Origin of the sequence: Polynucleobacter sp. MWH-Adler-W8, assembly GCF_001889925.1 — a bacterium.
Classification (GTDB): domain Bacteria; phylum Pseudomonadota; class Gammaproteobacteria; order Burkholderiales; family Burkholderiaceae; genus Polynucleobacter.
Genome location: NZ_LZFI01000003.1, coordinates 168,670 through 225,311, shown reverse-complemented (window position 1 = coordinate 225,311; position 56,642 = coordinate 168,670). Strand labels below are relative to the sequence as shown.

Sequence of the window (56,642 nt, the reverse complement as noted above, 5' to 3'; positions counted from 1 at the left end):
ACCAACGCCATACTTGGTGCTAGCTGCGTCTGCCAACTGACGGGCATAGGCCATATCAGCACCATCTTTTGGAAAGCTGATCGCCAAGAAATCTACGCCCATTGAGATTGCAGCGTCTAAGTCAGCAATATCTTTTTCAGTCAGCGCAGGGGCGGTTAAGCCACCACCAGCGCGATTAATGCCTTTGTTATTGGAGAGTGGTCCACCCTGCTCAACGATGGTAAATATCTTGCCGCCCTTAACGCTCTCAACCGTAAGAACTACTAAGCCATCATTTAATAAAAGACGGTCACCCGGCTTTACATCGCCTGGCAACTCCTTGTAATCAAGACCCACTTTAGTTTGATCGCCGAGCTCACAAGCCACATCCAGGGTAAATTTTTCACCTTCTTTGAGGAGGATTTTGCTATCTGCAAATTTACCCACACGAATTTTGGGGCCCTGTAAGTCGGCCATGATGCCAACCTCTTTACCCACTTCAGCGGAGATAGTTCGCACTAAATCGTGACGCGCTTTATGGTCAGCAACGGTACCGTGAGAGAAATTCATGCGCACTACATCTACACCCGCACGAATCATGTCACGCAACACTTCGGGCTTCTCGGAAGCAGGTCCTAAGGTTGCAATGATCTTGGTTGCTCTCAACATATTTAGTCTTTCGCTCTTTCAGCAAGTACCGCAAAGGCTGGCAAGGTTTTGCCTTCTAAGAACTCTAAGAAAGCGCCGCCACCAGTAGAGATGTAATCCACTTGATTCTCAATACCGTACTTTGCAATCGCCGCCAAAGTATCGCCGCCACCAGCAATCGAGAATGCAGGTGAGTGCGCAATGGCTGCGGCCAACATCTTGGTACCGCCTCCAAATTGATCAATTTCAAATACGCCCAATGGACCATTCCAAACAATCGTGCCAGCGTGAGCGAGCATGATGGATAAACGTGCAGCAGTCTTTGGACCAATGTCCAAGATCATGTCGTCTTCTGCAACCTGATCCGCAGGTACGCGGTTTGCGCGGGCTAATGGAGACAACTCATTGGCAACCACTACGTCTTCAGGAATCGGCACATGAGCGCCACGCTTTTCCATGATCTCCATGATCTCTCTAGCTTCATCAACCAAATCAGGCTCAGCAAGAGATTTACCAATAGGCAAACCTTTGGCCAGCATGAAGGTGTTTGCAATGCCGCCACCAACGATGAGCTCATCCACTTTCTCAGACAAGGCCTTCAAAATAGTAAGCTTGGATGAAACTTTAGATCCAGCAACAATGGCGACTAAAGGACGTTTTGGACTGGCTAGTGCACGACTTAGCGCATCTAATTCAGCAGCCATCAAAGGGCCGGCACACGCTACTGGTACGAACTTCGCTACACCGTAGGTGGTGGCTTCAGCGCGATGCGCAGTTCCAAATGCATCGTTGACATACACATCACACAATGCAGCAATTTTTTTGGCCAGCTCGTCGCTATTTTTTTTCTCACCCACATTGAGACGACAGTTTTCCAGTAGGACTACCTCGCCTGGATTGACTTCAAAGCCGCCATTCACCCAATCGCTAATTAAAGGCACTTTACGATTCAGCAAACTGGCAATGCGATCGGCTACCGGAGCCAAACTATCTTCGGGTTTAAATTCCCCTTCGGTGGGACGACCTAAATGCGAAGTCACCATCACTGCTGCCCCAGCATCCAAACACATTTGTACAGCAGGCATCGATGCCCGAATACGCGTGTCTTCTGTAATGTTGCCTGCCTCATCTTGCGGAACGTTCAAATCGGCACGGATAAATACCCGCTTACCCTTTAATTGACCTGATTGGGCTAATTCACTTAAACGCTTAACTTTAAATAAGGATTCCGGCATGAGTTTTGGTAAAGAAGTGGTTTATGGGGAATGTTCCATTCTAAAGGCTCTTGGCCCATCCACCCCCGAGGATCGGAGCCGACAGACTGCCCTGCCTGCTCTACAATAAGGACTTAAATGCATTCTGGGCCGGAAGACCAAACACTGCCAGCCTAGTGCTCTGCTTAAACCGCTGTTACAGATACTTAATAGACACAAAAGGTAAAGAAAATGTCGATGTCCGACCGCGATGGCTTTATTTGGACTGATGGGAAGCTAATTCCTTGGCGCGAGGCCAATATTCACGTGCTAACCCATAGCCTGCACTACGGAATGGGCGTATTTGAGGGCATCCGCGCCTATAAAACCCCCCAGGGAACCGCCATTTTCCGCCTTCCAGAGCACGTAAAGCGCCTTTTTAACGGCACTAAGATCTTCCAAATGAATATGCCTTACAGCCCAGAAGAGATCACCAAGGGCATTATTGACGTAGTTAACAGCAATAAGCTCGAAGCCTGCTATATACGCCCAATTATCTTTATCGGCTCCCAAAAACTCGGAATCTCCCCCAAAGGCAACAGCATCCACACCTCGATCGCCGCCTGGGAATGGGGCGCTTATTTGGGTGAAGATGGCCTAAATAAGGGTATTCGAGTTAAAACCTCCTCATTTACACGTCATTTCGTCAATTCTTCACTCGTTCGCGCCAAGGCATCGGGCTACTACATCAACTCCATTTTGGCTAACCAAGAAGTGACTGCCAATGGATACGACGAAGCTCTGTTGCTGGATACCGAAGGTTATGTTTCTGAAGGCTCCGGTGAAAACCTCTTTATGGTTCGCAACGGGATTGTGTACACACCAGATTTAGCCTCATGTTTAGATGGCATCACACGTGACTCCGTTATCCAGATCGCCAAAGATCTTGGCTATGAAGTTCGTGAAAAACGCCTCACTCGTGATGAAGTCTATTCCGCTGATGAGGCCTTCTTCACTGGTACTGCTGCTGAAGTAACTCCTATTCGCGAATTAGATGACCGCACTATTGGTGATGGCAAGCGTGGTCCTATCACTGAAAAAATTCAAAAGACGTATTTTGATGCTGTGTACGGAAGAAATGACCAATACAAATCTTGGCTCACTTACGTTAAGTAAAACATTAAGTAATTTCAGCAATTAGGAAACAGCACATGACTCAAGCTCAAGTGGTTATGGTGGATGGCAAAGATTTACCTTTACATTGCCCCACCAATAAAACTCCAGCATGGAACTCGCATCCACGCGTTTTTCTAGACATCACTGAGACCGGTGAAGCCAAGTGTCCATACTGTGGCACAGAGTACAAACTCATTCCCGGCACTGAGCCGCACGGTCACTAAGCCTTATCAGCACCTCTTCTTGAGGTGCTGAGTCGGGATACATCAAATGCACGGTATTCTGATCATTGCCCCAAACTGGATTGGGGACGCTGTGATGACTCAGCCATTATTAGCATCCCTCAAAAAACAATATCCAGAAGCAAACATTGACGTACTCGCCAGCACTTGGGTTGCTCCAATTTATCGCGCTTGCTCTGAAGTACATGAAGTCATCGAAGCTAAGTTTGAACACAAACAATTGCAGTGGGGCTTACGTAAACAACTAGCAAAAGAGCTGGCGATAAAAAAATATCAAGCTTGTTTTGTTTTACCCAATAGTCTTAAGTCAGCACTCATTCCTTGGCTCGCTAATATTCCTTTTCGGGTTGGCTATCGCGGTGAATTACGCTTTGGCTTAATTAACTTATCACTAGATAATCCAAGCAAGGTAAATCGCCCGCCCATGGTCGAGCACTATCTTGCATTAAGCCAACTGCTTAATGAAGGGCAATCTGTATCAACAGGAAGCAATCTCGTACCCAAGTTAAATGTATCCTCTACCGCTAATCAATCGGTGCAGACCAAATTACTCAATGCCAAAGTTGATCCAGCTAACGTCTACGTGATGTGCCCTGGCGCTGAGTACGGCCCAACGAAACGTTGGCCCACAAGTCACTTTGCACAATTGGCGCAAAAACTCATTGCCAGCAATCCGCATAGTCAGATCATTCTTTTGGGTAGCAAAGGCGACCATGCACTTGCCCAAGAAATTCAGCCCCAGGCAAAGCAAGATAGTCACATTCATAACTGGTGTGGAGATACTTCACTAGATGAAGCGATTGCCTTGATTGGCATGGGCAAAGCGGTTATCAGCAATGACTCCGGCTTAATGCACATTGCGGCAGCCCTCAGAACCCCTCAAGTTGCCATTTTTGGATCAAGCGACCCAGCCCATACCCCACCTTTATCAGATAAAGCTAAGGTAATTTGGCTCAACCTGCCTTGCAGTCCATGCCATAAAAGAGAATGCCCACTGGGTCACTTAAAGTGCTTAAACGACATCTTGCCAGAACAAGTATTCGCTACACTCAATACCTTGCAGCCATAACCCAGGAACAGTAAGCCATGACCAAACTTGCCAGACTCTTTCACAATGCGGATGATGTTGTCGAAGCATGGCGAGATGCATTAGGTCATCGCGATATTCAAGGTGCTCTGGATATTTGGCTGGATGATGACTCTATTACCTGCGTTCTGCCAGAAGGTCATCGCCTAACAGGTCACGCAGAAATTCGTGAGGGCCTAGAGAGACTGCTCGCAAAGCAACCTTTATTCTTAGAGCCCATTGCTTGCATTAGTCATTCTGTTTTAGGTGCTGCGGTATACGACACTACTGAAGCAGTTCATCTGAGAGCCGATCAAGTTGAAGCAGAATTTTTTCTGAATATCACACTCGTACTTTTACAGGATAGTCAGGGCTGGCGGATTGCCCATTTGCATGCCAGTCACTCCACAGAAGACACCTTCGACGCGCCCTCTACACCGCACGGCTTGCACTAAATATCATGGATGATCAAGTGCTTCGGTCACTCATGAAGTGGCCCAATGTACCTGATTGCTATGGCTGGCTTGCTTTAGATCGCCGCGGCCATTGGCGCATGCGTGACGAGTTCGCACAACAAAATAATCTCCCAGGCCAAGTGATTCAACATGCTGCGCTTAATGATTTCATTGGGCGTAACTATGCTTGCGATGAGAGCGGTAGATACTTTTTCCAGAATGGCCCGCAACGCGTTTTTATTACCTTAGATGCGACCCCTTGGATAGTGCGAATTATTCCAAGTGGCGCCGGAGCGGATCTCACTAATCAATGCCATCAAATCATGGAGCCCACTGCCGCGCTAAGCGATGAGAAAGGCAATATTTATATTGTTGGCACAGTAAATCAAACGATTTATAGCAGGAATAAAAATGACAACAATCAATTTGTTAAAAGAGATAGTCAAACAGTTGCCCTGTTACACGGTCACGATCTTGATCATTTTTCTGAGCTAGCCAAGCTGCGTGAAGAGGCTTGCAGCTTTGGTGGCTCCTGGACATGGCAAGACAAACAACTGCCTCTAGACCCCATTCACTCCGAAGAGCTAGCCTCTCGCTTTAACTATATAGCGCAGCCACAACCTTAGCCAGGCATCTGCTTGCCCTGCTCCTTGAGCTCATCTTGGTATTGACGCTGCATCTCTCGTAAACGGGCATCAATGCTCGAGCCCTGATAAAAATCAGCGCCACCTGCTGATCTAGCAATACGGAGTTGTTCAATTGCCGAAGGCCAAGCACCCTCTAAGGCATATTTTTCACCGAGTGCGTAATGGCGCATAGGGATATTGCCAGCTTGATCATAGGATTTAGATAGCAGGTCCCACCACACCACTTCGTTAGGCTGTGCTCTTATGCGCGCTTTTAACCAAGTAATCGCATCATTGGTGCGGCCGAGTTTTAAATCCGCATTAATCATGGCGGCACCAGCAGCATATGACTGAGGATAGGTGCGCAAAGTCGCTTGGGCTATTTGTAATGCCTCCTCTCCCTTGCCTTTTGCTAGAGCAAGTTCAGAGGCGGTGATATCCAGCGATAGGCTCTGTCTTTGAATAGGCGACCCTGGGGCACTTGCCTTCTGAGCTAGATTGCGTGCTTGCTGCAAATCAGCCTCTGCTTGGTCTATTTTTCCTTGGCGCTGCGCTATCAAGGCTAGCCCATAAAAACCCTCTAACTGTTTACCAATCGGCTGCTGTTTACTCAAGCTCTCAAAGGTATTTTTTAAGTCATACATTCCACTGGAGGTTCCAGCTTGCTCCATGCGCGCACGAGCCTTGATGAAATAAAACTCTACTGATGTAGGAACACTACGGGCTGCAACGGTACGCGCCCTATCTTGCATATCTGCGATGCGGTCGGTTGTTAAAGGATGGGTGCGTACATAAGAGGGCACCCCTTTATCCATAATGCCGGTGGCTTTTTGCAGGCGCTGGAAAAATCCTGGCGCACCATTGACGTCGTATCCACTGGCATCCAATATCTGAAAACCCACCCGATCAGCCTCGCGCTCGGCATCTCTTGAATAGGAGAGTTGGTTATTCACTGCCACTGCTTGCCCGCCCTGCATCAAACCAGCTCCGGCCTGCGGGTTGCGAGACATCGCTAATGCACCGAGCACCATACCGGCAATGGCAATCATGGTATTGGTTGTTTGCTTATCCATCTGACGTGCCAAATGGCGCTGCAAAACGTGACCAGTTTCATGGCCCATTACAGAGGCAACTTCAGAATCCGATTCGGCGCTCACAATCAAACCCGTATGAAAGCCAATAAATCCACCAGGTAATGCAAACGCATTGATGCTACTGTCTTTAACAGCAAATACCTCAAAGTTATAGGCGCCACTTCCCTGTTCATTAGCGCCACCAAGTTGTAACTTTTTAGCGGCTTGTAATAAGCGACGCTCCATCTGATTTAAAAAATCGTAGAGCGGCAAATCATTTGAATAATCAGGATCTGGACGAATCTGGCGCATGATCATTTCGCCATACTTGCGCTCATCCACTCGACTTAAGGCATCGCCACCTGGATCGCCCATATCAGGCAAAACAATAGTGGGCTGACTTTGCATAGTGCTACGTGTAGGCGCATTAGCGGGACGTGCATCGGGTGACTGCATTGCCCTACCGATATTCTGAATAGCGGCTGAATTACCCTCCACTGACACATCTCCAGCAGGGGTAGCTGCATATGCAGGAAACCCAGAGCAAGCCAACCCCAACATCAGCTGAACAGCCAAAGCACGGCGCAAAAAAGAGGTTTTTGGAACTGACTTTAGGTCTTGCATCTCTATATGGTAAAACTTATCCCATGAACAAACTAACTCATTTTGATGCCAGCGGGCAAGCCCACATGGTAAACGTTGGCGATAAACCCAATACCCATCGTATAGCCGTCGCTACGGGCAAGATCACCATGCTTCCCGAGACCTTCAAAATGGTAGAGGCTGGTACCCACAAAAAGGGTGATGTTTTAGGAATCGCCAGAATTGCAGGTATTCAGGCATCCAAAAGAACATCAGATCTCATTCCTCTATGCCATCCGCTGGCGCTAACTCACGTTAGCCTGGAGTTCCAAACTAATCCAAGTGAAAACAGCATTTACTGCCAAGTCAGAGCAGAAACCACAGGACCAACCGGTGTAGAAATGGAAGCGCTCACTGCAGTCCAAGTTGCTCTCCTCACAATCTACGATATGTGCAAAGCCGTAGACCGAGGCATGGTCATGGGTGATGTGAAGCTACTTGAGAAGAGTGGAGGCAAGAGCGGTACTTGGGCAGCAGATAAGTAAACGCTAACCTGTAAAGCAATAATGAGAGACTAAAAACACTCTTGGCCTAATCCTGTCCTACCAAGGAGAGGTAAATGGCAACATTTCGTAACCGCAGCGGTAAGTGGCAGGCACGAGTTCAAATAAAAGGCCATGCTGCACTAAGCAAAACCTTCATTAATAAAGCCGATGCCGAGAAATGGGCAAAGCAAGTTGAAGTCGAAATGCAAAAAGGCAGTTACACCAACCTAGTACTGGCGGAGCGTACTATCTTCGCAGAAATCATTGAGCGCTACATAGCTGAAGTATTACCCACCATGCGTGGAGGTAAAGCCGACTACATTCGTCTCAAAGCATTAGCAAGGCGCCCGATAGCAAAACTGAACATGGTGGCGCTAACCCCTCAAAAGATTGCCCAGCACAGGGATGAACGACTTAAAGAAATAGCGCCAGCAACGGTCATCAGGGAACTATCTTATTTTTCCTCCATCATCAGCTACGCCCGAAAAGAGTGGGGCCTCAACATCAATAACCCAGTAGCGCTGGTAGCGAGGCCTAAGAACCCACAAGGAAGAAGTCGCATACTTGATGCTACTGAAACTAACGCTCTTTTTGAGGCATTAAAACCGACTGGGCGGCGTTCGATATGGATGCTACCTTTGGTGAAACTGGCGCTTGAGACTGCCATGCGAAGAAGTGAGTTGCTGGGGCTTCGCTGGGAATATATTGACCTTGGGCGACGCACGATATTTTTACAACTAACCAAGAACGGGACAAGCAGAACTGTGCCGCTATCAACCCATGCAATCCAAATACTCACCCAAATGCCACGCAATCTTGATGGAAGAGTATTCCCAGTTACGCATGAAGTGGTGTCACAAGCATTTAACAGAGCTAGAAAACAGGCAGGCGTGAAGGATGTTCGATTCCATGACTTGAGGCACATGGCCATTACAAGGCTTGCCGAGAAACTGCCCAACTTGATTGAGCTTAGCGCTGTGTCTGGTCATAAAAGCTTATCTATGCTCAAACGCTACTATCACCCTAACCCCGAGCTGCTTGCAGAAAAATTAGGCTGATATGAATAAAATGGGGCAATGGCTGTTAACAAACCACCCGCAAAGAGAGGGCGCCCAAAAAGCGCCCAAACCCTAGAAAGAGAGAAGACAGAGGCTTGGTTAAAAAATCCCCCCGCTCATATCCCCCCAATGACAGAGGAAGATAAAGCATGGTTGAGGGGTTTTTTAGAAAGTTCTGAAAAAGCCAGAAAAAGCATTTTGGAAGGTCATAGTCCCTTGATACCTCATTCCCTAATTTATGATTTGGAGTCGATTGGGCATGAGTTATTACATGGACATGAACAGGCCATTCTTGATAAATACGAAGAATATAAAAATAAAGAAATTATTGGGCGAGCCAATGGTTCGGATGAAGCTGCATCTCAGGCAGATACAAGTGCTAGGCGGCTATGGACAAAAAATAGTGCGTTAGTAAAACGAATTCAGTCTGGCAATTTAACGCCCAATGGGGCTGCAAAAATCATCTTTGATGACTGGAAAAACAAAGGCATTGAAGGGGGTAAGCCTTCCATCAAAACTATTTCAAATTGGTATAAGCGCATAAGACCCCATTAGTTGGAAAAGGCTCGTGGGGAATTAAATCCACACTTGGAAACTAGCACCTAGATTAACTCCTATAGGTGCATAGATGACCATAAAAGACAAACTGTTAACCCTTACAGTCAAACAAGGGCGAATCCTCAGAATGCGTCAGTTAGTTGAAAAGCTCTCGCTATCAGATAGCCATATCTACGCATTAATTCAACACAATCAATTTCCAAAACCCTTCACATTAGTTCATGGTGGAAGGGCAATGGGGTGGTACGAGTCCGATATTGATGTCTGGCTTGCTCAGCGCTCAGGAGAAACCAAATGAGCCAAGACTTAATAAAGAAGATTTCAAGCAACCTGCCACCAGAATTTAAGACCCTTAATACCTTCTGCTTATGGATGGAAAAACCTGACCCCAAGGACCCCGCCAAGATTGGAAAGGCGCCATTTGATTGGACCTATAGTAAACGGGGGAACGACGACCCTGCTTTGCACCTATCCCTGTCGGCTGCTATTCAAAAACTCAACCAATTTCCAAATAAGGGATTAGCCATTTACCAACCAGAGTTAGGCAATCGCATTGTGATTGATGGCAAGGACTACTACCTACATATTCTGGATTTAGATGGTTTTGTATGTGGCGACAAAATCCTTGGCTTGGGTGCTGACATTGCCGAAATGACTTGTAATAGTTATATGGAGGTAAGTCCTTCTGGTGTCGGTGCAAAAATCATTCTACTGAGCGATATGCCTCCTTACGGAAAGAAAAAGTTCCCACTACCGCCAAATGAGTTTTTTGATGAACACCCTGAAATTATTAAATACGGTCCTAGCCATGCAGTTGAGGCCTTTAGTGGCAAGTTCTGGAACACAATTACAGGCGATGTATGGGGCAAAAAGTATGCAAATTTGCAAGTGGTTGATGCCCAAGACCTGCAAGCAATTTTTGATTTACTAGAAGCCCAAGCTCCACAAAAAGTAGCAAACACAAAACCTACAATACAAATGCAGGTTACGGCTGTGGATGAGGGCAACTATTCAAGACTTACTCATGCCAGCCTTGTGCAAGTTCTAAGCAAAATTGATAACCAAGATGAGCAGGTGTGGAGTGATGTTGCCAACGCATTAGCAAGAGCCTATGGGCAAGCAGGTAAAGATTATTTTGTCCAGTACAGCGAAGGTAACTATAACGGACTACCTTACCCAGGCTTTAATGAGATGGTGGCTGCAGACAGGTTTCAAAGGGCGCTAAATGAACTACATAAGCATCCGACTGGTTACGGCATTAAACATCTTTGCACGCTTTCTGGCATTGGATTTACTGGCCTTGTTTTTGAATCAGGCGGAGATTTACCAGAATCGATTACAGAGCAAGAGGACAGGATATTAGGTGATAAGCAAAATGGCGAACTCTTTGCTAGGTACTATCGTGGTCAATTTTTATATGTTTGGCAACTAGACCAGTGGTTCAGGTGGAATGACATTATTTGGGAAGAGTGCATGGGCGGAGAGATAGAGGCCGCCGCTAAGCAAGTTTCCACCGTTATTGCCAATAAAGCATTGGAAGCACTAAAAAGTGGGGATGAGAGTGGTAATTCACGTAGACTTTTTAGCCATGCCCTTAAAGCTCAAAACAGCCAACAAATTAAATCGATGATTGCACTGGCAAGAAGTGAGTCTGGTATGTCAGAGAAAAATGTCGACCTGCTCAACCATGATGCGTATTTGCTTGGCGTTAAAAATGGAGTGGTTGATTTAAAAACAGGGATGCTTATTCAACCCAACCCGACAATGCTGATGACTAAACAATGCAATGCCAATTACCTAACTGATACACAGTGCCCCCAGTGGCTAAAGTTCTTAAACGAAGTTTTTCAGGGAAATCAAGCACTAGTTGATTCTATTCAGAGGTTGCTTGGCTATACCTTTACAGGTAGCGTCACCGAAGAAATTATGGTGATTTGCTATGGGTTTGGCGCAAATGGCAAAAGTGTGATGTCCAACGTCATTCAACACGTAGCCGGTAGCTATGGAAAAACGGGTTCGCCCAGCCTTCTAAAATCTAGAAGAGATGATGATAGTAGTCCTCGCTCAGACATTGCTGGATTAGCTGGCTATCGCTATATATCGCTTAATGAAATGCAAAGCGGAGACCGCCTAGATGAGCAAGTTGTAAAGCTTTTAGCAGGCAGAGAGGCAATTAGCGCCAGAGCTTTATATAAAGACCATATGACCTATAAGCCATCGGGTAAGGCGTGGCTAAAAACAAACCATAAACCAGTAGTAAAAGAAGATGATGACGGCATTTGGCGCAGGTTAGTTGTAATCCCATTTGGCCGTAAGTTTGCAGAGGTTGAAAGAGACCCCAATCTTGAAGAAAAGCTAACCCAAGAGGCTGATGGTATTTTGGCGTGGATTATTCAAGGCGCTGTTAAATGGTATCAAGGCGGTTTATCTATATGCCCAACCATCAAGCAAGAAAGCACTGAATATAGAACTGAATCTGACCTACTGGGACACTTCCTAGAAGAAAGGGTTGAGTTTGATGATGCAGCTCGGGCAATAGAAACTGATGTGTATTTTTTCTATCAAAGCTGGTGTAGGGCTAACGGAACCAACCCTCTTTCAAAAATTCGCCTCACCCAAAAACTTAAGGAGCGTGGGGTAAGACAACTGCCATCTAATGGTAAGCGCTATTACCTAGGCATTAAGTTAATTCAAATTAGTGAATCAAGCGGTGTATTTGAACCAGTGCAGGTAGTGCATATTTAATGGCTTTTCTAGAAAGTCCTTCATGAGAGATTATTAAAAAGGTTTTTTATTTTGATACAAAAATACGCACTCCCTGCACTTTCTAAGAGAATCGATAAGGCTCGGTCATGACTCTGACGCCAAATATAAAAGCTCGTCTCCCTGACCCCCTAAACAAGGTGCAAATATGATTCCAAATCCTAAGCCCTACTTAATTACTGCTGGCGGAAGAATACGCTGTCGGCGTTGCAAAGCCCAATTATCCAGAACAAAGCTGCAGTGCGCTAAACCAGCTTTAAAAGGCAAGACAGTTTGCGGCCATCATGGTGGGTTAAGCACGGGTCCAAGAACAAAAGAAGGTAAAGACCGAATTCGAGCCGCACACTGGAGGCATGGTGAAGAGACTCTGGAAGCAAAGTCCAAGCGTAGTGAAAAAAGTGTAATGTTCCGATATCTGACTGACTTAGGCAATCACTGCAACATGTTCTATAAAAAGCTTAAAACCCGAGGCCGACCCCCTTCGGGGTATAAGCAATTAGACCTAAGTGACCCAGAGCAATTAGCTCTTGCAATTTTAAAAACCATAACTTAAAAATAAAAAAGCCACCCGAAGGTGGCTTAAGGTAAAAAAATTAAATAGATTAACGGAAATACACTACAACACCGTTTGCATAGGTAACCTGAAGCGCAAGTAACGTTGCAACACCAGCGGTTGTTACTCGAAGTGTATCAACTTCAGTATAGGTCAAGGCATTACTTGCATCGTAAGTTGTATAGGTCAGATTCAATAGGATTGAGTTAGAGGTATCCGTAGAAGATGTATAAGTAACAACACGCCGGCCAGCAGAAGTACTCAGACTTGAATTTGTATAGAGATTCTGAGTTCCCACTGTTCCACTTGCTCCAGCAGTTACAGAAACTGGGAAATTTGGAGTCCCTGAGTAAACGCCATAGTAAGCATTATTAGCCGGACTGCCTGAAGTAATCGTATACGATACCGGCAAATAGCTACTGTCAACGACCCCAATCTCTGACCCAGTCGTTAAGGCTGGCGTGCAATTAGAGTAAGCAAGAGATGATGTAGTGTTGTATTGGTAGCCAGAGCCAACAGCTGATGGGACGGTTTTCGAATCGCTAAATGTTCCTAAACAACCATTGGTAGAGTACAAGTTAAATTTATAGGCAGATGCGGCCTTAACCGAATTTTGTAATGCCAACTGAGCGTTTACTGTTGCAGCAATTCCAGGGGTTCCTGACGATGTGCCAAGCACTATATAGCCATCACTCTTATCGCCATTCAAGGTTAAGACAATTAATTTGTTTACACCACTTGAAGAATCTAAAACTGCAACCCCAGTAGTTGTGACTCCATTACCCAGGGCGCATGCTGACCCTGTATAGGTAGTGGAGACCGTGTAATAACCTTTTCCACTACTGCTAGGAGCAATTGAACCACCAACAGAACAATTAGGAACGGATGAGGAAATTGCTCCCGAGCTGCTAATAGTGAAAGTTACTGTTTGCGCTAGAGTTGATTTACTTATACCCCACCCAGTGTAATTGCCTGCAACAGCTGCGAGGGAGGCCGGGGTGCTATACGCACTGTTATAAATTAAATTACCAGTAGTGCCACTCGTAGATGACGTAATAGCCAGAGACACTCCGGGGTTCACCGTTCCGGATAAAGAGCCGGATGCAGACGTGCGAGTTGAAAAACTAAAAGAGGTAATGTTTGCACTAAATGTTGAGCCGGAACCAGTAGAAGTTCCGTTATAGGCCCCATAAATAGTATTGCCAGCGGAATAAATACCCCAGGTTGAGGAATCGGGAAGCACAAGAATTGAAGCGTTATATCCTGATGAGAGAGTGCCAGACCATAAACCCTCTGCGGTTCCAGCAGAAGCAGCAGGAGCTGAAGAACCACCACCTCCACCGCCACCTCCGCAAGCAGCCAATAAAAGTGCACAAGCAGCAGCAATAAGTAATTTCATTTCAATCTCTATAAAGGTTGTAGATAATAGAATTTATTGTAGCTTTAAATCCGTGGAATATAAGCCGTGGCTTTAAATCAATTTATGCGTGATAACCCTAGTATTTGGGGGTTCACCATGTGGGAAAAAGACTTTACTAAGCTAAAAGTGGTTTTAAGTGACAATTTAAAGGCGCTCAGGCAAGAAAAAGGGATTGCCCAAGAAAGGCTGGGGCTTGAATCTGGAGTTGATAGAACCCTAGTTAGCAAAATAGAGCGTCAAATTGCAAACCCATCCCTAGAAATACTAAGCAAAATAGCTGCCTACTTACAGGTTAGTGTTGTCGAACTTTTGACCAAAAAGAAATAAATCAAAATCATTTGAGCAAAACCTTGTGCGTAGGCAAGATAGGGATGTTAAGTTTAGGTTTGTGGGGTACGGGTACCGTGGGGGTCGGTTTCTGGAAAATCACTAATGGGTACGCCCCCCCCCTACAAGTCTGCGAATGAAATGCATCCTACCTTGCTGCTATCAACATCAAAATGCGCTTAGCTAGTCTGCGGATGGATTAGGTCTTGTATATCTCTTGTGCTATTCTTTTTTCAGGCCTAACGCTGTCCTTGTTGGCCTGACTTTTAACCCGATGGGTTTAGGTTTAGTTTGTTTTAGTTCTTCTTAGTTCGTTTTTTTACTGGGTTTCTCACTGCAGTCCAAGTTGCTCTCCTCACAATCTACGATATGTGCAAAGCAGTAGACCGAGGCATAGTGATGGGTGATGTCAATCTACTTGAGAAGAGTGTCGGTAAGAGTGGGGAAGCAAACGTTAACTAAACTTCATAATAAAGCTTTAACTATTAATTTGATAAAGGGATCAGCGAGACTTAGATCGCCTCCAATTGTCCAATAGAAAAAACCACCCGAAGGTGGTTTAAAAATTCCCAAATTTAACTAAGGCGCAATAGTAAAAAATCAATATTGCCTAACTTGCGTTGAAACAAAGATACCGTCAGACCGTCTTGCTTTAAGCTGCAAAATCCCTGAATCAACGGCTGCTCCATTTACACCTGAAACCCAATTATTGGGATCCTTGCAATTTAAAGGATCAGAATTAACGGCAGATCCAACAGTAATATTAGGAGTTGAAAGTCCGCTGTTATAAGAGCTGCAGGAAATATTATTACTTGTAGATCCAGCTTTTACCCCAGCTCGTGAATCAGCCTCCCCTCGATTCCACATAATTACATCCTGAAAGACATAAGCTCTTTTCATGGCTGTCCAACTTGGTGAAAAACTGGCGCTCGATGAACCATTGAAAGTACTAAATGCAGTTATCGTATCAGCACTAGGCTCTGGATAATCTAGCTTAACAAGGTCGTCAGGCGGAATTAAAGTATGGCTTAAGCGATTAATGTAATTAAGCGTAGTGCCATCACTCATAGTGATGGTAAATAAATACTTCTCACCAGTTCTAGCGGTAAAGCTAACACTATCCCAAGTGCGTGCATTCGCAGCAATTGAACCATCATCGTTATAGTTCACGATTAAAGCCGGGCTTGTCATTACTGATGATGTTATAGGATAAGCGCCGATTGCCGGCGTATACAAACCACTTGATGGATCGCGAGCGTATTCTCGATACCCCATTCGCAATAAACCCGCGCATGGCGCAGCATTTGTAGTGCTAGCATTATATGAACGAATTGAGCTTGGTAGAGTTGCAGGATTTTCTAAACTCAAATAACCATTGCATACGTTAAAAATAACTGCGCCCGGAAGTCCAGAATTTGGAGGTGACGTAATATTGGACGTGGTTGTCGCATTATTCTTACTTAGCTTATTAGCTAAAGTTACCCCACCCGTAGGCAGCATGCCAGTCGCCTGGTTCAGAGCGGTAATTACTGTTTTGACTGGATATATAGAAGTAGTAACTGATGGTTTTAGGGTACGGCTACTATAAGGATTTATATAAGTATTAAAAGCACTCTCAAATCGATATTTATTTGTACTCCCCAGCTGAACACGTTGTACCGCAGCCTGCATATAGCTCTGAACATCCCTTTGATTTCCATGGAATGTAAAAGTTTTAGCTACAGAGTCATATTTAATGACTGCATAGGATACCGAACCAATTACATCGCCAAACTGCCCACGGGAGCCATTTGGACCGCAAGTCACGCCTGACTGCGAAGCATCATCACAATACATCACAGGAAATTGCACATGGTAAAGATTATTACCAATCACTCTAATATTTCTTGGCTTTAAAAACTGTAGATTATCGTAAGTTGAATCTCTTAGCATGGCCCCAAAAAAACCTAAGCAAAATGCATTGTAATTAGCGCAGGTTGATGGAATGGCAGTTGAGTTTGCTGATAATCCATCAATCCAGTAATACGATTCATGCTTAAAGCTGCCATCATCTAAGCCAGCACAATCAGCATTTAAGCCAGACCACGCAGGATGATTGGAACTTAATGAGCCACCAAGCGTAATGCGAGAGGCTGCTGCATTTGAAAAACACTTTTGTAGCTGTGCTCTTAAAGGCTCTAACATTGCTGCCGTCACTTGCAGCTCACTACCGGTGGCGGCTGGAAGCAAGCTTGCAAGCGCACTATCAGGCAAAGATGAATTGGCTATAGTAGCCAACTTAACACTGGTAGCGCTAGTTGCCGTCGGGTCACCCAACTCGGGCATCGATAGACCAGTAGCTGTACCCATCTCCACAGACCCATTGGGATTAACGTTCACCAAAACACTATCCAAAAGGCCATCAAAATTAGTGTTAAATTTCTGAGAAATTAATGATCCTGTGGCATTAAGCGCGCCAGAAATAGTGCTTAATGCACCTTGATAAGCACTATCAACAGAACCAATGGAACTAGCAGTAGCGGTATTGCCTGCAGTTAAGCTACTAGGGTCCCCTTTCGCAATAGTCGCCACAATAGCATTTGAAATTTGACTGACGTTAGCCGTTCCTGTTGTGGCAGAAATTGAATAAAGTGTGGTTACTGAATCGCCGACACCACCAGTCACCTCAATAACATAGGGCCCTGGATGAGAGTTGACATCAATCCCCGCTAAAGAATAAGCCCCGCCACTATCTGTAGTGGTTGTACCAACCAGTTTCCCATTTGCATCATAAATATTTACGACTGCATTTGTTATTGGGGCACCAGTAGCTGCAGTACCAGAAATTGCAGAAGTAGAGTTAGTAGAACTTGTGCTGCCGCTACCTCCGCCACCACCACAAGAAATAAGAGCAAAAAGAATTGGTATGGAAATAATTAAGCGCACTTTTGCAAGCATGTAAAACTCCTGATCGATATATGTCGACCAATAATAGTTATAAACTTTTGAAAGATCAAAATATTTCATTTGTGCATTGCAAAAACGTTATGGGTTTTCCCTTAGGGCCCTAAATAAGCGCTTTCCAAAGCAAATCTAAAGACTTCGTTAAGATTGAAGTTAAAGCACTTGAAATGAAAGCACTCACTGCAGTCCAGGTTGCCCTCCTTACAATCTACGACATTTACAAAGCCGTAGACCGAGGCATGGTGATGGGTGATATCAAGCTACTCGAGAAAAGTGGTGGCAAGAGTGGGGAGTGGAAGTCCGAGAAACAAATCTTACAAAAGAAGGTTTTATGAAATGCCAAAAATATCTTTTTACTAGTCTTTTCTTTTTAGGACTCGCTCTACCGGGAGTTTGTTTTGCAGAATTAGGCGGCACTACAGCTTCTATATTGGCCGAGCAAAAACAATTTAATTCAGAGCTGACCTCTACACAGCAAAACGGTTATTCGCTGTATACCCAAACTCTAAATTCTGGAACAAGCTTTCAAGAATACGTATCGCCTAGTGGCATTGTTTTTGCAATCAGCTGGAGCGGTCCAACCCTCCCAAATATTCAAGCTATTTTCGGGAGCTACTATGGCAATTATTTATCTGCTGCCCAGCAATCCCGTCGCTCCATTTACAGCAGCAGTGACTCTCTTGTCATTCAGTCGACAGGGATGATGGGTGCATTTCAGGGCTTTGCTTTTCTGCCCAAGCAAGCCCCTACTGGCTTCACCGTAAACAATCTACCCCAATGAAAACCCAATATTTTTTCAAAGGGGTTTGCATCTATCTATTGGTGTTGACGCTCTTTGCCTGTGGCGGTGGAGGCGGCGGATCAAGCAGCTCAAGCACCTCGAGCAACACCCCCACTCCCGATACTCCAGTTCCTATACCTGACTATATAAGCAGCAATATCGCTCCGAACGCAATTAGTTTCAGCGTGCAAAAAAGTTCTGACAACAGCGTTAATATTCCTTATGTCAGTGTGACCATCTGTCAACCAGGTACCTCTCAATGCCAAACTGTCGGAAATATTATTCTAGATACGGGATCTAGCGGGTTAAGGGTACTGTCATCAGCGCTGGGATCTCTACAACTCAATACACAAACAAACAACAACTTACCAGTTCTAGAGTGCGCATCTTTTTTATCTGGACTTACATGGGGACCAGTCAAAACCGCTGATATCAAAATGAGTTCGGAGGTCGCAAGCGCTATACCCATTCAAGTAATCGGTGACTCCGACTATCTAAGCGCCCCAAATAGCTATTGCAATGGTTTGCCTCCATTACAGGATACGACTACCCTCAAAGCAAACGGCATTTTGGGTGTGTCCTTACTTATTTCAGATAATCAAGACTATTTCTCCTGCAGCGGCACTCAGAATGCTACCTGCACAGCCATCACTCAAACCGCTAGCTTACAAGTCAAAAATCCTGTGGCAGCATTTGCTGCAAATAATAATGGCCTGGTAATGCAAACCCCCGCCATTAGCCCTGCGGGAGCAAGCTCAGCCACAGGGACTTTGTACTTTGGCGTGGATACTCAGAGCAATAACTCCTCAAGTGGAGCAAGCATCATCCCAACCAATAGCATTGGTTTATTCACCACTACTTTTAACGGGCTTAGCTTTAGTAGAAGCTTTATTGACAGTGGAAGTAATGGGCTTTTCTTCCCAGCTGGCAGTCAAAGCACTGTCCTGAAAGCATGCAGTTTAAGCGCCGGCTTTTACTGCCCCAGCTCTACGCAAAACTATACCGCTTCAGTGTCACTCAGAAATAATGTGACCGGCACTATTAACTTCTCAGTCGCTAATGCAGATACTTTATTTGCTTCTAATAACTATGCTTACTCGAATTTGGCTGGCACCCAACAAGGTCAATTCGATTGGGGTCTGCCATTTTTCTTCGGCAAGACAGTGTTCTTTGGAATTTCCGGAAAATCCAGCGCCAATGCTGGTACAGGGCCTTACTATGGCTATAAATAAAAAACCGCTTCATGAGCGGCATTTTATTTAGTTGATTATTTATCTATTCTGCATTCCGAAGGCAATAACTGAGAAATCAAATTAGTCTCCGTAGACCTACATGACCAACCACCCGCCCAAGTTGCTCCCTCTGGCTTGGATAGATCTATAGGCTTAGGAGAATTCGCATCAGGCTCGTTAGTTGGCACTAGATGAAGTGTATTTTTTCCTTCAGGCGCCACACTGACTTGATAGTCAATCGTAATTGCGCCCGAGGGTGTGATCTCAATTAACTTGACGCTACGTGTTGCCGTAAAAGTAAAAGCCCCATTTGTTGCATCATCCATGGGCACTGTGCCGCGACTTGCAAAAGCCTCTGTCACAGCAAGCTTAGCGCTAGAGGATAAATTCATACCTTCCACAACCCTGCTTCGAGCAATGTAGTCTTGATACTGAGGAACGGCTACCGCAACCAAAATGCCAATAATGGCTACCACCACCATCACCTCAATCAAGGTAAAGCCTGTTTCTGGATCGTTTTCTGAATTTTGAATATCTTGAATGTCTTTAATCTGCATATTTTCTAGCTCCCGAGGTCAAATGCCTCATCATCCAGTCTAAGCCTTTAATCCTCAAGAAACTTAGTCGTAAAAAAAGCCAGCTTTTATCGCTGGCTTTTCTGATTCAGAAGAAGGTTGAAGAAGCTTATGCGTTAGCTTGATTCTTTTTCTTCAAATAGGTGCCTAGCAAGATCACAATAGCGACTCCAATACCCTCAAAAATCATATGAGCATCTTCCATCGCGCCTTGAATGGAATCCTTGATCGCCGGATCTTCCACCAACATACCACCAGCCAATAGACCCAATAATCCAGCGCCCAAAGTAATGATGACCGGGAAACGATCCATCACCTTTAAAAGCATGGTGCTACCAAAGATGATCAATGGAATAGACAGGCCAAGACCAATGATTAAAAGGGCTAAACGAGTTTCTTCAGGACCCTTTTGAGCAGCGGCAGCTACAGCAATAACGTTGTCCAAACTCATCACTAAGTCCGCTACCAATATTGTGCGTATCGCACCCCAAATATTGGAGTGACCATCCATCTCAGCCTCATCATCGCTATCAGCCAATAATTGCACGCCAATGTAGACCAGCAAAATAGCGCCAACGATTTTTAGATAAGGAAGGCTGAGGAGTTGTACCGCAGTGATCGTCAAAACAACACGTAAAATAATGGCTGCTGCGCTACCCCAAAAAATCGCTTTCTTTTGTTGATTTGCTGGCAGATTGCGTGATGCTAATGCAATCACTACTGCGTTATCACCAGATAACAAGATGTTGGCAACAATGATTGACAAAAGTGCAGCCCAAAATGCAGGGCCTGAAAATACTGAAAAATCCATGAGTTGTCTCCCTGCGTTATTTTTATGTTTTAACTACTGATACAACAAAAAAGGATGCTGTTTAATCAGCATCCTTTTTCTCATTACCAATTACAACATTGCCTTTAGCAAAGCAGCCATTTCTGAAGGGTTCTTGGTTACCTTGAAACCACACTCTTCCATAACGGCAAGCTTAGCATCTGCAGTATCAGCACCGCCTGAGATCAAGGCACCTGCGTGACCCATACGCTTGCCTGGAGGCGCTGTTACGCCGGCAATAAAGCCAACTACTGGCTTCTTCATATTGTCTTTACACCAGCGAGCAGCTTCTGCTTCGTCTGGACCGCCGATTTCACCAATCATGATCACAGCATCAGTTTCTGGATCTTCATTGAACATTCTCATGATGTCGATGTGCTTCAAGCCATTAATTGGGTCACCACCAATACCAACTGCTGTGGACTGACCTAAGCCAATGGCTGTCAACTGACCAACTGCTTCATAAGTCAATGTACCGGAACGACTAACAACACCAATGCGACCCTTCTTATGAATATGGCCAGGCATGATGCCGATCTTCAGTTCGTCTGGAGTGATGATGCCTGGGCAGTTAGGGCCAAGCAATAAAGTCTTCTTGCCGCCAGCAGCTTCTTTAGCATGCATCTTGTTACGCACTTCAAGCATGTCACGTACTGGAATGCCTTCAGTGATACAGATCACAAAGTCGAGGTCAGCTTCAACAGCTTCCCAAATCGCAGCAGCAGCGCCAGGAGGCGGAACATAGATAACAGAAGTCGTTGCACCAGTTTGCTGAGCAGCTTCTTTCACAGTTCCATAAATAGGAATATTGAAAATAGACTCGCCCGCTTTTTTAGGATTTACACCAGCAACAAAACAGTTTTTGCCGTTTGCGTATTCCTGACATTTTTCAGTATGGAACTGACCGGTCTTACCAGTAATACCTTGTGTAATGACTTTGGTGTTTTTATTGATCAAAATAGACATATTGAAATTCCTGGATTATTTGTTTTTGGCAACAGCAGCAACTACCTTAGTAGCAGCTTCAGCCATTGAATCGGCGCTAATAATTGGCAAACCAGAGTCTGCAAGAATCTTCTTGCCTAGCTCTTCGTTTGTACCCTTCATACGCACAACCAAAGGCACTGTGAGGTTAACTGCTTTACATGCAGTAACAACGCCGTCAGCAATTACGTCGCAACGCATAATGCCGCCGAAGATGTTTACCAAAATTGCTTCAACGCTCTTGTTCTTCAACATGATCTTGAATGCTTCGGTTACTTTCTCTGCTGTCGCACCACCACCAACGTCCAAGAAGTTTGCTGGCTCGCCACCGAACAACTTAATGGTGTCCATAGTAGCCATCGCCAAGCCTGCACCGTTCACTAAACAACCAATATTGCCGTCCAATGAGATGTAAGCGAGGTCAAATTTAGAGGCTTCGATTTCAGCAGCATCTTCTTCATCGATATCGCGGTAAGCCACGATTTCTGGATGACGGAACAATGCGTTTGGATCAAAGTTGAACTTCGCGTCCAAAGCCTTGATCTTGCCGTTACCTTCAAGAATCAATGGGTTGATTTCTACCAATGAAGCATCGGTATCCCAGTAAGTCTTGTACAAATTCTTAAATACATCGCGAGCCATTGGAATAGAGGCTTCAGGAACACCGATGCCTTTAGCAACGATATCGCAATCAGCATCAGTCAAACCAACCATCGGGTCAACAAATACTTTAATAATTTTTTCTGGATGTGATTCAGCAACTTCCTCAATATCCATACCACCTTCGCTAGAAGCCATGATCACATTCTTCTGTGTTCCGCGGTCTGTAACGATACTGAAGTAGTACTCTTTTTTAATGTCAGCGCCATCTTCAATGAGAAGGCGATTTACTTTTTGACCTTCTGGCCCAGTTTGATGTGTCTTGAGCTGCATGCCCAAAATTTCAGAAGCATATTTTTTCACTTCATCCATGCTTCTTGCCAATTTCACGCCGCCGCCTTTACCACGACCACCAGCATGAATCTGGGCCTTTACAACCCATACAGGGCCACCGAGTTTTTCAGCAGCTTTCACCGCCTCATCAACACCGAATGCAGGAATGCCGTTAGGAACTGGCACATTAAATTGGCGAAGAAGTTCTTTGCCTTGGTACTCGTGAATTTTCATAATTACTCCGAAACGGTATCTTTTTTAGCAAGCGATGAGGATTAGTTAAACCGATGTTGCCTTGCTCCCATACTTACTCTAGAAATAGCTAAATTAGCCAAAATTGAATAAATGCGAACGGCTTGACCGACTCCATTAGTCTAGCATGCTGCAATGCCGCAAATAGCCTCTGCGGATCCGTAATTGCCCTAATCCGGACTCTGTCCGCCAATCACTTTTGCCACCACTTCGGAGCCAAAACCCTTCGATGCCAAGAAGCGATACTGCCTAGCTCGCTCCTTTTGGTCCTGAGCGCGCACACCGTATTTCCTGGTCCAGAGATCAAAGGCACGCTGAAACTCGGTCTCTTTTAAGACCCCAAGGAGTGCAGCGGACTTTTTGGCGTCCACTCCAGCCCTATCGAGCTCATCAGCAATCTTCCTCATCCCGTAGCGCTCACTGCGGCGGCGAACCAGCGCCTCAGCAAAACGCTCATCAGACAACCAACCTCTTGCCTCAAAGTCGTCCAAAACCGCTTCAATCTGAGAATCTCTGGATTCAGGCGTTTGCTCAGCCTGCTCGCCGCCTAACTTGCCCCATCTCGCTTCTGATTCTGCCAACTTTGCAGCTAAGCCTTTGCGACTGTATTCTCGCTGCGACAAAAGGCGCAAAGCCCGAGCTTTGAGACTCGGGCTTTGTTTGACCTTCTGATTACTGCTTAACTCTTGCATTGAATTATTCGACTTCTTCTTCCTCGCTCAGCACATCCGTTACTACTGCTGAACCAGATTTAACGCCCAATTTCTCGCGAATTCTTGCTTCGATATCTTTGGCAATGGCTGGGTTCTCTTTTAAGAACTCGCGCACATTGTCTTTACCTTGACCAATGCGATCACCGTTATAGCTATACCAAGAGCCTGACTTTTCAACGAGGTCAGCTTCGACACCCATATCAATAATTTCACCTTCTCTAGAAATACCAGCACCATACATGATGTCAAAAATTGCTTCGCGGAATGGAGGAGAAACTTTGTTCTTCACAACCTTCACACGGGTTTCATTACCAACAACCTCATCGCCTTTTTTGATACTGCCAATACGACGGATATCTAAACGCATAGAGGCGTAGAACTTCAGCGCATTACCACCAGTAGTGGTTTCTGGAGAACCAAACATCACACCAATCTTCATGCGAATCTGGTTAATGAAGATCACAGTAGTGTTGGTGCGCTTGATAGCACCAGTCAATTTACGCAAAGCCTGGCTCATCAAACGGGCTTGCAAGCCTGGTAAGGAGTCACCCATATCGCCTTCGATCTCAGCCCTTGGAACCAAAGCAGCAACCGAGTCGATGACGATTAAATCAATAGAACCTGAGCGAACTAATGCATCTGCAATTTCTAATGCTTGTTCACCAGTGTCCGGTTGAGAGATCAACAGATTATTTACATCCACGCCAAGACGTGATGCGTACTGCACATCTAAAGCGTGCTCTGCGTCAATAAATGCGCAAGTGCCGCCAAGCTTTTGCATTTCTGCAATCGCATGTAATGTCAAAGTCGTTTTGCCAGAAGATTCTGGGCCGTAGATTTCAATCACGCGACCACGCGCAAGACCACCAACTCCAAGAGCAATATCTAATCCGAGTGAACCGCTAGACACCACCTGAATGTCTTGGCTAATCTCAGCATCGCCCAATCTCATGATTGAGCCTTTGCCAAACTGTTTCTCAATTTGTGCCAGTGCTGCAGTTAATGCTTTTTGCTTGTCTCCGCTCATTCCTTCAAATTCTGAAGAGGCTGATTGCTTTTTGTTATCCAAGGCCATTTTTTATTCCCTTTTCGCTATGTACTGGGCTTTTTCCCGAAGTTTTATCTACTGTGTAACAACTTAGGAGTTACTGTATATAAAAACAGTGGTCTTTGCAAGCGTCTTTTAAACTGAATTTACGGATTTTTGACTAGGTTGCACTTGATTGACTCGGTCCCAATAGAAAAAGAGGGGTATAGCGAAGGCCCAAACCACCCCTACCAGGATAAATCCAGTGACTTCGCTACCAGGAACCCAGGATCCGGCCCCCATGCGAATACCAGCCTCATAGGACATCGGACCAGCAATGCCACCTAAAATAGCCCCTAAAACAGGTCTGCCGCGCAACCAGGTCAAGGAGCCATTAATGGTGGTTGCCACCAAAACCCACAAGACCCACATCCAGAGAGGCGATAAATACGGTGAAGGCCAATCATTCCGAAAATCCAGGTAGCCCAGATGCATGATGAGAGTATCGGCCACCAAACCAAAGACAAAGGCTTTCAATAAAAGGCTGATTTCTGTTTTGGGAGAAGGTGAACGCCAGGCGTGGAAAGCAATATAGGCTAGGGTAGCAACTACCGCCCAAAGCACGTCTTTATTGGCTGCGCCCAATACACAGGCAAACCAACCAAGCTGGAAAATAACAAAGCTCCAAAATTTAGCCATATACCTAGCAACCTAAGAAAAAGGCCACTGCCGAGGGGCAATGGCCTTTAGATTTGGTGGCGAATCAGGGATTTGAACCCCGGACCTGCGGATTATGATTCCGTCGCTCTAACCAGCTGAGCTAATTCGCCGAACTCGCTATTGTAAATGATCGGAATGCATCTGTCTAAACCAATCCAACCCTATGGCCGCTGGAGGTGCTCAAATCCCTATTTGATCTGAAAGGTGCTGACAGCCTCATCTCGGCCATAAAGGACATTAAATTCGATTTTCTTGGCCAAAAAGAGCTTTTTCAGGACCTCATCCTTGTTCTCAAAAACAATCGCGGTTTGTTCAGGGTAATGCGAAAAAGGGTCGCTATTGACGTCTACCACCACCCCATCAATCTTAATTTGCTTGATTGAGCGCTTATAAAATTTATCAGGACGTATAAAAATAAGGCGCTTTACATATTTATCTAAGACCAGCTTTTGACCCTGCTCATTAGTCTTGAAATAGTAGACCAACTCCTCTTTGCCATTGGTAGTCATGTCGCGCTCCTCATCCCACTTAGCGTAAATGCTTGAACTCGCTATGGCACAAAGAAATACCAAGACCAATTGGCTCAATATAAAAAAAGATTTCTTTTGAGAGGAATTCATCCTGTGATCATATCAGCCAGATGAACACCTAAAAAGTAGAAAGCGTAATATTCCCAAATGATGAATTCATTTCTCTTGCGCCTACTCAGCTTTTTGCTCTTGAGTAGCTGCATCCCTACGATCGCTTCTGCAGCTCAAGTCTTCATTACCAATTACCCATCAGAGGCCAATGCCAAGGTCTTTGTCACCAAGTACCAGTCTGAGGCGAACTGCATTGTGTATGACACCCAATACTCCAGCGATAACGAGCCGGGCGTTTGGTTCTATACGAAATACAAAAGCGATGCCCGTGCCGTGATTTACTACACCCAATACAAATCCGAGGCAGACCTTATTGTGTACTTCACTAAGTACAAGAGTGATGCGCGCTGTCGCTACTAATAAACATCTTTTAATCACCCTCTTTACTTCATGAAACTTCTTTCCATCTCCGCCGGTAAGGTAGCTCCTTTATTTGGCAATCACCATCCTAATTACAAATCAGTTGCTTCAGCTATTCGCAAGCAGGTGGTAAGTGATTTAGAAAATCCTGCTCCAGTTAAAATTACTCCACTAGGCATTAAAGGCGATGAACAAGCTGACCTATCGGTACATGGCGGAATTGAAAAAGCCATTTATGTTTATCCAGCAGAGCATTACATCTTCTGGAATGAACTGCTCACTCGAGAAACCAAGCAGCCGGTTGATTTACAACATGGTGCTATCGGCGAGAACTTCACAATCGAAGGCCTGCTAGAAACAGCAGTGTTTGTTGGGGATAAATTGGTTATTGGCGAACTTGAATTTGCTGTCGTCAAACTCCGCGAACCCTGTTTCAAATTCAACGCTGCTGTTGCTTACAAGGGTGCAAGCAAAGCAATGCTGCAGTCCGGCTTTAGTGGTTGGTATTTACGCGTTATCAAAACTGGAGTTCTTGCGGCTGGTGCCGAAATTACTTTAATCCCTGGGGCAAGAGAAACTTCTATCGCCCAGCAAAATCAAAAACTCTTAAATAATCGCAATCAAAAAGATTTGTGGGAATAAAAAAACCCGACCATTTCTGATCGGGTTTCTTATTTGATGCAGACTAAAGAATCTTAGTCAATCCGCTTAGTCGCGTGCGTAGATATCTACATCTTTAGTTTCACGTATGAACAACGTACCGATTACCAATGTCATCGCAGCGATGATGATCGGATACCAGAGACCGTAGTAAATGTTACCGTTTTGCGCTACCAAGGCGAAGGAGATCGTTGGCAATAAGCCGCCGAACCAACCGTTACCAATATGGTATGGCAAGGACATAGAGGTGTAACGAATGCGAGTTGGGAACATCTCCACTAACATCGCAGCAATTGGGCCATAAACCATGGTTACCAAGAGTACTAAGTACACCAACAAGAACAATACAGCAACGTAGTTGATACCAGCTGGATCAGCTTTAGTTGGGTAGCCAGCAGCATTCAATGCATCACGAATTTGCTTTTTGAACTCAGCATCTTTAGCTTTAGCATCTGCTGGGTCCATACCTTTTGGTGTGTAACCAGTGATTTCTGTATCGCCAATCTTCACAACTGCTAGACCACCTGCAGGGCCAGGAATGGTGCTATAGCTAGCAGAGTTAGATGCCATCACTTGTTTTGCAATATCGCAAGAACTTGTGAACTTTGCTGTACCCGTTGGGTTGAACTGGAATGTACATTCATTCACATCAGCAGTAATGGTTGCTGGTGAAGTTGCCATTGCCTTTTCCAGCGCTGGGTTAGCAAAGTGTGTCAACGCATTGAACACGGAAACTGGGGTGTTAGGGATGTAAGTAATTACAGCCAATAACAAACCGCCCATGATGATCACTTTACGGCCGATCTTGTCAGACAAGCTACCGAAGACCACAAAGAATGGTGTGCCGATTACCAATGAACCAGCAATCAACAAGTTCGCCGTCTTAGCATCTACTTTCAAAACTTGTGTGAGGTAGAACAAAGCGTAGAACTGTCCTGTGTACCAAACCACCGCTTGACCTGCAACCAGACCAAACAATGCCAAGATCACAATCTTCAAGTTCTTCCATTGACCAAATGACTCTGTCAAAGGAGCTTTAGACAATTTGCCTTCTTCTTTCATCTTCTTGAAAGCTGGGGATTCATTCATGGACAAACGAATCCATACAGAAACCGCCAACAATGCAACAGAAACGATGAAAGGAACGCGCCAACCCCAAACATCAAAGTCTGGACCAGTGAATTCACGTGTGAACAAAATCACGAGCAAGGAGAGGAACAAGCCTAAAGTAGCTGTTGTCTGAATCCAAGCTGTGTATGCACCACGACGACCATGAGGAGCGTGTTCTGCAACGTAAGTAGCAGCACCACCGTACTCGCCGCCCAAAGCCAAACCTTGAAGCATACGCAATGCGATCAAGATTACTGGAGCAGCAACACCGATAGTTGCATAGTTAGGCAGAATACCCACAACGAAAGTTGCGCCGCCCATCAATAAGATGGTAACCAAGAAGGTGTATTTACGACCAATCAAATCGCCGAGACGACCAAACACCAACGCGCCAAATGGACGCACGATGAAACCAGCAGCAAACGCTAACAAAGCGAAAATGAAGGCAGAACCAGCATCTAGGCCAGAGAAGAATTGCTTAGCAATAATTGCCGCAAGTGAACCGTATAAGTAAAAGTCGTACCACTCAAAAACCGTACCTAAAGATGATGCAAAAATAACTTTGCGTTCTTCAGCGGTCATTGGGGCTGCTTTAGTTGATGTTGACATCAGTAGCTCCTAACTATTTTTATTAAATAAATAACAACGGATCGATTATGCTTTGAAAAAATTCAAAGAAATCCACTAGTTAGGGTAATTCCCCATCAAATAGGATCGGGGTTTTCCCGAGATATTTGGGAATTAGAGCTAGCTACGCAGCACCTATAAGCCCAGCGTTGGTGCAATTAGCGTGTTTTAGTAATAAACATTTTGGGTACGCGCAGATCCCAATAAATAGCAGCTGCGCGCAGTCCAAAAATTCCGAGCATGCAAATCACAGAGCCCTCGACAACATACTGAGGCAAGAAGTTCAGCACCAGGACATATGCACAACAACCGAAAGTCACTGGAATGGCATAAAGCTCATGCGACATGATGAGTGTTTTTCTACCAGCTAAGACATCGCGCAATAAGCCACCGCCAATTGCAGTAATAACACCCAAGATGACTGGCGCCACAGGCAGGCCGTAACCCATACTCCATGCCTTATCAGCCCCCTGAATCGCAAAGAGAGCAGCACCAAATCCGTCGATATACAGCATCCACCGATAAATTTGCGGCTGGGTGAAGAAAGATTCTGCGAAGAAGGTAATAACACTGGCAGCTAGAGCAAGCCATACATACATTTGATTCTCAGACCAAAAAATAGGGGCTTCCAAAATAATGTCGCGAATAGTACCACCGCCAATGGCGGTAATTAAACCCAGCACCAAGACGCCAAAGAGGTCTACACCACGATCTGCAATAGCTAAGACGCCTGTTACCGCAAAGGCCATGGTTGCGATGATGCCAATCCAGAAATTAATGTCTTCCATAACAATGAGTCTAATGCACTTTGTGAGAGCGCGGACTGGAATGACCATCCTCAATATACTGTTAGCTATGAGTGCAAATAAGGTGTTGATATGACCTCCAAGCTGTATAGCTTTTGGCGCAGCTCCGCCGCTTTTCGTGTTCGCATTGCCCTCAATCTCAAGGCTATGGATTACGAAATTATTCCCGTGCATCTCGGTAAAAATGGCGGAGATCAATTGGGTGAGGAGTATGGCAAGAAAAATCCCAATCACTTAGTACCTCTTCTGGAAGATGGTGAAAAAAGCATTCATCAATCCTTAGCCATTATTGAGTACCTCGAAGAGATTCAATCTGAGCCACCACTCCTACCAACAATAGCAATTGACCGAGCATGGGTTCGCTCTGTCGCAATGGATATTGCAAGTGATATTCACCCAATCAATAATTTGCGGGTCTTACGCTACCTCATCAAAAAACTAGGTATCAGCAGTGAGGCGAAAGATGAGTGGTATGGGCACTGGATCAAGGTCGGACTGGAGAGCCTAGAAAAACAATTAAGCATTGATTCTCGTGTTGGGAAATTTGCCTATGGAGATCAACCGGGCTTGATTGATGTCTGCTTAGTGCCTCAGCTATTTAACGCACTGAGCGCAAAAGTGGATGTGAAACCCTACCCCACTCTCATGCGAATTTTTCATGAGTGCATTACGCTACCCGCCTTTATTGATGCCTCTTGGGAAAAACAATTGGATGCTGAAGGATTAAATCCCGCTGTTCCACCACAAAAATAAAGAGAGCGTCAGCAAAGAACTCACAGTAGTAATTAGTACCACTCTAGAGATCACGCTACCGTCAGCTTTGTAGTACTGCGCCAACATAAAGGGCCCCGTACCAGTTGGTAGCGCACTAAGTATCACGATAGCGCTCACCCATAATGCTGGTAGCCCCAAGATGGGGGCCGCAATGACCCAAGCAATCAAAGGTTGCAGAAGCAGCTTTGCCAAACTGATACCCCAAGCCTGAGCAGGACCGGCAGTACTTTTTTGCATCAGGAATAGACCGATGGAAACAAGAGCGCAAGGTGTCGATGCGGCTGCTAAGAATGCAATCACTTGTGCAATGGGATCGTATAAAGTTAAATCGCTGGAAGACCATAACAGACCCGCCACTGGAGCTACTAATAAGGGATTGGTGCAAAGCGATTTAATGACGCTCAACCCAATCTCATGCGGCTTCTTATGCGACAAGATGCCAATCTCAATCAAGACTGTTGCTAAAGCAAACATGACAAACACAATGAAGGTGGAAATAATCGCGGGTGCCAAACCATCTTGGCCAAGGGCAAGTGCACACAAAGGAATGCCCATATACCCAGTATTTGAATAAGAGGCACTCAGGCCATCAAAGCTAGCTGCCGCTAAATCGCGATGACGTAGCCAACTCACCAAGAGCACCAGGACAAAAACAATTAAACAACTTAGAAAAAATGCAGTAATGAAACCGGGTTGCCATAGTGTTTGCCAGCCACTATTGGCGGCAAAGTTAAAGAGTTGCGCAGGCAATGCCAACCAAACCACAAAACGATTGAGCTCAACTGAAGCGTTAATGCCTAACTTACCAGCACGCCCACCAACATACCCAATAAAGATGAGTAGGAACACTGGGAGAACTACATTAAATACGTAGAGCAAAATATTTAACGGGTGATATTTAAGGGATTAGGAAATTTTCTTCAGCGTCTTGACATAACGCTGCGCATTTTTGACATAGCGACCAGCAATATCGTGGATGCCAGCAATCTGCTCCGGGGTTAACTCTTTTACCGCCTTAGCGGGAGTTCCCAAAATCATGGAGCCATCCGGAAATTCTTTTCCTTCGGTAACAAGTGCGCCCGCACCAACGAGACAGTTTTTTCCAATCTTTGCGCCATTTAAAATGACTGCGCCAATGCCAATCAAGCTACCGTCTCCAATGTGACAACCATGCAGCATCACTTGATGGCCAACAGTGACATGCTTGCCAATGATGAGTGGGTAACCTGGATCGGTATGCAAAACAGAAGCGTCTTGCACATTGCTGCCTTCGCCAATTTGAATAAGGTCGTTATCACCACGAATAACAACTTTGGGCCAGATACTGGCATCTTGATGAAGCTCAACCTTGCCGATCACTTCTGCGCTATCGGCAACCCAAGCGCCCTCAGATAAATGAGGGGCATTTCCGTTTAGTTCAAATATAGCCATGACTCATTATAGGTATGAATAAGAGCATGGCTAAACGATGTTGCAATAAAGACGCATTAGTAGCTTGGTTGCGCTCTGTTGTATGGGAATTTTTTGGTTTATCATGGTTTTACATACACCCACAGGAGAACTCATGAAAAAAATCCTCATCGCATTGGCCGCTTTAGCCGCATTTTCCGGTCTTGCTCAAGCACAAGAAACCATCAAGGTATTAAGCACTCAAGAACTTGCGAATGTTTGCAAACTTCCTGCAAGCCCAGAATCTCGTAGTTTCTGTATTGGCTTTACTACCTCTGTTTATGAAACCTATTTAGCTACTCGTCACCCACAACGTGCAAAGCCATTTATTTGCGTTAAACAACCTGCTCCAGCGCGTGATGAAGTCATTGGTGATTTTGTGAAGTTTGCAAACAACACCCCACAAGTTGCAGACAAACCAGCAGCAGGCGTTTTCTTGGGCTTCTTAGCTTCACGCTTCCCTTGCGCCAGAAAATAATCAAAGCAACTTAGACAAACGAATACCCATTTAAAGGATCAGTTGAGATGAAAAAAATTATCGCAATTACCGCAGCAACTTTAGCAATTGCTGGTTGTTCAAACATGAGCAACACAGAACAACGTACACTTTCAGGCGCCGGCATTGGCGCAGCTGCTGGTGCTGTTGGCACCGCAATCTTTCACGGCAATCCTATTTGGGGTGCAGTTGGTGGTGCAGCAGTTGGTGCAGCATCTGGCTATGTCTATGATGCATACAAGAAAAATGAAGCTGCTAATTACAACTCTGGTTATAACGCTGGTAAAAATAATCAGCCAGCTCACGCACCTAATTAATAAGCCTAGCTAAGCAGAATACCCAGGCCTTTTGAGGCCCGAGTTCAGCAATACCAGCCCAGCTCGTATTAATTTACTAGCTGGGTTTTTATTTGGATCTGTCCTGACAATGCTTTATGAATTGGGCATTTATGTGCAATCTCAAGTAAGCGCTCTTTCTCTTCAGCGCTCAAGTTGCCCTGCAGTTGAATCTCGCGGGAGAATGTTTCAACATCATCATGCCGCTCAATGTCAACAGTCACAATTGCATTGTCTAATTTCATTTCTTTGCGTCCAGCGTACATCTTTAAAGTCATTGAGGTGCAGGCAGCCAATGCTGCGCCAAGATATTCGTGAGGACTTGGGCCACTATCAGAGCCACCTTTAGAAACTTCTGCATCAGACAAAAAATGTAAATCACCAGCAGTCAATTTCTGCTGTAGGGGGCCTTGGCCAAATTGCGAAACTACTTTTCTCATAAGAATCCTAAAAAATTATTAATCCGTAGAAATGATCAAGACTGAATTTAACCCGAATGGGATTTACTTGCTTTTTCTGTAACGGGTAATTGCGCCTTCTTCCAAGCACTAAAGCCACCTTCTAAGTGACATATATTGGGTACACCCATTCTCTGAAGAGTTTGTGTTGCTAAGGCCGAACGCCAAGCCGAGGCGCAATACAACACCAGCCTTTTGCCTTCACCAAAGATTGGCTTGTAATAAGGGCTATCTGGGTCAACCCAAAACTCCAACATCCCCCTGGGGGCATGGATCGCATTCGGAATCATGCCCTCACGCTCTAACTCACGAACATCCCGTATATCCACAAACACCACATTTGGATCCGCCAGTAAATCTGACGCCTTTTCCACAGGAAGAGTCTCAATTTCAGCCATTGCTTCCTGAATGAGCGCTTGATATCCAATCTTTAATTTCACCAAAATCTCCTAAATTAACAATGCCTTAGTGTCACCAAGCACCTGCTACCATTCTGCTATGAACTTTACCCCTACAGAACTTGGCGCAAGCATTATTTTTGCAATTGCTGTTTTGCATACCTTTTGCACGGGCTATTTTGAAACGATTGCTAAAAAATCGCCTCGGCATGCTGGTCTTTGGCATTTGCTTGGCGAAGTAGAAATTGTTTTTGGTTTTTGGGCTGCCATATTGGTTATTTTCATTTCCTTATATGACGACTTAGGGACAGCAAAGTACTTTCTCAATAAACGCAATTTCACAGAACCACTCTTTGTCTTTGCCATCATGATTGTCGCCGGCACAAAACCTATTCTGTATTTTTCTACGCAAATTTTGCATGTGCTAGGCAATGGCCTGCAATACCTTTTGCGCATCAGAAGTGCTCCTGCTTTATATTTTTTAATCCTAGGCGCTACGCCCCTCCTTGGCTCTTTGATTACCGAACCTGCAGCAATGACTCTGGCTGCTTTTTTATTGCGCGATCTTGTCTATCGTCACCAATGTTCTAAAGCGCTTCTGTTTGGCACTCTTGGCGTGCTCTTTGTGAACATCTCCATTGGAGGCACACTCACTAACTTTGCCGCTCCGCCCGTTCTCATGGTGGCCTCCACTTGGGGATGGAGTTCAGCATTCATGTTTAGCAACTTTGGTCTAGAGTCTTGCATAGCAATCTTCATCAACGCTCTGGCAGCAACACTTTTATTTCATCGCCAATTAATTGAACCTAATGCTGACAAAAAGGAAGCCAAAATTCCTTTAGCAGTTATTTTGACGCACCTGCTTTTCCTGTTTGGAGTGGTCTACTTTGCGCATGATCCGATTATTTTCACGTGGATTCTGCTTTTCTTTATTGGTTACACCACGGCATACCCAAAACATCAAAGCCCCCTGATTCTGAAAGAGGCCCTTTTAGTGGGATTCTTCTTGGGCGGTTTAGTAGTATTGGGTGCTTTACAAGGATGGTGGCTGCAACCTATTCTCGAAATGATAAGCCCTACCGCAGTCTTTTATGGCAGTCTTGTTTTGACTGCTTTCACTGACAATGCGGCACTCACCTATTTAGGATCATTGGTAACTGGCACCTCACCGGAGTTCAAGCTGGCATTAGTGGGTGGAGCAGTTGCTGGTGGCGGCCTCACCGTCATTGCTAATGCTCCCAACCCAGCAGGTATTGCGATCTTGCGTGGCCACTTTCCTGGACATACGGTTTCAGCACTATATCTATTGATGGCGGCTATTCCGCCCACTATTGTGGCAATCTTGGCTTACAGGCTCATATAAGAACAACTTGGGTCTTAGGCAGTAAAATCTCAGCTTCGCCCCCAGCTATAAACCTGAGAACGGCATATGAAAAAGCTCTATATCAAAACCTTTGGCTGTCAAATGAACGAGTATGACTCGGGAAAAATGGCAGACCTCCTGCATGCCGACGAAGGCATGGTCATAACAGATCGCCCTGAAGATGCCGACGTGGTTCTTCTCAACACCTGCTCTATCCGCGAAAAAGCGGAAGACAAAGTCTTTTCAGATTTAGGACGGCTGCGTGAACTCAAAAAAACGAAGCCCGACTTACTGATTGGCGTTGGTGGCTGCGTTGCCAGCCAAGAAGGTCAACAAATTGTTAGTCGTGCTCCTTACGTCGATGTTGTGTTTGGGCCTCAAACACTCCATCGCCTATCCGACCTCATTGCACAGCGTCGCAAAACTGGAGTCTCTCAAGTAGACATCTCTTTCCCCGAAATCGAAAAGTTTGACCATCTTCCCGCATCTCGCCAAACTCGTGGCTCTGCATACGTCTCCATCATGGAAGGTTGCTCTAAGTATTGCAGCTATTGTGTTGTGCCCTATACGCGTGGCGAAGAAGTCTCCAGGCCATTTGATGATGTACTGACAGAAGTCGCTGGCCTTGCTAGCAAAGGCGTCAAAGAAATTGTGCTGCTTGGTCAAAACGTAAACGCTTATCTTGGCAAGATGGGTGATACCGAAGAAATCGCTGACTTTGCTCTATTGATTGAATACATCGCTGACATTCCTGGGGTTGAACGGATTCGCTTTACCACCAGCCACCCTAAAGAATTTACACAACGCCTCATTGACGTCTACGCTAAAGTGCCTAAGCTTGTAAGTCACCTACATCTGCCTGTACAACATGGCTCGGATTCTATGCTCTCAGCGATGAAGCGCGGCTATACAGCCCTAGAGTTCAAGAGCATTATTCGTAAGATGCGCGCTGTTCGCCCCGACCTGACACTGTCGAGTGATTTCATTGTGGGCTTTCCAGGTGAAACTGAGGCTGACTTTGAAAAACTATTGAAGATGGTGAAAGAGCTGAACTTTGATAACAGCTTTTGCTTCATCTTTAGTCCGCGCCCAGGCACTCCTGCGGCGAACCTTCACGATGACACGCCTTATGAAGTCAAACTCAAGCGCCTCCAAACTTTATTGGCATTGGTTGAGGGACAGGCAAACCAAATTAGCCAAAAAATGCTGGGTAATACCGAAAGAGTATTAATTGAGGGTCTTGCTAAGGATGGCGTCAACTTACAGGGTCGTGCTGAAAATAATCGCGTCATTCATTTCACAGCACCCGATCAAGATATTGAAAGTCTCATTGGTCAATTCGTAGACATTCGCATTACGGAAGTTCTGAACTACACCCTCAGAGGTGAGTTGGTAGAAGCCCATGTCAGTCAATAAAAAAAGCATCTCTTCGAAGCTAGCGATTGAGCTGCAATACGCCAGTCCAGCGATTGAGTCTGCCGTCAATAAAGCAGCTTCCTCAACCCTGATCAAGAAATGGGTCAAGAGTTCCACGGCACTTGGTGGCCTAATTACCCTTCGCTTTGTGAATGCTGAGGAAGGTAAAAAGCTAAATTTCGCTTTTCGTCAAAAAGATTACGCAACCAATGTTTTAACTTTTCCTTACGAGCTTTCAAAAGAAGCTGTAGTAGCAGATATTATTTTTTGCTTACCGGTTCTACAAAAAGAAGCCAAAGAGCAAAGTAAATTACTAAAAGCCCATTTGGCCCATTTAATTGTGCACGGCTGCCTTCATGCTCAAGGCCATGATCACGAGGTAGGCCGGGATGCAAAAAAGATGGAGGCCCTGGAAATCCAAATCCTCCAAAAATTGGGCTTTGCTAACCCCTATTCTTGATTTGCCATATTTCTACGCTATTCTTGCTATATGCCTGACCCCAATAAATCCCTTTTATATCGCTTGGCTGATTTTTTAACTCCGCAGCCAACGGAACCCAGTGAACGCCGCCAAAAGCTGATTGATACCCTTCGGGAAGCTCAGGCTGAGGGATTAATTGATGCCGATGCCCTCTCCATGATTGAGGGTGTTTTTCAAGTAGGGCAGTTATGCGCTCGCGATATCCTCGTACCCCGCGCCCAAATTGATTGGATCGATATTGGCCAGCCCCTCTCTGAAATCATTAAAAGCGTTATTGAAGCAGCTCACTCCCGCTTTCCTGTGTTCGAAGGTAGTCGAGATAACGTCATTGGCATTTTGTTAGCAAAAGATTTATTACGTCACGCTACTGAGAAAGATTTTCAGGTCCGCGATTGGTTACGTCCTGCGGTATTCATTCCAGAATCCAAGCGTCTTAGCGTCCTATTACGGGACTTCAAAGATAACCGCAACCATTTAGCTATCGTAGTTGACGAATATAGCGGCGTTGCCGGCATCATCACCATTGAAGATGTGCTCGAGCAGATCGTTGGCGACATTGAGGATGAACATGACGTCGATGAAGAAGCGGACAACCTCATCGCTTTGGATAACGGCGACATTCGCGTTAAAGGCATTACCGAGCTTGAGCAATTCAATGAAAGACTTGGCACTCATTTTGAAGTAGAAGATATTGAGACTGTGGCGGGCTTAGTGATTCAGCATTTAGGCCGCGTCCCTAAAATGGGTGAGCTCATTGAAATAGGTGGCATTGAATTTGAAGTGCAGCGCGCCGACCCAAGACAAATTCATATTCTGCTTGCACGACAATCCAATAAAAAATCAGACTGAGATTTACATTGTTTGATCAGCACTCCAATCATTCGGGCATGAGCATCAAAATCTTTTCAGTTTGCATTCTGTTTGTATTGGGAGCGGTCCTTGCTGCCGTTGCTGAGTTACCCTATGGTGGCTGGATTCAGATCCCCGTTCTCAGCCTTCTGTGGTGGCGTCTTGATCAGAAGCCCATCTCCTTTAAAAAACAATTTGTCTTAGGCCTCCCATTCGGCATCGCTTATTTTGTTGTAGGTCTATGGTGGCTTTACATCAGCCTGCATGATGTTGGTGGCATGAGTGCGCCACTTGCTTGTATGGGTGTATTCCTGCTCTCTGCTTATGTGGCGCTCTATTTCTCATTGGCAACACTTGCTATTCCACTGTTTAAACAGAGTCGCTTATTTGGTCTGCTGCTGGGAGCGAGTTGGGTTCTTGCGGAATTTCTACGAGGCTATATCTTCACTGGATTTCCTTGGATGGGCTTTGCAGAAACCCAGTTCAATGGCCCATTTGCGCCTGTCGCACCCTTCTTTGGCGGGCTAGCATGTACCTTTTTGGCAGTATGGGCCTCCTGGGAAATTTACCAAGCCCGTAAGCATGTCATTTCTAGCATGTTCCTCATATTGGCTGTCATTGGGATTTCTCAAAGCGCTAATTTATTTACTTTCACCAAGCCAGTTGGAGAGCCAATTAGCGTTCGCTTAATTCAAGGCAACTTTGAACAAAGTCTGAAATTCAATCCTCAAGCTATTGGCAGGCAAATCGATTTCTATGCTGGAGAAATTACTAAAGAAGCAGCCAACCTTATCATCATTCCTGAGACTGCGTTTCCATGGCCACTTCCCAATTTGCCAATTGGCTTATTTAATTACCTGCAAGATTTTTCCAATAAAGGTAACAGCAACATTCTGCTTGGCTTGATCGGCGAAGTGCCTGGAGAAGGCGGTATGCAGTATTCGAATCGCGCTACTGGACTCTCGCCCAATGCATTGCCCTATCAATACGATAAAGCCCACCTCGTTCCCTTTGGAGAATTTATCCCTCTAGGTTTTCAGTGGTTCGTTAAAGCCTTTCATGTACCCATGAGCGACTTTGCAAGAGGAAAACTAGATCAACCCCCCTTTGCGATTGTGCGCAAGGATCAAGATGATCTTCATGCGGCAATTACGATTTGCTATGAAGACGTCTTTGGTGGCGAACTCGCCTCCCGCATTCAACATAGCGACCAGCCAGTCAACCTACTTATTAACATGACCAATCTAGCCTGGTTTGGGGATTCTCAAGCATCCACTCAACAACTCAGGCTTTCACAATTGCGCTCCCTGGAAACTGGACTTCCCGCCTTGCGTGCCACCAATACCGGAATTACTGCAGTTCTTGGTCCTGATGGCAGAGTACTAAAAGCGCTCCCGGAATTTACCCAAACAACCCTCAGCACCCAGGTTCAGGCGTATTCTGGAAAAACACCTTATGTCATTTGGGGCAATTTACCGATTTTGGGTATTTCTTGCCTGCTCTTGCTTTGGGGTCTGATTCGTCACAGGCGTTTTTAAGCATTTTTAACTCTAGAGTGCTCTAGCCATGTAAAATCAAAGGCTTAGCCAGGTTAATCATGCTTACTTTTCAGCAAATCATTCTCAAACTTCAAGATTATTGGGACCAACAAGGTTGTGCCCTATTGCAACCTATCGACCTCGAGGTTGGTGCCGGTACATCCCATACCGCAACCTTCTTACGCGCCATTGGTCCTGAGCCTTGGAAAGCAGCTTACGTTCAGCCATCCCGCCGACCTAAAGATGGTCGCTATGGTGAAAATCCAAATCGCTTACAACACTACTATCAATATCAAGTAGTCCTCAAGCCAGCACCTGAAAATATTCTCGATCTTTACCTAGGATCTCTTGCCGCTTTAGGCTTAGACCTTAAAGAGAATGATGTTCGTTTTGTAGAGGACGATTGGGAAAACCCAACACTGGGTGCATGGGGTCTTGGCTGGGAAGTTTGGCTCAATGGCATGGAGGTGACGCAGTTCACTTACTTCCAACAAGTAGGTGGCTTAGATTGCAAGCCTGTTCTTGGTGAGATTACCTACGGTATTGAGCGTTTGGCAATGTATATCCAAAACTGCTCTAACGTCTACGACTTAGTATGGGCCGACGGCATCTCTTATGGGGATGTATATCACCAGAATGAAGTGGAGCAATCTTGCTACAACTTTGAACACTCCAATACTGATTTACTCTTTGCCAACTTCACAAACTATGAAAGTGAAGCAAAGCGTTTGATGGAAGTTCCACTGGCACTACCTGCTTACGAGATGGTACTTAAAGCAGCGCACACATTTAATTTGCTGGATGCGCGTGGCGCTATCTCGGTGACTGAGCGTGCAGCCTATATAGGCCGCATTCGTAATCTTTCTCGGGCAGTGGCGCAGGCCTACTTTGAGTCTAGAGAAAAACTGGGCTTCCCAATGTGTCAACGTCAAGCTAAAGCTCAGGCTTAAGCGCATCGAGATTTTTGTATTCCACTTATGAGCACATCTAATTCAAATCCTCAATCAGCGACTTTATTGATCGAGGTATTTACCGAAGAACTACCCCCTAAGACTCTGCGTCGCTTAGGTGATGCATTTAGCGAAGGCATCTTTGCAGCACTCAAAACAGCTGGTCTTGCATCCGAATCATCCAAGATGACCGGCTTTGCAACCCCGCGTCGTTTAGCCGTACAAGTCACTAAGGTTCTTGATCAAGCGCCTGACTACCCTGTGCGGGAAAAATTATTACCTACTAGCATTGCATTTGACGCTGAAGGTAAAGCAACCCCACCACTACTCAAAAAATTGGGTGCTCTAGGGTATGGGGATATTGATCTTGCGACTTTAGAAAAAGCGGGTGAAGGTAAGAATGAAGCCCTGTACCTTAATGTCATTGCTAAAGGTGCTGCTCTTGAGCAAACGGCGCAGGCTGCGCTTGAACAAACATTAAGCAAGCTGCCCATTGCAAAAATGATGCACTACCAAGTGCTACAAAAGGATGGTCGATTGGCCGACGTGCAATTTGCTCGTCCTGCCCACCGCATCATTGCACTACATGGTGCTACTACTTTAAACATCAGTGCTCTAGGTATTGATGCAGCCAATCAAACTGAAGGCCATCGTTTTTTAGCTCCTGGCCTCATCACCATTACGAATGCAGACCAATACGAGATCGAGCTCCAGTCCAAAGCCAAGATTATTGCTAGCTTTAATCAGCGTCGGGCGCAAATTGAAGCTGCCCTATTAAAAGCGGCTGGCGAGGATCTGGTATTAATGCCGGATAGCCTTCTAGATGAAGTAACAGCCCTTGTTGAGTGGCCGGCCATCTACGAATGCCATTTTGATCAAGAGTTCTTAGAGGTACCTCAAGAATGCTTGATTTTGACCATGCAAACCAATCAAAAGTATTTTGCATTGACAGACAAACAAGGCAAATTACGTTATCGTTTCTTGATTGCTTCTAATATTGAAACAAGTAAGCCAGACGCCATCATCTCAGGCAATGAGCGCGTTGTACGCCCACGCTTGTCCGATGCTCGCTTCTTCTTCCAGCAAGATCAAAAGCGCCCTTTGGCTTCTCGTGTGGCAGATCTTGGCAAGGTGGTTTATCACAACCAGTTAGGCAATCAGCTAGATCGCACAAAGCGCGTTCAAGGGTTAGCTGTAGGTATCGCCAAAAGACTGGGTGCCGATGAAAAGCTCGCTTCACGTGCTGCAGAAATTGCTAAGACAGACTTACTAACTGATATGGTTGGCGAGTTCCCAGAGTTGCAAGGCATTATGGGGCGTTATTACGCTACCCATGATGGCGAGCATGCTGATGTTGCTAGTGCTTGCAGCGAACACTATATGCCGCGCTTTGCAGGCGACACTCTGCCGCAAACCCAAACTGGCACGATCTTAGCTATTGCCGACAAATTAGAAACGCTGGTTGGCATTTGGGGTGTTGGGCTTGCCCCTACTGGCGATAAAGACCCGTATGCCCTACGTCGTCATGCCTTAGGTATTTGCCGTTTGCTCTTAGAAAAGAATCTTTCGCTGAATTTGCCTGAATTAATCGAATTAGCTCGTGCGCAGTTTCCCCAGGCTGATGTGCAAGAAAAAGCAAAAGCTGCCGATATCTATGCGTTCATTATTGATCGCTTGCGCGCCTATTTGCGGGACCAATCAGTTGCTGGTAAAGCGTTTACTAGCGCAGAGATTGATGCTGTCCTGAGCCAAGACCCAGCACAAATTAATGACTTGATCGAGCGATTGACTGCCCTGCGTGAATTTAATGCTCTAGCAGAAGCGGCTCAATTAGCTGCCGCCAATAAGCGCATCAGCAATATTCTGAAGAAAACCACTACCGCTATTCCTGCAGCGTGTTCAGCCAAATTACTGCAAATTCCAGCAGAGGCAACACTACACAAAGCATTGGAAGCGGTGACTCCTGCACTCAATGCTGCTTATGAAAAACGTCAATTTGTTGAACTCTTAAGAGCGCTAGTCGCCTTGAGCGGACCAATTGATCAATTCTTTGCAGATGTGATGGTCATGGATCCTAATCCTGAGCTACGAGATAATCGCCTCGCTCTCCTGCAACAACTTCACCAGAAAATGAATCTCGTTGCCGATCTCGGCAAATTAGCATGAGCTCCAGCTCTTCTAAATTAGTCATTCTTGATCGAGATGGCGTGATCAATGAAGATCGCGATGATTATGTGAAGTCAGTAGATCAATGGATTCCCCTTCGAGGAAGCTTAGAGGCGATAGCCTTACTCAATCAAGCGGGCTATCAAATTGCTTTAGCAACCAATCAGTCAGGTCTTTCCAGAGGCTACTTCACAATTAATGATTTACATGCCATGCATAGCAAAATGGAGACTTTGCTAAAGCCATTAGGCGGTCATATCGACAGCATCTTCTTTTGCCCTCATCAAGATTCACATCAATGTGATTGCCGTAAACCGGCACCAGGCATGATGAAAGAAATTGCATTGCGCTATAAGAGGACGGATAGCACCAAACCACTGACAGGCGTTCCTATAGTGGGGGATTCTTTACGGGATCTTCAAGCTGGAGTAGCCTTAGGAGCTTCACCTCACCTAGTGCTCACAGGTAAGGGTGAAAAAACGCTTACAAAAGGTAACCTACCTGAAGGCACACAAATTCATGCTGATCTACTGGCTTTTGCAAATGCACTTTTAGAAAATAAGGCTTAGACCCATCGTGAAATTGATTCGCTCCATCCTCTTTGCCTTATTTTTAGTTATCTTTACACCCATCTGGTCAGTGCTATGCATGCTGGCCTTTCCATTCCTAAGTCCAGAAAACCGTTACACATTTATTGGGCTCTGGAACAAAATCGTTATCGCCCTATTAAAGCCATTGTGCGGCATTCATTATGAAATTCGCGGTATGGAAAACATGCGGGCTGTACTTAATGAGCGGGTCATCATCTTAAGTAAGCACCAGTCAGCTTACGAAACTATTGCGTACATCGCACTACTGCCAAAACAACTTTGCTTTGTCTTTAAGCGTGAACTTCTCTGGATTCCTTTCTTTGGTTGGGCTTTGGCGTTACTGAAGATGATCCACATTAATCGCTCTAATAAGCAGACTGCAGCTCATTCTGTAGCGACCCAAGGCCGCAAACGCTTGGGCGAAGGCAAATGGATCATGCTCTTCCCGGAAGGCACTAGAACCCCTATTGGATCAACTAAACCTTACCGTAAGGGTGGAGCACGCCTTGCAAGTGCTACGGATGCACTAGTGATTCCAATTGCGCACAACGCCGGTCGTTGCTGGCCGAAAAATAGCTTTATCAAGGAACCGGGCACAGTCATCTTTTCAATTGGGCCTGCGATTAGCTCAACCAATAAGTCAGCCGAAGAACTTCAACGAGAAGTAGAAGGTTGGATTGAAGCTGAGATGCGCGTGATTGACCCCAGCGCTTATAAATAATTCACTAGAAGGCAGTAATTCAGTGCTGAGTCAGGACTGAATATTGATTTATGAAACGAGAATTTTAGCCCACTCGATATAGCGGTCAACGGAAATATCCTGAGCTCTCGCCTTAAGCTCTATCTCCGTCAAACTCAATCTGTCTGAAAAAACACTCAAGTTAGTCCGCAACATTTTTCTTCTTTGAGAGAAGGCGGCAGCAACTACTTTTTCCAATGAATTCCATTGAGCATCCGTCAACGTGAAGTCCCTTCTTGGGATCATTCGCACGACAGCTGAGTTCACCTTAGGCTGAGGATCAAAAGCCTCAGGAGGAACCTCCAGCACTAGCTCCATGTCGTAACGGGCTTGCAGCATGACCGACAGACGACTGAAATCAGAGCTTCCCGCCTTCGCAACCATTCTTTCCACCACCTCTGCTTGCAACATAAATACCTGTTCATCGATTGAGGCTGCTGCAGAAACCAAATGGAACAATAAAGGTGAAGAAATGTTGTATGGAAGATTGCCAACTACCTTACATAAGCCTTGCTTAGTCGATCTATTCTGAGCCCATGTCAAAAAGTCAAACTTGAGCGCATCGCCCTCAATCACCGAGAGGCCTTTGAGATTTTTCTCATTCCAAAAAGCTACCAAATCACGGTCAATCTCCAAAAGGTCTAGGTGATCAAGATTACTCAACAAAGGGAGTGTTAGCGCACCTAGGCCAGGACCAATCTCAATGACATACGTATCCGCACTAGGATTGATAAGCGCAACAATAGAATAAATAATTCCGTTGTCCTGCAAAAAGTTTTGGCCAAATCGTTTGCGAGCGCGATGCATAGATTAGTCTTGCTTTCGTTTATTGAGCGCTAACTTATATGCCAAGCGCAAAGCCTCAAGCATGCTCCCCGAGTCAGCCAGCCCTTTGCCAGCAATATCCAAAGCGGTTCCGTGATCTACGGAAGTTCGAATAATAGGTAATCCTAAAGTGACATTCACGCCATTACCAAAGGTAACAAACTTGAACGGTGCGAGTCCTTGATCGTGGTACATCGCAATAAATGCATCTACTTGAGCAACAGATTCTGGATCAAACATGGTATCGCCGGGATAGGGACCAGAAACATGGATTCCCATCTTCTTAGCTGCTTCAATAGCCGGAGAGATGATTTCAATTTCTTCTCGGCCCAAATAACCAGACTCTCCTGCATGTGGATTTAAACCCGCCATCCGAATGATGGGCTTAGCGATTCCGAATTTCTGCTGTAAATCTTGATTAACGACTTGAATCGTTTCCAATATCAAGTCATAACTCAGTGCTTGCGGAACATTCTTTAAGGGAAGATGAGTTGTGACTAGAGCAACACGTAAATCTCTGGGTGTCTTGAGCTCTAAAAAACCGATGGGCAACGGCGCACATAACATCATCACCACATGAGAAACCTTGCAGCGCTGTGCTAGGTATTCCGTATGCCCTGTAAATGGCGTACCAGCCTCATTAATAATGCTTTTTTGAAGAGGCGCAGTCACCACGGCATCAAATCGCCCTTCCAGACAACCATCAATCGCCTGATCTAAAAGATTCACCACATATTGAGCGTTTTGCGAATTTAAGCTCCCCAAAACAACAGGGGCTCCGAGGGGGACGGATTGGATTTGTAATCGACTAGATAGGTCTGAACCAAGGCCCCCAGGTATTCTCAGTAACTTATCGTTACCTAATAAAGTGATGTGAGCATCTGCATGTGAACGTAGAAACTCAAGCGAGGCAGCTAAAGAAACTTCAGACCCAACACCGGCTGGTTCACCGGTAGTTACAACGAGATTAACGAGGTGCGCTACTTGCTTCATCTTCCACGTTCAGAATTTTTACAGTTGCGTTATCACGCAGCTCACGCATCCACTCTTGATAAGCTTGATCAAACTTTCTCTCACGAATTGCTGCTCGCGCAAATTGACGTTGCTTCTCAACAGTGAGCTGACCTTCGCGACGCTCTAATACCTGAATTAAGTGCCAACCAAATTCTGTTTTAACAGGATTACTAACCTCGCCAATTTGCAGACGATTCATGGCCTGCTCAAATTCGGGAACCAAATCCCCAGGACTCATCCAACCTAGCTCACCGCCATTTGGCGCAGATCCATCTTCAGAATACTTCTTTGCAAGTTCCGCAAAGTCTGCAGTCTTTGCTCGCACCTGATCACGGTAGCCCTGCAAGCGTCTCTCCGCATCTTGATCGCTTAAGCCAGCACGGCTTCGCAATAAAATATGACGGGAGAGAGTTTGTGTAATAGGAATATTTTGCGGAGTAGGTGAGCCAGCATCAGGTGCTGCAGCCTGCTGCGGAGGCGCACTTGCTCCTGCTGCACGGCGATCCAAAACTTTCAGTACATGGTATCCAGCAGGACTTTTCACAACCGTGTTAGCAACCTGTCCGCCACCAGTATTGCGAATTGCTTCATAAAATAATTGTGGCAAACGATCAGGAGTGCGATAGCCTAATTCTTGAAACTTAATCTTTGGATTATCTTTTGCAGCCATTGCGCCTAGCTGTAGGAAGTCAACATCCCCACGAGCATCTTTCAACAGAGTATCTGCCTTCTTCTTTGCTTCAGCTTGAGTACCAGCCCCAGCTGCAGGATCAACAGGAATAAAAATTTGAGCTACGTCGATTTCTTCAGGCTCACCTTTGGCAGCAGGTGCTGACCTCTGAGCTCCAGCACCAGCAATTGCCCGCGTACGCTCAGCAATGAAGTTATCAATCTCAGCATCCGAGATTTTGAGCTTACCCTCTACTTCTCTTTCGCGATAACGGGTAATCATGACGTCATCCCGCAATAACTGCTTATAGCGCTCAAAGGTAGTACCGGAAGCAATTACTTTTGCTTTGAACTCAGCAACAGAGAGCTTATTTTTTGCTGCAACATCGCCAATAATCTTGTCTAACTCTTTGTTACTTACAGCAACACCTTCTTGTTCAGCATTTTGTAGTTGAATTTTTTCTAGGATAAGTCTATCCAGAATGGTTTTACGAACCGTACCATCCTCAGGCAATTTCACACCTTGTTTTTTAAGTGCAGCAATTCGGTCATCAATTTCTTTGCGAGTTACATAACCCGTGTTGACGACTGCAGCTACACCATCGATATTACGAATCTTGCTTTCGGCAATAGCATTCGCCTTTGCTGAATCCTGAGCAAGTGCAACATTCGCGAATAATCCAATGCCAATAAAAATGGCATGAACACTCATTTGTTTAAAACGTTTCATACAAAGCATTATTGATAGTTCTCGTATGTTGAGGGTGGTATAGGCTTAGAGGTAGGCATATATCCAGGAACATTTAGCTTCATGATATCAACTGGATTGCTTCCAGCGCTACCAAAGCCCCTAAATTCGACCTGAAAGAGCACCTGGGTGGTGGTTATTTGAGAAGTATTCAAGACTTGAGAGTAGGCGCCACGAAAAGTCCAGCAGTCCCTACTCCACTCCAAGGCCACTAAGGTGTTCAAAGTCTTGGTAGTCAAGGCATCGTATCCCCAGCGCCCTAAAACAGAAACCTCACGGGTAATAGGCCACTGCCCAGAAATATTGTATTGATCCGTCGTGGTGGCAGAGGGCACAAAAGGCTGATTGTTTTGGACAGATGCTTGCACTGGTGGCGACCACACATTACGGTATCCAAAATTCAAACTTCTGCCCGGAGTCGGACGCCAACTACCGCCCACGGTAGTTTGAACCAAACGATTGAGCTGCGTATTGTATTGACCAAATACATCTGCACTGAAATTACCAAGTAAGCGCACTGAACCAGAACCCAAGGTATCGGAATAAGTAGTGGGATTCACAATCGTGCCATTCAAGCCAACCCGCTGCCCAGTGAACTGCTGCTTCTGTGCAAGAGTGACCGTGGCACGCTCTGCACCAGTGCTAGCTTCAATCATGCGGCTAGTTAAACCAAGCGTGGCTGCATTGTTATCTGCCACACGGTCATTACCAATAAAGGTATTTTCACTAAAGATCTGCGAAACACCGTAGCCCGCATCCGCAGTGTCAAACAAAGGTGTTTGTGATTGATTTTGATAAGGCGTGTAAACATAGAAAGCGCGGGGCTCCATAGTTAACAACATATCTCGGCCGTAAAAGCCCTTCAATTCAGCGGCATCTCTTTCAAACGCCAATCCAGAATCCAAACTGAATGTAGGGATGGTAAAGCCTTGTGCAACAGGCGCTCCACCAGTTGCAAAAGGAGTGGCGTTATACGTGTTTGATTGAAAGCTCATCTTTGGGGTGATGTAATAGCCTGGTGTTACCTGAGGCAAAGCCATCGCACCCTTAACGACCGTTCGATCGGCCTGACTGTAAACACCAGGCGCAGTAGCAGCTAAATTGCCGCCAATGTTGTACGAGAATCTTGTGTAATCTGTAGAGAACGTAGTTGCTGGTCCAGTAGGTAAAGTAACGTACTTACCGCTAGTATCAGCTACTGCAGGACTAAGGCGGTTGTTATAGGCAGCGGTAATATTTGGCAACACGTTGTAAGGGGCCTGAACTAAAGCGGTTGGGTCCGGCTGCAGAGTTTGAAACGTTAACGCTCTAGCTGACACTACCCAGTTACTTAAACTTCCCGTCAAGCCTTTAGTAGTACCGACTTCTTGACGAAACTGACTAGTAACTGCTCCAGCAATACTCTGTGAGAAGTCAGTGGGGTATAAATTATCTGAAACTCGCGCCATATTGGCGTAACCAGTCCAAGAGCCTGGGAGCGGTATTCCACCTGGAGCAACGCCACCACTAAATACTTGTCGCTGCTGCCAGTCATAGCGCCAGCGATCAGTTCCAGTCTTGTTGTCATGTGCGAGATAATCACCACCCAGAGTCCCGCTGTCCTTACTATCCAGAAAGCGGTAATTTGCACCCACCTGCAGGCCGCGCTCGCTCATGTAACGCGGAAGAATTAATAAGTCCCTATTGGGAGCTATGTTGACGTAATAAGGCTGAGTAATGTCAAAGCCATTATTGGAGTTGTATCCTGCTACCGGCGCCAAGATGCCCGAACGACGCTCATTGGAGGTGGGAGCGGTGAAGTAAGGAACGTATGCAATAGGAACATCAAAGAAGCGCATCACGCCATGCGTTCCAACCATTTCTTTTTGCTCATTATCAATTTCTAAAGTACTGGCTGAAAAATACCAGTCCATATTTTGCGGCGTACATGTTGTGTAGGTCGCTTTATCAAAAACAAAAATATCTGAGTTTTCAATAGTGAGTTTTTTAGCCGTACCATTGCCGCGCGTATCTCGTAGCTCGTACGAAGGCGTTTCCATTTCGCCTTCACGCGCATCAACTTTAAATTGGGCAGTTGGCCCCTTGAAAGTCGTATTACCTTTGGTCAACTCAGCGTTACCTACGAGATCAGCAATGTCAGTATCAGGGTCATAAATAATTTCATCCGCTTTAATGACCCCGCCATTGCGTCGCATTTGTGCGCGGCCCTTCAACTTCATCTTGCGGTCTACAACGCCATCAATAGAATCACTTGAAGTAAAAGTAAGTGCCTTACTATCATCCAAAGGAACCCCGACTCGCAACTGATCGTCCAACTTTAAAACAGTGACATTGCCACGATCAGGCAATAAAACCGTATTAGCATTAGCTTGTGCGTTTGGAGTTAAGGGAGCAGGCGCTTGAGCGCGTGCGCAGAGGGCAAATTGAAGCAATGCCACCCCCATCAAAACGCGCAGGGTTACATGCAAAAAAAGAGGGGCGCAATGGCCGGCGCGACGGCGATAATGACTCATAGATCCAGACCCGCCTTATTATACGAATCGACCATGACTGACTCACGCTTAAACACCCTCCGTAACTGGCTAAAAGCCCTAGAAGCTAGCTGGCAATTAGATCTCGACTCTTTGGTGCCAGCCTCGGCTGACGCCAGCTTTCGACGCTATTTCCGAATTGAGTCCAAAAACCCCAAATTTGGGACTTTGATCGTGATGGATGCCCCGCCCCAACATGAGCCTTTGGATGCCTTCATAAAGGTCGATTTATTACTCGCTGAGGCTGGTTTAAATGTACCAAAAATCCTAGAGCAAAATCTTGCTGAAGGCTTCTTGCTGTTAAATGATTTAGGCACAAAAACCTACTTAGCCGAACTCAATCATGAAACGGCTGACCATCTCTACAAAGATGCAACTCATGCCCTAGTACTCTTGCAGCTGGCAAGCAAACCAGGGGTTTTGCCAAACTATGATGAAGCGCTATTACAACGAGAATTAGATTTATTTCCAGAGTGGTATCTAAAGAAGCATCTCAATATCAATCTAAGCGAACAACAAACAGAGCAACTCAAAAAAGCTTTTGAGCTCATTATCGAAAATAATTTAGCGCAAGCTAAAGTGTATGTGCATCGTGATTACCATTCTCGTAACTTAATGGTGACCGAAAGAAATAACCCCGGAGTGATTGACTTTCAGGATGCAGTTTATGGTCCTATTACTTATGATGCTTCTTCACTGTGGCGCGATGCTTACGTTGCATGGCCAGAAGAACGTGTGATTGATTGGGTCATTAAATTTTGGGAAGAAGGTCGTAAAGCAGGATTACCAATGCCAGATGATTTTGGACAGTTCTATCGTGATTTTGAATGGATGGGATTACAGCGCCACCTTAAAGTCTTGGGCATTTTTGCAAGACTCCTTCATCGTGATGGTAAGGATGGCTACATCAAGGACATTCCACTCGTACTGGAATACGCGATTGCGACGGCGAACCGTTATATTGAACTAAAACCATTGGCCCGACTTTTGGAATCCACTCGCGTCAATCAAGCGTAATTCATCAGCCATGAGTCAGCTCAATTCCATACCTTGTTTTTTACTAGCAGCTGGTCGTGGTGAGCGCATGCGGCCCCTCACGGATAATTTACCCAAACCGTTACTTCGCATTCAGAATAAATCGCTGCTAGAGTGGCATTTAGAAGCCCTAGCGAAAGCAAAGATTCAAAACGTGGTGATTAACCATGCTTGGTTAGGTGAAAAAATTGAGGCAACCCTAGGTGATGGAGAGCAATTTGGTCTTCACATTCAATACTCCCCGGAAGGCAAGGCCCTCGAAACCGCTGGAGGTATTTGCAAGGCGCTCCCCATCATTGCGCCCGAAAACTACTTCTTGGTGATTAATGGGGACGTATTTAGCCCAAACCTACCAATTACCCAGCTTGTGGAAACAGCTGCCAAAATGCGCATGGATGAAAACAAGCCTTTGGCCCATTTATTAATGGTTCCCAACCCAGTCCAGCATCCTGAAGGAGATTTTTACCTCCAAGGTTCAGTAGTTGGAAATACCCAATCACTTGGAGCAGAAAAGCTCACCTTCTCTGGAATTGGGATTTATCACAAAGACCTCTTTAAGGACCTGGAATTCGGAGCTCCAGCCAAGCTGGCACCTCTATTGAGGACTGCAATGGAGCAAAATAAAGTGTCTGGTGAAAAATATCTCGGTCCATGGCACGATGTAGGCACACCACAACGCTTACAAGAGCTTAATGCAGCATATGAATAAAACGAATATTTATCAGCTTCGTAGAAACCAATTAGCAGAACAAATCTTTGCCAAGACTGGCGGAGGCATTGCTGTCATCTCAACTGCTCCTGAACTTGCTCGCAACCGTGACAGTGAATTTCCTTATCGTCACGACAGCGACTTTTATTACTTGACGGGTTTCGAAGAGCCAGGCGCAACACTGGTCATGAAGGTTGGCGGCAATGGAAAAAACTACCAACTGCAATCTCACTTATTTTGCAGACCCAAAGATCCTGAACGAGAAATTTGGGATGGCATTCGCCTTGGACCTGACGCAGCACCTGACGCTTTGGGTATTGACTATGCACACAGCAATCAAGAGTTAGACCAAAGACTGAGTGACTTATTAGCTGATCAAGATGCGGTATATATTCGCCTTGCTGAGAGCGCAGAAGCCGATAGACGGCTGCGTCACTGGATGAAGCAGGTGCGCGGCCAAGCGCGTTCTGGAATCAATCCACCATCAGAATTTCATGATGTTGAGACACTGATTCATGAAATGCGTTTATTTAAAGATGCGCATGAAATTGATATCATGCGTCGTGCTGCAGCCATTTCTGCTCGTGCGCATATACGCGCCATGCAAATCTGTAAGCCCGGCATGCGTGAATATCAACTCGAAGCTGAAATACTGCATGAGTTCCGCAATAGTGGTGCACAAAGCGTTGCCTACAACAGCATAGTTGCCGGCGGTGCAAATTCTTGCATTCTTCACTATCGCGCCGGCTCAACTGAATTACGTGGTGGCGAGCTTTGCTTAATTGATGCAGGCTGTGAACTTGATGGCTATGCCTCCGACATCACCAGGACTTTTCCAGTGAATGGAAAATTTACTGGGCCTCAACGCGCTCTATATGACATTACATTAGCTGCGCAAGAAGCTACGATTGCGATGACCAAGCCTGGTAATACATTTATGCAGCCACATGAGGCGGCACTTAAAGTCCTTACCCAAGGTCTGTTGGATGAAAAGCTTCTCAAACTGGCAGAGCTGGGCTCTTTAGAAAATGCCATTGAAACTGGCGCCTACCGTCGTTTCTATATGCACCGCACGTCGCACTGGCTGGGTATGGATGTCCACGATGTGGGCTCCTACCGTGAAGCTAGCCAAAATTCATCAAGTGAAGAAAAGCCTTGGCGCATTCTCAAAAGCGGTATGGTCATTACAGTGGAACCAGGCCTCTATGTCAGACCTGCAGATGATATTGATCAGGCATTTTGGAATATTGGTATTCGCATTGAAGATGACGCTGTCATCAATGATTCTGGGTGTGAGTTGATTTCTCGAGGCGCGCCTGTCAATGCCGATGAAATCGAAGCACTCATGAAGAATGCTTAAGGCCATCCCGATCAAAATGAATTCATCTAGTTGCGATATCTTGATTCAGGGCGGCGGTCCAGTTGGACTCGCTTGCGCGGCTTGGACATTGCAAAAATTTCCTGATGCAAAAATCCTTTTACTTGATCGCAATCCCGTCAACGACAATGATCTGGCAAATGCTGATAGTCGAGGTATAGCGCTATCTCATGGCAGCAAACTCTTGCTCGATACGATTAATGCATGGCCAAAAGAGTTCGCAGAAATTCATCAAGTACACGTTTCACAAGCTGGTCGCTTTGGCCGCGCACTGATGACGCGTGAAGAACTCAAGCAAGATGCGCTAGGGCACATTATTCGTTATCGCGATATTCATATGGCCCTGCGTCACGCCTTACGTGCCATTCAAGCAAAGAGCCCTAACTTTATTTGGGAGCACATCAACAAAGATGGCGAGGAAAATAGCATCCACGCAAAATGCGTTGTACATGCTGAAGGTGGTTTATTTAAGACCCAAGACTGGGTTGAATCTGGACGTGACTATGGTCAGTCAGCCTTAGTAGGCTTGGTTGAAGTAGAGAATGCAGAGCCCCATCAAGCTTGGGAGCGCTTTACTGCTGAAGGCCCTTTAGCAGTTTTGCCAAGTCACTACGGACATAATATTTTGAATCTGGTTTGGTGCGGCTCGCCAGAATCCTCGCAGCATCGTTTACAACTGAGTGACATAGACTTCTTAGCTGAACTACAAAAAGAATTTGGTTCACGTATTGGACAATTTTTGAAAATTCAAGATCGTCGTTTATATGAACTTGGCTTGAACTATCGCAAAGAGATCACTCATGATAATGCGGTTTGGATTGGCAATGCCGCTCAAACTCTACACCCAGTGGCGGGCCAAGGTTTGAACTTAGGATTACGAGATGCCTTCTTGCTGTCAGAGAAGTTAGTTGAGGTATTTTCTGGGGCCGCAGAGAAACAATCTCCAGCAGATGTCGAAAATGCACTCCAGAGTTATGCGCAAAGTCGCAAAGTGGATAGAAAAACCACAATTGGCCTGACGGACTTTATGGCTAGAGTATTTACATCTAATTTAGCTCCAGTTGTTGCAGCCCGTGGACTGGCTTTAAGCGCCCTGCAGTGGCTTCCACCAGTCAAGACAGCCTTAGCTCGCCAGATGATGTTTGGTAGGCGCTAAAGCCCTTAAATCACCCTCAAAATTTAAGCATTCTCCGTTTGATCTGTAATAAGCAATCTGCCTAAAAAATAGGCAGATTTGGGTCTGACTGTGCTAAAGTGTCATGCTTTCCGCACGCGCCCTTTTAGATGAATATTGGTCCTCACCTCCTCGCAAATAAGTTATTTGTGGCCCCGATGGCTGGGGTAACGGATCGCCCATTTAGACAGCTATGTAAGAAGTTGGGGGCCGGGTATGCAGTTTCTGAAATGGTCGCCTCAAATGCCTTGCTTTGGAAAAGTGAAAAAACGCAACGTCGCGCGAATCATGTTGGTGAATTCAAACCGATTGCCGTTCAAATTGCTGGCGCTGATCCAGCAATGATGGCGGCAGCGGCAAAAATCAACGTAGATCACGGCGCCCAGATTATCGATATCAATATGGGGTGTCCCGCAAAGAAAGTATGCAATGTTGCCGCAGGTTCCGCCCTATTGCGTGATGAGCCTTTGGTCCAGCAAATTCTAGAAGCAGTTGTGAATGCCGTTGGTATCGGACCAGATGCAGTACCAGTGACTTTGAAAATTCGTACGGGCTGGGATCGCGAACATAAGAATGCTATTGAGATAGCGCGTCTTGCAGAAAAATCCGGCATCTCCATGCTGACGGTCCATGGCCGTACGAGAGCAGACCTGTATCACGGTGAAGCAGAGTACGAAACGATTACCGCAGTCAAAAATAGTGTGCGCATTCCGGTTGTGGCTAATGGCGATATCACCAGCCCAGAAAAGGCGGAGCAAGTTTTAAAGCTCACTGGTGCCAATGCCATCATGATTGGACGAGCCGCTCAAGGCCGTCCTTGGATCTTCCGTGAAGTCAACCACTATCTTGAAACCGGCGGCAAGCTTCCGACCCCTGAGATCAATGAGATTCAGGGCATCATGAATGCACACCTCTTAGACCACTACGAGTTTTATGGTGAGCATATTGGCCTGCGTACTGCTCGTAAGCATATTGGCTGGTACTGCAAAGGGTTGCGTGACTCCCATGCCTTCCGCCAGCGTATGAATACTGCCGACGATTGCAAAACCCAACTGCAAATGGTCAATGATTATTTTGACGAAATGAAATCCCATTCTGACCGCTTGTTATTTTTGGAAGCGGCATAGCTTTAACTGAGTTTAGTTTCTTTATTTATTTTTTTGTTTTTGCATTGATAGATTGTTATGACCAATAAGCACCCGATTACCGAATGTATTGAAACCCAATTGCAGGGTTATCTGAATGACCTCAAAGGAACTGCACCAACTGATATCTATGACATGGTATTGGCTGTTGTTGAAAAACCAATGCTGGAATTAGTGATGCAGCATGCCAAGCAAAATCAATCACTGGCAGCGCAGTATCTGGGCATTAATCGCAACACCCTGCACAAGAAGTTGGTTGAACATCAACTTCTGAAGTAAGCGCAAACTTTACTAATAACAAAGCCATTTTTTAAATTAAGCTCCGAAAACCATGATCCGTACAGCCCTACTCTCCGTCTCCGATAAAAATGGCATCGTGCCTTTTGCTAAAGCCCTCCACGAACAAGGCATTAAGCTCATTTCTACTGGCGGCACAGCAAAACTCTTGGCCGAAAACAATCTGCCTGTTGTCGAAGTTTCTTCTTTAACGAAATTTCCGGAGATGCTGGATGGTCGCGTTAAGACCCTCCACCCAATGGTGCATGGCGGCTTATTAGCTCGTAGAGATTTTCCAGAGCATATGGCAGCCCTGAAAGAGCATGGCATAGACACCATTGATATGCTCGTGATTAATCTTTACCCCTTCAATGAAACAGTCGCTAAGGAAAACTGCTCATTCGAAGATGCGGTCGAAAACATTGATATCGGTGGTCCAGCCATGTTGCGTGCCGCTGCAAAGAATCACCAAGATGTCACCGTGCTGATTTCACCTGAAGATTACGCTCCAGTCTTGGCTGAAATGAAGGCCAATAAGAATGTCGTTTCTTACAAAACCAACTTGGCTTTAGCGAAAAAAGTATTTGCACATACCGCGCAATACGATGGTGCGATTGCTAACTATCTCTCAGCATTAGGTGATGATCTTGATCACAAAGCCCGTTCTGCCTACCCAGAAACTTTGCACTTTGCCTTTGAAAAAGTACAAGAGATGCGTTATGGCGAGAATCCACACCAGTCTGCAGCGTTCTATAAAGATATTTACCCCGTCGATGGCGCATTAGCAAATTACAAGCAGTTGCAAGGGAAAGAACTTTCTTACAACAATATTGCCGATGCAGATTCTGCCTGGGAATGCGTTAAGAGCTTTACTGGCAATGCCGGTGGCGCTGCAGCTTGCGTCATCATCAAGCATGCCAACCCTTGTGGCGTAGCTGTTGGTGCTTCAGCCCTTGAAGCCTATCAAAAAGCCTTCAAAACCGATCCGAGCTCCGCCTTTGGCGGCATCATTGCCTTTAACGTGCCTTGCGATGGCACTGCAGCTGAAGCCATCTCCAAGCAATTCGTGGAAGTATTGATTGCCCCTAGCTTTAGTGATGAAGCTAAAGCGATCTTTGCTGCGAAACAAAATGTACGTCTTCTAGAAATTCCATTGGGTACTGCATTTAATACCTTTGATTTCAAACGTGTTGGCGGTGGTTTGCTGGTGCAATCTCCTGATGCTAAGAATGTTCTCGAAAGTGAAATGCGCGTTGTCAGTAAGCGTCTGCCAACCCCAAGCGAAATGCACGACATGATGTTTGCATGGCGCGTAGCCAAGTTTGTGAAATCCAATGCCATTGTGTATTGCGCTAATGGAATGACTCTTGGTATCGGTGCCGGTCAAATGAGCCGCGTAGACTCTGCGCGCATGGCTAGCATCAAGGCTGAGAACGCTGGCTTAAGCCTCAAAGGGTCTGCAGTAGCAAGCGATGCCTTCTTCCCGTTCCGTGATGGCTTAGATGTCGTTGTGAATGGTGGCGCAAGCTGCGCCATTCAGCCAGGTGGCAGTATGCGTGATGATGAAATCATTGCGGCAGCAAATGAGCATGGTATCGCCATGATCTTTACTGGCACACGTCACTTCCGTCACTAAGAAAACAAGAAGCCATAAACAAACTCATGCGCTGGATAGGAAT

Annotated in this window: 58 protein-coding genes, 1 tRNA gene and 2 pseudogenes (2 of these 61 only partly in view); 37 read left to right on the top strand and 24 right to left on the bottom strand. The window is 45.6% G+C overall.

Annotation, left to right across the window (positions count from 1 at the left end; translation table 11 throughout):
- Together pyk and AOC28_RS04580 are read right to left on the bottom strand one after the other, a co-directional pair.
- Positions 1–648, bottom strand: the start of a protein-coding gene (pyk, locus tag AOC28_RS04585; protein WP_072582780.1) for a pyruvate kinase. Its footprint begins 789 nt before the window's first position; 648 of the gene's 1,437 nt are visible here — the first part of the coding sequence; its start codon is at positions 646–648; its stop codon lies beyond the left edge, outside the window.
- 2 nt (positions 649–650) lie between these two features.
- Positions 651–1,862 carry a phosphoglycerate kinase gene (locus AOC28_RS04580; protein ID WP_072582779.1) on the bottom strand — a complete coding sequence of 404 codons (1,212 nt, stop codon included), beginning with the start codon at positions 1,860–1,862 and terminating at the stop codon, positions 651–653.
- 210 nt (positions 1,863–2,072) lie between these two features.
- On the opposite strand from AOC28_RS04580, the gene AOC28_RS04575 reads away from it, so the two are divergent.
- The 5 genes from AOC28_RS04575 to AOC28_RS04555 are packed head-to-tail and all read left to right on the top strand — an operon-like array spanning position 2,073 to position 5,385.
- Positions 2,073–2,996, top strand: a complete 924-nt coding sequence (locus AOC28_RS04575; RefSeq protein ID WP_072582778.1) for a branched-chain amino acid transaminase — start codon at positions 2,073–2,075, stop codon at positions 2,994–2,996.
- 35 nt (positions 2,997–3,031) lie between these two features.
- A complete protein-coding gene (locus AOC28_RS04570) occupies positions 3,032–3,220 on the top strand; it encodes a zinc-finger domain-containing protein (protein WP_072582777.1) in 189 nt (62 codons plus the stop codon).
- A gap of 46 nt (positions 3,221–3,266) precedes the next feature.
- Positions 3,267–4,307: a lipopolysaccharide heptosyltransferase II gene (waaF, locus tag AOC28_RS04565; protein ID WP_072582776.1), complete on the top strand. Its 1,041-nt coding sequence runs from the start codon at positions 3,267–3,269 to the stop codon at positions 4,305–4,307.
- Between the two features lie 17 nt (positions 4,308–4,324).
- The gene (locus AOC28_RS04560; RefSeq protein ID WP_072582775.1) at positions 4,325–4,759 is read left to right on the top strand and encodes a nuclear transport factor 2 family protein; all 435 of its coding nucleotides are present in this window, start codon (positions 4,325–4,327) and stop codon (positions 4,757–4,759) included.
- A gap of 5 nt (positions 4,760–4,764) precedes the next feature.
- Positions 4,765–5,385, top strand: a complete 621-nt coding sequence (locus AOC28_RS04555) for a DUF2946 family protein (protein WP_072582774.1) — start codon at positions 4,765–4,767, stop codon at positions 5,383–5,385.
- Here AOC28_RS04555 and AOC28_RS04550 read toward each other — a convergent pair.
- Positions 5,382–7,082 (bottom strand): M48 family metalloprotease, encoded by a 1,701-nt coding sequence (locus AOC28_RS04550; protein ID WP_072582773.1) that lies wholly within the window; start codon positions 7,080–7,082, stop codon positions 5,382–5,384. The two genes, AOC28_RS04555 and AOC28_RS04550, sit on opposite strands and share 4 nt — an antisense overlap.
- Positions 7,083–7,105: 23 nt before the next feature.
- Between AOC28_RS04550 and moaC the strand changes: the two genes are divergently transcribed.
- The 5 genes from moaC (at position 7,106) to AOC28_RS04525 (ending at position 11,946) form a co-directional block, all read left to right on the top strand.
- On the top strand, positions 7,106–7,585 hold the full coding sequence (moaC, locus tag AOC28_RS04545; protein WP_072582905.1) for a cyclic pyranopterin monophosphate synthase MoaC: 480 nt from the start codon (positions 7,106–7,108) through the stop codon (positions 7,583–7,585).
- 74 nt (positions 7,586–7,659) lie between these two features.
- The gene (locus AOC28_RS04540) at positions 7,660–8,643 is read left to right on the top strand and encodes a site-specific integrase (RefSeq protein ID WP_072582772.1); all 984 of its coding nucleotides are present in this window, start codon (positions 7,660–7,662) and stop codon (positions 8,641–8,643) included.
- Positions 8,644–8,772: 129 nt separating this feature from the next.
- Positions 8,773–9,198, top strand: a complete 426-nt coding sequence (locus AOC28_RS04535) for a hypothetical protein (RefSeq protein ID WP_143143879.1) — start codon at positions 8,773–8,775, stop codon at positions 9,196–9,198.
- Positions 9,199–9,271: 73 nt separating this feature from the next.
- Complete coding sequence (locus tag AOC28_RS04530) at positions 9,272–9,499, top strand: AlpA family transcriptional regulator (protein ID WP_083564224.1); 228 nt, start codon at positions 9,272–9,274, stop codon at positions 9,497–9,499.
- The gene (locus AOC28_RS04525) at positions 9,496–11,946 is read left to right on the top strand and encodes a phage/plasmid primase, P4 family (protein ID WP_072582770.1); all 2,451 of its coding nucleotides are present in this window, start codon (positions 9,496–9,498) and stop codon (positions 11,944–11,946) included. The genes AOC28_RS04530 and AOC28_RS04525 overlap by 4 nt, the downstream gene beginning before the upstream one ends.
- A gap of 620 nt (positions 11,947–12,566) precedes the next feature.
- On the opposite strand, the gene AOC28_RS04515 is transcribed toward AOC28_RS04525, so the two are convergent.
- On the bottom strand, positions 12,567–13,916 hold the full coding sequence (locus AOC28_RS04515) for a hypothetical protein (RefSeq protein WP_072582768.1): 1,350 nt from the start codon (positions 13,914–13,916) through the stop codon (positions 12,567–12,569).
- Positions 13,917–13,982: 66 nt separating this feature from the next.
- Between AOC28_RS04515 and AOC28_RS04510 the strand changes: the two genes are divergently transcribed.
- Positions 13,983–14,264, top strand: coding sequence for a helix-turn-helix transcriptional regulator (locus AOC28_RS04510; protein ID WP_143143878.1), 282 nt, complete (start codon positions 13,983–13,985; stop codon positions 14,262–14,264).
- Between the two features lie 330 nt (positions 14,265–14,594).
- Positions 14,595–14,726: pseudogene (locus AOC28_RS04505) on the top strand (cyclic pyranopterin monophosphate synthase MoaC); the annotation flags it as partial.
- 138 nt (positions 14,727–14,864) lie between these two features.
- On the opposite strand, the gene AOC28_RS04500 reads toward AOC28_RS04505, so the two are convergent.
- Positions 14,865–17,201 carry a carboxypeptidase-like regulatory domain-containing protein gene (locus tag AOC28_RS04500; RefSeq protein WP_072582765.1) on the bottom strand — a complete coding sequence of 779 codons (2,337 nt, stop codon included), beginning with the start codon at positions 17,199–17,201 and terminating at the stop codon, positions 14,865–14,867.
- Between the two features lie 167 nt (positions 17,202–17,368).
- Here AOC28_RS04500 and AOC28_RS04495 point away from each other — a divergent pair.
- The 3 genes and pseudogenes from AOC28_RS04495 to AOC28_RS04485 all read left to right on the top strand — a co-directional run.
- Positions 17,369–17,542, top strand: a pseudogene (locus AOC28_RS04495) (cyclic pyranopterin monophosphate synthase MoaC); the annotation flags it as partial.
- Positions 17,539–17,988 carry a DUF2844 domain-containing protein gene (locus AOC28_RS04490; protein ID WP_072582763.1) on the top strand — a complete coding sequence of 150 codons (450 nt, stop codon included), beginning with the start codon at positions 17,539–17,541 and terminating at the stop codon, positions 17,986–17,988. The pseudogene AOC28_RS04495 and the gene AOC28_RS04490, both read left to right, overlap by 4 nt.
- A complete protein-coding gene (locus AOC28_RS04485; RefSeq protein WP_072582762.1) occupies positions 17,985–19,220 on the top strand; it encodes a DUF3443 domain-containing protein in 1,236 nt (411 codons plus the stop codon). The genes AOC28_RS04490 and AOC28_RS04485 overlap by 4 nt, the downstream gene beginning before the upstream one ends.
- Before the next feature lie 35 nt (positions 19,221–19,255).
- On the opposite strand, the gene AOC28_RS04480 is transcribed toward AOC28_RS04485, so the two are convergent.
- The 9 genes from AOC28_RS04480 to AOC28_RS04440 all read right to left on the bottom strand — a co-directional run bounded on the left by AOC28_RS04480 (position 19,256) and on the right by AOC28_RS04440 (position 25,762).
- Positions 19,256–19,777 carry a pilin gene (locus AOC28_RS04480; protein ID WP_143143877.1) on the bottom strand — a complete coding sequence of 174 codons (522 nt, stop codon included), beginning with the start codon at positions 19,775–19,777 and terminating at the stop codon, positions 19,256–19,258.
- A gap of 127 nt (positions 19,778–19,904) precedes the next feature.
- Positions 19,905–20,606, bottom strand: coding sequence for a TerC family protein (locus AOC28_RS04475; protein WP_072582761.1), 702 nt, complete (start codon positions 20,604–20,606; stop codon positions 19,905–19,907).
- A gap of 90 nt (positions 20,607–20,696) precedes the next feature.
- A complete protein-coding gene (gene sucD / locus AOC28_RS04470; RefSeq protein ID WP_072582760.1) occupies positions 20,697–21,590 on the bottom strand; it encodes a succinate--CoA ligase subunit alpha in 894 nt (297 codons plus the stop codon).
- A 15-nt stretch (positions 21,591–21,605) separates the two neighbouring features.
- Entirely contained in the window at positions 21,606–22,775 is a 1,170-nt protein-coding gene (gene sucC, locus AOC28_RS04465; RefSeq protein WP_072582759.1) for an ADP-forming succinate--CoA ligase subunit beta, read from the bottom strand.
- Between the two features lie 188 nt (positions 22,776–22,963).
- Positions 22,964–23,485, bottom strand: coding sequence for a recombination regulator RecX (gene recX, locus AOC28_RS04460; protein WP_072582758.1), 522 nt, complete (start codon positions 23,483–23,485; stop codon positions 22,964–22,966).
- Positions 23,486–23,489: 4 nt separating this feature from the next.
- Positions 23,490–24,581, bottom strand: coding sequence for a recombinase RecA (gene recA, locus AOC28_RS04455; protein ID WP_072582757.1), 1,092 nt, complete (start codon positions 24,579–24,581; stop codon positions 23,490–23,492).
- Positions 24,582–24,689: 108 nt separating this feature from the next.
- The gene (locus AOC28_RS04450; protein ID WP_072582756.1) at positions 24,690–25,232 is read right to left on the bottom strand and encodes a DUF2878 domain-containing protein; all 543 of its coding nucleotides are present in this window, start codon (positions 25,230–25,232) and stop codon (positions 24,690–24,692) included.
- A 54-nt stretch (positions 25,233–25,286) separates the two neighbouring features.
- Positions 25,287–25,363: transfer RNA gene (locus AOC28_RS04445), tRNA-Met, on the bottom strand.
- Positions 25,364–25,441: 78 nt separating this feature from the next.
- Complete coding sequence (locus tag AOC28_RS04440; protein WP_237767733.1) at positions 25,442–25,762, bottom strand: hypothetical protein; 321 nt, start codon at positions 25,760–25,762, stop codon at positions 25,442–25,444.
- A gap of 168 nt (positions 25,763–25,930) precedes the next feature.
- Here AOC28_RS04440 and AOC28_RS04435 point away from each other — a divergent pair, with 168 nt between their 5' ends.
- Together AOC28_RS04435 and AOC28_RS04430 are read left to right on the top strand one after the other, a co-directional pair.
- The gene (locus AOC28_RS04435; protein ID WP_083564222.1) at positions 25,931–26,254 is read left to right on the top strand and encodes a DUF6150 family protein; all 324 of its coding nucleotides are present in this window, start codon (positions 25,931–25,933) and stop codon (positions 26,252–26,254) included.
- A gap of 30 nt (positions 26,255–26,284) precedes the next feature.
- A complete protein-coding gene (locus tag AOC28_RS04430) occupies positions 26,285–26,896 on the top strand; it encodes an MOSC domain-containing protein (protein ID WP_072582754.1) in 612 nt (203 codons plus the stop codon).
- A 66-nt stretch (positions 26,897–26,962) separates the two neighbouring features.
- On the opposite strand, the gene AOC28_RS04425 is transcribed toward AOC28_RS04430, so the two are convergent.
- Entirely contained in the window at positions 26,963–28,633 is a 1,671-nt protein-coding gene (locus tag AOC28_RS04425) for an MFS transporter (RefSeq protein WP_072582753.1), read from the bottom strand.
- Between the two features lie 176 nt (positions 28,634–28,809).
- Positions 28,810–29,439 (bottom strand): trimeric intracellular cation channel family protein, encoded by a 630-nt coding sequence (locus tag AOC28_RS04420; RefSeq protein ID WP_072582901.1) that lies wholly within the window; start codon positions 29,437–29,439, stop codon positions 28,810–28,812.
- 90 nt (positions 29,440–29,529) lie between these two features.
- Here AOC28_RS04420 and maiA point away from each other — a divergent pair, with 90 nt between their 5' ends.
- A complete protein-coding gene (gene maiA, locus AOC28_RS04415) occupies positions 29,530–30,210 on the top strand; it encodes a maleylacetoacetate isomerase (RefSeq protein ID WP_072582752.1) in 681 nt (226 codons plus the stop codon).
- On the opposite strand, the gene AOC28_RS04410 is transcribed toward maiA, so the two are convergent.
- Both AOC28_RS04410 and AOC28_RS04405 read right to left on the bottom strand, forming a co-directional pair.
- Positions 30,181–31,110, bottom strand: coding sequence for an AEC family transporter (locus tag AOC28_RS04410; RefSeq protein WP_072582751.1), 930 nt, complete (start codon positions 31,108–31,110; stop codon positions 30,181–30,183). The genes maiA and AOC28_RS04410 overlap by 30 nt on opposite strands.
- A 27-nt stretch (positions 31,111–31,137) precedes the next feature.
- Positions 31,138–31,662, bottom strand: a complete 525-nt coding sequence (locus tag AOC28_RS04405) for a gamma carbonic anhydrase family protein (protein ID WP_072582750.1) — start codon at positions 31,660–31,662, stop codon at positions 31,138–31,140.
- Between the two features lie 133 nt (positions 31,663–31,795).
- Between AOC28_RS04405 and AOC28_RS04400 the strand changes: the two genes are divergently transcribed.
- Entirely contained in the window at positions 31,796–32,158 is a 363-nt protein-coding gene (locus AOC28_RS04400) for a Rap1a/Tai family immunity protein (RefSeq protein ID WP_072582900.1), read from the top strand.
- A 47-nt stretch (positions 32,159–32,205) separates the two neighbouring features.
- Positions 32,206–32,493: a glycine zipper domain-containing protein gene (locus AOC28_RS04395; RefSeq protein ID WP_072582749.1), complete on the top strand. Its 288-nt coding sequence runs from the start codon at positions 32,206–32,208 to the stop codon at positions 32,491–32,493.
- 68 nt (positions 32,494–32,561) lie between these two features.
- On the opposite strand, the gene AOC28_RS04390 is transcribed toward AOC28_RS04395, so the two are convergent.
- Together AOC28_RS04390 and AOC28_RS04385 are read right to left on the bottom strand one after the other, a co-directional pair.
- Positions 32,562–32,951, bottom strand: coding sequence for an OsmC family protein (locus AOC28_RS04390; protein WP_072582748.1), 390 nt, complete (start codon positions 32,949–32,951; stop codon positions 32,562–32,564).
- A gap of 47 nt (positions 32,952–32,998) precedes the next feature.
- Positions 32,999–33,409, bottom strand: coding sequence for a rhodanese-like domain-containing protein (locus AOC28_RS04385; protein ID WP_072582747.1), 411 nt, complete (start codon positions 33,407–33,409; stop codon positions 32,999–33,001).
- Between the two features lie 58 nt (positions 33,410–33,467).
- Between AOC28_RS04385 and AOC28_RS04380 the strand changes: the two genes are divergently transcribed.
- The 9 genes from AOC28_RS04380 (at position 33,468) to AOC28_RS04340 (ending at position 43,441) form a co-directional block, all read left to right on the top strand.
- A complete protein-coding gene (locus tag AOC28_RS04380) occupies positions 33,468–34,730 on the top strand; it encodes a putative Na+/H+ antiporter (protein WP_072582746.1) in 1,263 nt (420 codons plus the stop codon).
- 66 nt (positions 34,731–34,796) lie between these two features.
- The gene (miaB, locus tag AOC28_RS04375; RefSeq protein WP_072582745.1) at positions 34,797–36,146 is read left to right on the top strand and encodes a tRNA (N6-isopentenyl adenosine(37)-C2)-methylthiotransferase MiaB; all 1,350 of its coding nucleotides are present in this window, start codon (positions 34,797–34,799) and stop codon (positions 36,144–36,146) included.
- The gene (ybeY, locus tag AOC28_RS04370) at positions 36,133–36,606 is read left to right on the top strand and encodes an rRNA maturation RNase YbeY (protein ID WP_072582744.1); all 474 of its coding nucleotides are present in this window, start codon (positions 36,133–36,135) and stop codon (positions 36,604–36,606) included. Before miaB ends, ybeY begins: the two co-directional genes overlap by 14 nt.
- 30 nt (positions 36,607–36,636) lie before the next feature.
- Positions 36,637–37,476, top strand: coding sequence for a transporter associated domain-containing protein (locus AOC28_RS04365; RefSeq protein ID WP_072582743.1), 840 nt, complete (start codon positions 36,637–36,639; stop codon positions 37,474–37,476).
- A 38-nt stretch (positions 37,477–37,514) separates the two neighbouring features.
- A complete protein-coding gene (gene lnt, locus AOC28_RS04360; protein WP_072582899.1) occupies positions 37,515–39,014 on the top strand; it encodes an apolipoprotein N-acyltransferase in 1,500 nt (499 codons plus the stop codon).
- Positions 39,015–39,073: 59 nt separating this feature from the next.
- On the top strand, positions 39,074–39,964 hold the full coding sequence (glyQ, locus tag AOC28_RS04355) for a glycine--tRNA ligase subunit alpha (protein ID WP_068319536.1): 891 nt from the start codon (positions 39,074–39,076) through the stop codon (positions 39,962–39,964).
- Between the two features lie 27 nt (positions 39,965–39,991).
- A complete protein-coding gene (glyS, locus tag AOC28_RS04350) occupies positions 39,992–42,130 on the top strand; it encodes a glycine--tRNA ligase subunit beta (protein ID WP_072582742.1) in 2,139 nt (712 codons plus the stop codon).
- Positions 42,127–42,699, top strand: coding sequence for a D-glycero-beta-D-manno-heptose 1,7-bisphosphate 7-phosphatase (gene gmhB / locus AOC28_RS04345; RefSeq protein WP_072582741.1), 573 nt, complete (start codon positions 42,127–42,129; stop codon positions 42,697–42,699). The genes glyS and gmhB overlap by 4 nt, the downstream gene beginning before the upstream one ends.
- A gap of 7 nt (positions 42,700–42,706) precedes the next feature.
- Positions 42,707–43,441 carry a lysophospholipid acyltransferase family protein gene (locus tag AOC28_RS04340; RefSeq protein ID WP_072582740.1) on the top strand — a complete coding sequence of 245 codons (735 nt, stop codon included), beginning with the start codon at positions 42,707–42,709 and terminating at the stop codon, positions 43,439–43,441.
- A 48-nt stretch (positions 43,442–43,489) separates the two neighbouring features.
- On the opposite strand, the gene rsmA is transcribed toward AOC28_RS04340, so the two are convergent.
- Genes rsmA through AOC28_RS04320 form a run of 4 tightly spaced genes read right to left on the bottom strand, consistent with a single transcriptional unit; the run spans position 43,490 to position 49,228 of the window.
- Entirely contained in the window at positions 43,490–44,266 is a 777-nt protein-coding gene (rsmA, locus tag AOC28_RS04335; protein ID WP_072582739.1) for a 16S rRNA (adenine(1518)-N(6)/adenine(1519)-N(6))-dimethyltransferase RsmA, read from the bottom strand.
- A gap of 3 nt (positions 44,267–44,269) precedes the next feature.
- Positions 44,270–45,277 carry a 4-hydroxythreonine-4-phosphate dehydrogenase PdxA gene (gene pdxA, locus AOC28_RS04330; RefSeq protein WP_072582738.1) on the bottom strand — a complete coding sequence of 336 codons (1,008 nt, stop codon included), beginning with the start codon at positions 45,275–45,277 and terminating at the stop codon, positions 44,270–44,272.
- Positions 45,252–46,697 (bottom strand): peptidylprolyl isomerase, encoded by a 1,446-nt coding sequence (locus tag AOC28_RS04325; protein ID WP_237767732.1) that lies wholly within the window; start codon positions 46,695–46,697, stop codon positions 45,252–45,254. Before AOC28_RS04325 ends, pdxA begins: the two co-directional genes overlap by 26 nt.
- A gap of 8 nt (positions 46,698–46,705) precedes the next feature.
- Positions 46,706–49,228, bottom strand: a complete 2,523-nt coding sequence (locus AOC28_RS04320; RefSeq protein ID WP_072582736.1) for an LPS-assembly protein LptD — start codon at positions 49,226–49,228, stop codon at positions 46,706–46,708.
- 33 nt (positions 49,229–49,261) lie between these two features.
- Here AOC28_RS04320 and AOC28_RS04315 point away from each other — a divergent pair, with 33 nt between their 5' ends.
- The 8 genes from AOC28_RS04315 to ruvC form a co-directional block, all read left to right on the top strand.
- Positions 49,262–50,263 carry a phosphotransferase gene (locus tag AOC28_RS04315; RefSeq protein WP_083564221.1) on the top strand — a complete coding sequence of 334 codons (1,002 nt, stop codon included), beginning with the start codon at positions 49,262–49,264 and terminating at the stop codon, positions 50,261–50,263.
- Between the two features lie 10 nt (positions 50,264–50,273).
- Complete coding sequence (gene murU / locus AOC28_RS04310) at positions 50,274–50,990, top strand: N-acetylmuramate alpha-1-phosphate uridylyltransferase MurU (RefSeq protein ID WP_072582734.1); 717 nt, start codon at positions 50,274–50,276, stop codon at positions 50,988–50,990.
- On the top strand, positions 50,983–52,350 hold the full coding sequence (locus tag AOC28_RS04305; protein ID WP_072582898.1) for an aminopeptidase P N-terminal domain-containing protein: 1,368 nt from the start codon (positions 50,983–50,985) through the stop codon (positions 52,348–52,350). Before murU ends, AOC28_RS04305 begins: the two co-directional genes overlap by 8 nt.
- Before the next feature lie 16 nt (positions 52,351–52,366).
- A complete protein-coding gene (locus AOC28_RS04300) occupies positions 52,367–53,524 on the top strand; it encodes an FAD-dependent monooxygenase (RefSeq protein ID WP_072582897.1) in 1,158 nt (385 codons plus the stop codon).
- A 128-nt stretch (positions 53,525–53,652) separates the two neighbouring features.
- A complete protein-coding gene (dusB, locus tag AOC28_RS04295) occupies positions 53,653–54,669 on the top strand; it encodes a tRNA dihydrouridine synthase DusB (protein WP_072582733.1) in 1,017 nt (338 codons plus the stop codon).
- A 57-nt stretch (positions 54,670–54,726) separates the two neighbouring features.
- Positions 54,727–54,966, top strand: a complete 240-nt coding sequence (locus tag AOC28_RS04290) for a helix-turn-helix domain-containing protein (protein ID WP_072582732.1) — start codon at positions 54,727–54,729, stop codon at positions 54,964–54,966.
- A gap of 52 nt (positions 54,967–55,018) precedes the next feature.
- Positions 55,019–56,599 carry a bifunctional phosphoribosylaminoimidazolecarboxamide formyltransferase/IMP cyclohydrolase gene (gene purH, locus AOC28_RS04285; RefSeq protein ID WP_072582731.1) on the top strand — a complete coding sequence of 527 codons (1,581 nt, stop codon included), beginning with the start codon at positions 55,019–55,021 and terminating at the stop codon, positions 56,597–56,599.
- 26 nt (positions 56,600–56,625) lie between these two features.
- Positions 56,626–56,642, top strand: partial view of a crossover junction endodeoxyribonuclease RuvC gene (gene ruvC, locus AOC28_RS04280; protein ID WP_072582730.1) — the beginning only. 514 nt of this gene lie beyond the right edge of the window; only the first 17 of its 531 coding nucleotides appear in the window; it begins with the start codon at positions 56,626–56,628; the stop codon falls past the right edge of the window.

What these genes read in the sequence shown, in the direction of transcription:
- AOC28_RS04580 (WP_072582779.1), bottom strand. Translation starts at nt 1,862, where the DNA reads ATGCCGGAATCCTTATTTAAAGTTAAGCGTTTAAGTGAATTAGCCCAA.
- AOC28_RS04575 (WP_072582778.1), top strand. Translation starts at nt 2,073, where the DNA reads ATGTCGATGTCCGACCGCGATGGCTTTATTTGGACTGATGGGAAGCTA.
- AOC28_RS04570 (WP_072582777.1), top strand. Translation starts at nt 3,032, where the DNA reads ATGACTCAAGCTCAAGTGGTTATGGTGGATGGCAAAGATTTACCTTTA.
- waaF (WP_072582776.1), top strand. Translation starts at nt 3,267, where the DNA reads ATGCACGGTATTCTGATCATTGCCCCAAACTGGATTGGGGACGCTGTG.
- AOC28_RS04560 (WP_072582775.1), top strand. Translation starts at nt 4,325, where the DNA reads ATGACCAAACTTGCCAGACTCTTTCACAATGCGGATGATGTTGTCGAA.
- AOC28_RS04555 (WP_072582774.1), top strand. Translation starts at nt 4,765, where the DNA reads ATGGATGATCAAGTGCTTCGGTCACTCATGAAGTGGCCCAATGTACCT.
- AOC28_RS04550 (WP_072582773.1), bottom strand. Translation starts at nt 7,082, where the DNA reads ATGCAAGACCTAAAGTCAGTTCCAAAAACCTCTTTTTTGCGCCGTGCT.
- moaC (WP_072582905.1), top strand. Translation starts at nt 7,106, where the DNA reads ATGAACAAACTAACTCATTTTGATGCCAGCGGGCAAGCCCACATGGTA.
- AOC28_RS04540 (WP_072582772.1), top strand. Translation starts at nt 7,660, where the DNA reads ATGGCAACATTTCGTAACCGCAGCGGTAAGTGGCAGGCACGAGTTCAA.
- AOC28_RS04535 (WP_143143879.1), top strand. Translation starts at nt 8,773, where the DNA reads ATGACAGAGGAAGATAAAGCATGGTTGAGGGGTTTTTTAGAAAGTTCT.
- AOC28_RS04530 (WP_083564224.1), top strand. Translation starts at nt 9,272, where the DNA reads ATGACCATAAAAGACAAACTGTTAACCCTTACAGTCAAACAAGGGCGA.
- AOC28_RS04525 (WP_072582770.1), top strand. Translation starts at nt 9,496, where the DNA reads ATGAGCCAAGACTTAATAAAGAAGATTTCAAGCAACCTGCCACCAGAA.
- AOC28_RS04515 (WP_072582768.1), bottom strand. Translation starts at nt 13,916, where the DNA reads ATGAAATTACTTATTGCTGCTGCTTGTGCACTTTTATTGGCTGCTTGC.
- AOC28_RS04500 (WP_072582765.1), bottom strand. Translation starts at nt 17,201, where the DNA reads ATGCTTGCAAAAGTGCGCTTAATTATTTCCATACCAATTCTTTTTGCT.
- AOC28_RS04490 (WP_072582763.1), top strand. Translation starts at nt 17,539, where the DNA reads ATGAAATGCCAAAAATATCTTTTTACTAGTCTTTTCTTTTTAGGACTC.
- AOC28_RS04485 (WP_072582762.1), top strand. Translation starts at nt 17,985, where the DNA reads ATGAAAACCCAATATTTTTTCAAAGGGGTTTGCATCTATCTATTGGTG.
- AOC28_RS04480 (WP_143143877.1), bottom strand. Translation starts at nt 19,777, where the DNA reads ATGCAGATTAAAGACATTCAAGATATTCAAAATTCAGAAAACGATCCA.
- AOC28_RS04475 (WP_072582761.1), bottom strand. Translation starts at nt 20,606, where the DNA reads ATGGATTTTTCAGTATTTTCAGGCCCTGCATTTTGGGCTGCACTTTTG.
- sucD (WP_072582760.1), bottom strand. Translation starts at nt 21,590, where the DNA reads ATGTCTATTTTGATCAATAAAAACACCAAAGTCATTACACAAGGTATT.
- sucC (WP_072582759.1), bottom strand. Translation starts at nt 22,775, where the DNA reads ATGAAAATTCACGAGTACCAAGGCAAAGAACTTCTTCGCCAATTTAAT.
- recX (WP_072582758.1), bottom strand. Translation starts at nt 23,485, where the DNA reads ATGCAAGAGTTAAGCAGTAATCAGAAGGTCAAACAAAGCCCGAGTCTC.
- recA (WP_072582757.1), bottom strand. Translation starts at nt 24,581, where the DNA reads ATGGCCTTGGATAACAAAAAGCAATCAGCCTCTTCAGAATTTGAAGGA.
- AOC28_RS04450 (WP_072582756.1), bottom strand. Translation starts at nt 25,232, where the DNA reads ATGGCTAAATTTTGGAGCTTTGTTATTTTCCAGCTTGGTTGGTTTGCC.
- AOC28_RS04440 (WP_237767733.1), bottom strand. Translation starts at nt 25,762, where the DNA reads ATGACTACCAATGGCAAAGAGGAGTTGGTCTACTATTTCAAGACTAAT.
- AOC28_RS04435 (WP_083564222.1), top strand. Translation starts at nt 25,931, where the DNA reads ATGATGAATTCATTTCTCTTGCGCCTACTCAGCTTTTTGCTCTTGAGT.
- AOC28_RS04430 (WP_072582754.1), top strand. Translation starts at nt 26,285, where the DNA reads ATGAAACTTCTTTCCATCTCCGCCGGTAAGGTAGCTCCTTTATTTGGC.
- AOC28_RS04425 (WP_072582753.1), bottom strand. Translation starts at nt 28,633, where the DNA reads ATGTCAACATCAACTAAAGCAGCCCCAATGACCGCTGAAGAACGCAAA.
- AOC28_RS04420 (WP_072582901.1), bottom strand. Translation starts at nt 29,439, where the DNA reads ATGGAAGACATTAATTTCTGGATTGGCATCATCGCAACCATGGCCTTT.
- maiA (WP_072582752.1), top strand. Translation starts at nt 29,530, where the DNA reads ATGACCTCCAAGCTGTATAGCTTTTGGCGCAGCTCCGCCGCTTTTCGT.
- AOC28_RS04405 (WP_072582750.1), bottom strand. Translation starts at nt 31,662, where the DNA reads ATGGCTATATTTGAACTAAACGGAAATGCCCCTCATTTATCTGAGGGC.
- AOC28_RS04400 (WP_072582900.1), top strand. Translation starts at nt 31,796, where the DNA reads ATGAAAAAAATCCTCATCGCATTGGCCGCTTTAGCCGCATTTTCCGGT.
- AOC28_RS04395 (WP_072582749.1), top strand. Translation starts at nt 32,206, where the DNA reads ATGAAAAAAATTATCGCAATTACCGCAGCAACTTTAGCAATTGCTGGT.
- AOC28_RS04390 (WP_072582748.1), bottom strand. Translation starts at nt 32,951, where the DNA reads ATGAGAAAAGTAGTTTCGCAATTTGGCCAAGGCCCCCTACAGCAGAAA.
- AOC28_RS04380 (WP_072582746.1), top strand. Translation starts at nt 33,468, where the DNA reads ATGAACTTTACCCCTACAGAACTTGGCGCAAGCATTATTTTTGCAATT.
- miaB (WP_072582745.1), top strand. Translation starts at nt 34,797, where the DNA reads ATGAAAAAGCTCTATATCAAAACCTTTGGCTGTCAAATGAACGAGTAT.
- ybeY (WP_072582744.1), top strand. Translation starts at nt 36,133, where the DNA reads ATGTCAGTCAATAAAAAAAGCATCTCTTCGAAGCTAGCGATTGAGCTG.
- AOC28_RS04365 (WP_072582743.1), top strand. Translation starts at nt 36,637, where the DNA reads ATGCCTGACCCCAATAAATCCCTTTTATATCGCTTGGCTGATTTTTTA.
- lnt (WP_072582899.1), top strand. Translation starts at nt 37,515, where the DNA reads ATGAGCATCAAAATCTTTTCAGTTTGCATTCTGTTTGTATTGGGAGCG.
- glyQ (WP_068319536.1), top strand. Translation starts at nt 39,074, where the DNA reads ATGCTTACTTTTCAGCAAATCATTCTCAAACTTCAAGATTATTGGGAC.
- glyS (WP_072582742.1), top strand. Translation starts at nt 39,992, where the DNA reads ATGAGCACATCTAATTCAAATCCTCAATCAGCGACTTTATTGATCGAG.
- gmhB (WP_072582741.1), top strand. Translation starts at nt 42,127, where the DNA reads ATGAGCTCCAGCTCTTCTAAATTAGTCATTCTTGATCGAGATGGCGTG.
- rsmA (WP_072582739.1), bottom strand. Translation starts at nt 44,266, where the DNA reads ATGCATCGCGCTCGCAAACGATTTGGCCAAAACTTTTTGCAGGACAAC.
- pdxA (WP_072582738.1), bottom strand. Translation starts at nt 45,277, where the DNA reads ATGAAGCAAGTAGCGCACCTCGTTAATCTCGTTGTAACTACCGGTGAA.
- AOC28_RS04325 (WP_237767732.1), bottom strand. Translation starts at nt 46,697, where the DNA reads ATGAAACGTTTTAAACAAATGAGTGTTCATGCCATTTTTATTGGCATT.
- AOC28_RS04320 (WP_072582736.1), bottom strand. Translation starts at nt 49,228, where the DNA reads ATGAGTCATTATCGCCGTCGCGCCGGCCATTGCGCCCCTCTTTTTTTG.
- AOC28_RS04315 (WP_083564221.1), top strand. Translation starts at nt 49,262, where the DNA reads ATGACTGACTCACGCTTAAACACCCTCCGTAACTGGCTAAAAGCCCTA.
- murU (WP_072582734.1), top strand. Translation starts at nt 50,274, where the DNA reads ATGAGTCAGCTCAATTCCATACCTTGTTTTTTACTAGCAGCTGGTCGT.
- AOC28_RS04305 (WP_072582898.1), top strand. Translation starts at nt 50,983, where the DNA reads ATGAATAAAACGAATATTTATCAGCTTCGTAGAAACCAATTAGCAGAA.
- AOC28_RS04300 (WP_072582897.1), top strand. Translation starts at nt 52,367, where the DNA reads ATGAATTCATCTAGTTGCGATATCTTGATTCAGGGCGGCGGTCCAGTT.
- dusB (WP_072582733.1), top strand. Translation starts at nt 53,653, where the DNA reads ATGAATATTGGTCCTCACCTCCTCGCAAATAAGTTATTTGTGGCCCCG.
- AOC28_RS04290 (WP_072582732.1), top strand. Translation starts at nt 54,727, where the DNA reads ATGACCAATAAGCACCCGATTACCGAATGTATTGAAACCCAATTGCAG.
- purH (WP_072582731.1), top strand. Translation starts at nt 55,019, where the DNA reads ATGATCCGTACAGCCCTACTCTCCGTCTCCGATAAAAATGGCATCGTG.